This is a genomic window from Tenacibaculum amylolyticum, assembly GCF_964511145.1.
Classification (GTDB): Bacteria; Bacteroidota; Bacteroidia; order Flavobacteriales; family Flavobacteriaceae; genus Polaribacter; species Polaribacter amylolyticum.
This window is the reverse complement of sequence record NZ_CAZEFZ010000009.1, coordinates 1-57,671: the sequence shown is the minus strand read 5'-3', so window position 1 is coordinate 57,671 and position 57,671 is coordinate 1. Positions and strand designations below refer to the sequence as shown.

The window sequence follows — 57,671 nt, the reverse complement described above, 5'->3', positions numbered from 1 at the left end:
ATTACACAAAATGTAGACGATTTACACGAACGAGCACATAGTTCTAATATTCTTCATTTACATGGTGAATTATTAAAAGCACGAAGTACTTTTAATGAAACACTCGTGTATCCTTGGAAAAAAGATATTCTTTTAGGGGACTTAGCTGAGGATAAAGCTCAATTAAGACCACATATTGTTTGGTTTGGTGAGGATGTTCCTTTATTGGAAAAGGCCATAACAATTACAGAACAAGCAGATGTTTTAGTGATCATTGGGACTTCTATGCAAGTATATCCGGCAGCAAGTTTGGTAAACTTTGTTCGCCCAGAAACTCCTATTTACTTTATAGATCCAAAACCTTCTGTAAATAAAAACGTCTTTAATAATTTAACCATTATTAAAGACGTTGCTACATTGGGGACAGACAAATTATTGAATTTATTGCTGTTTTAGCTTTTTACGTACGTAATCATTAGATTGTCATCTGCTCCCTTAAGATCTTCAAGTAACTCAATAATGAGTTTATTTTCCGAGATCTCAATAATTCTGTGGAAAATTGTTCCATCTCCAGAAATCTTAATTAACTTCTTGGCATTATCATAATTCCAAGAAGATGTTTTTGAATCACCAAAATGGTTTTCCTCAACCTTTCCATCTTTGGTGAATAACAACCATTCATCTTCTTTGTTAGATGATAATTCTGGCTCCTCTCCTTTCTCTTGTACTGATTCTACGTACCATTTCCCAGAAGTTAGAATTCCTTCAACATCTTGCGCTTTAACAGCGAAAGACAATAAACCTAAAAAAAATGCAAATACTATTTTTTTCATTATATACTGATTGAGTTTGTATTCAAAAATAAACAAAAGTTAGACCAATTTAGTAAATGTTAATAATTAACTTATAATTTTTTCAAAAAATTGGTATAATCTTCCGTCAGATATTGTACTTCCTTTCTCTATTAAATCGAAAATTTCGGCATTTTTATTACTATTGTATTCTTTCTTACCATTCAATAAAGTTACTTCATCGCTACCATAATTCTCTAGTAACCAAGTGTAACCATTTTGGGTTAAAAAATCAATCTCTTTAGTCGTCTTAATCACAATTCTTTCTATAATTGTATCTCCACATTTAAATAAATTGATTGCTTGTGGAGAGAAGTGTTCTAAAAACTTCGTTTTATTCAGCACATCTTCCCAAACAATGTCGCTAAATAAATTCATTTCCTCTTCTGCTAATTCTGGATTAGTTTCTTTAATAGTATTCCATTCATTAACATCAATACTTTGTGTAGCCAAAAATTTTGAAAATTCCTCGTGTAGATTTTCAAATTGTTCTTTTGTTAACTGCCTATATTTCATGAGGCAATTTTAAGAATACATTTGGATTTGAGCAATTATCTTTAAAGTAATTTATAAACCTAAATTCACTTATATCTCAACTAAAACTTAAAAATATACATAAAACCCCATTACATTTATAAATATAATGGGGCTTCTAATAATTACTAAACTTACATTAAATATGCATCAGTTTAAATTCAATTATTTTTTAATTATTTTTCTAGTTACTTTCTCTTTATCTATAAATAATTCTATTAAATATAAACCTCTAGATAAATTACTAATATCTATTTTTTTATTACTTATAATACCACTACTTACTTTTTGTCCTCCAACACTATAAATCATAAATGGTATGTTTTCTTTACCACTTGATATTGTAATAAAATCTTTAGACGGAACAGGGTAAACTGTAAGGTTTTCTTTCCCATTTGTGGCCACTCTTCTAGCTTCTTGTAAGTCTACAACATTAATGCGGTAATCTTCTACTTCTATTGCTTCATTACAAATATTTGCATCTCTTAGTGCAGTAGTAATACGCAATCTCTTAACTCCATTTGTTACATTTTCAGGTATGTTTAATGTCCCTACTAATTCAGATTCTGAATCAAATTCATTTTCTACTAATAATGTTTCTGATGGATCATCAAAATCTCCATCTTCATTATAGTCTATTGAAACATAAGCAACTTGGTTATCTGTCAATTCACCATTAAAAAACAATGTAAAAGGAGTTGTTCTAACCTTTTGTATATCTACCACTGGATCACTTGTAAAATCAGAATATTGATATAATTCATTACCATTTGTAAAGTTTTGAATTTCACCATTTCGCCCAAATACTACAGCTCGTATACTAACATAGCTATCATCTGCAGCTATAAATTGAGGTACGCAATATGCCAGATTCGCATTATCTTCAATTGTAAAATCTGCATCAGAAATATCAAAGAAAACATTTGCTCTACCTTGTACCATAATTCTATTTTGCTCTCCTCCAGCATTAGGAATCACTACATCATGAGAACCATCATTTGGAACTCCACTAGCTAATGAAATTCTATTATCAAAATCTCCGTTTTGAATTAGAAAAATATTTACTCTTTCTGTATCAATTCCATTACCTGTAGTTCCTGCTACATTCCAAGTAATTGTTTGTGTAGCATTAGCCACCAAAGAAAGATTACTATCATTTAGAGAAGTAACTCTAAAAGCTTCTCCAGTATCTACTGTTCTTATTCTAGTATTAGCAAAAGCTGTTCTACCTCCATTAGGATCGTTATCTCTTACTGTAAGTCTAAAATTCATGGTTCTAGAAACTGAAGGTACTACCTCCATTTCATTTGCTGTGCTTCCTGCTAAAATAGTTTCTAAATTAGGCATGAAACGATAATTTTTAGTCGATGGTGGTATCGATCTAAATGCTGGACCTTGTTGTGTATTGCTTTGTAGCGGAAATGGAGCAAATTCTGGATCTTGTTGTTCGAAAACATAAGTTGCTACATTATCATTCCCTGTTCTTCTTGCTGTAAGAAGAAAAGGTGTACTTGCAGGAATAGTCATATCTCGCAATCTTATATTAGCTACTGGAGCTGTTTCATTTCCTGAAGCTCTTGATACTCCACAAGGAGTAGGCCTTCTATCTAACGCTTCAAAGTTATCTAATATTTGTTGAATAGTGACTGCGTTAAAATAAGTAGCATTAGATCTATCTACAAGCTCATCTCCAGGACGGCAAGCTCCTCTTCCCATTATTGAGTTCCCATAGTGCGGTTCTACAGTTGTTATACGATTTCGCTCTTGCCCACAAGTAAAATTATTGTGTGTATGAGTAGCTCCAAATGTATGGCCAACCTCATGCGCTAAAGTAAAAGTAATTGTAGGCATTAATTCTTCAAAATTATCAGTGTTTGCAGCAACATAAGCATATCTATTTTCACTACATACTGCATCTTCTATAAAACCAGCACCATCAATATCCATTACTGTGGTAGAAAAGGCTGTAAATAAATCAGCATCTGTACTACTAATACCAACTATTCTATTTATAAAACGAGTAATTCCAAGACCAGCTTCAAAAACACTAACAAAGAAATTTGTTTCTGGACCTTGGTTAACAACAATTAAATCATCATTGTTAGCTATTAATTGAAAAGTAACTGATAGATCTGTTTCATAAATTCCAGCAACACGTGTTGTATGTGTAACAATATCTGCCATTACTGCCTCTTTTATTTGCGCTTCTGTCGCTCCATCTCCCAAGTTTGCCGATTCAGTTACAGCTTCTGTATATTCGAAAGTCACTGGTGTTGCCAATCGTAATGTTCTTAACCTTCCATCATTTAATCTATTTCCTAATTGTCGGTCATTTTCTTTATAGCTTGTTTTTACACTACTCTCTTTTGTTAAACACTGAAAGTCAGCTTTATTCTCCATATCCTCTAAATGATACAATGTGTATTTTTTTTCATTTGAAACAGTTACAGGATCTAGAAAAGCTACGTCCTTTCCTGGCGTCATAATCATTCCATGAAAATCATTTTTGTCTACATTAAATCTAATTACCGAAGTTCCATCTACTTCAATTCCTTTGTAGGATTTTATAGCTGGATATTTAGCAGCTAGTTGAGGGTTCATTACAGAAGCTTCATATACTTCGTATTGTTTCATGTTTCCCTCTCCGTCAGGGAATTCCATCATTGTAGATTTTGTTCCTATTCTATTTTGTAAAGTAACTTGTTTTAAGTTATTCTTTAAATTATTAAAGTTTAAGTTGTATAAATGTTTATTTGGTAGTGCTGTTTCACTTCTTTGTAGGGCATTCTCATGAGCAGCTGTTTCTTCCCATGAAGTTTTTGTTTGTGAAATTCCAATTGTAAGTATAAAAGAACCTACAAAGGATAGTATTAATTTTTTATTCATTTTTTTCTATTTAGATAAGATACATCTGGGGGACTAGTATTTGTACCAGAAATAATTTTACATGTTTGAAAGTACTTTCATTACAAATCTAACATACATGTTTCCCATGGAAAATATTTTCATGTATCAAAAATCTATTTTGACACATGTTACATAAATAAAAACAACCTAAAAAACTAATTATCAATACATTTAAAAAACCTGTATTAATTCAATAAAAGTATTTGACTCTATATTGTAGTAAGTATGAAGTAAGTAAAATTAGAGTAGCATTTTTTTGAAACTAATTCTTTATATTTTTGATACTTAACTATATAAGTATACTATTCAGAATTTATTTTTATATGCTTCTTAAAAAGGTAATTTTAAAAGTAAGTTTGGATTTGGACAGTTAACTTTAAAGTAATTTACATCATTTTTAGAACAAACTCCTGGATAATCACCTATATATTCTCCCATATCTTTAATGAGTTGAAAATGTAAGTGTGGAGCATAATCACCATTTATTGTATGATCTCCAAGTGTTCCTATTATTTCTTCTTTTTTTACTTTTTGTCCTACTTTTTTATTTTTAATAGATTCTAATGATAAATGTCCATACAATGAGAAAAACACAAAATTACCTACTTCATGTTTTATAATAATAGTAGGACCATAATCTCCATAGTTTTTATTGTTTCCAAAACTATGAATTTCTCCATCTAAAACTGCTAATACATTGGTCTGTTCTGCGCACCATAAATCAATTCCTAAATGAATATTACGTTCATCATCACCAGCTTCTTTATTAAAATAAGTACTTCTTTTATAAATATCCCTTTTCTCTAAATAACCACCGTAAGCTACAGTAGCTTCGTTTTTTGACTGTAGATACTTATCTATATATGCTTCCCAAGCTAATGCAGAGGAAACATCAAAAGATGTTAATGTTTTATTCTCAGATGAAATTGATATTGGCACATATTTTTCTAAAGAAATGTTATTGTCAATTACTTTAAGAGGTTCTTGTGCAATGGAATACAAAAAATCGTTCATAATATAAAAAAGAAAAACCGCCTATGTTAGGCGGTTCAAATATCTGAATTTCTATAGAATTAGAAAATCATATAACTATCATTATCTTGATACTGTTCCTGAAATTGCTTTACCAGAATATGTATTTGCTACTGAAAAAGCTGTAGAAACTGCTTGATTATTTAATTTTTGTACAAACGGCTTTAATCCAAATGGTGCTTGCGCATCGTTCATAGTTGGCTCAATAGAAATTACTACTGTTGCATTTACTAAATCGATTGGAAAAGTTACGTTTGGATATCTATTGTTTGGATCAACGATATAATCTTCTCCTGGGAAAGGAGGAACTCCATTTGGTCCTTTGAACTCATTGTTATTAGCTGCTCCAAAAAAGCTTACATCAGCCATATTAGGATCTGAGAATCTACCTGTTGAAACTGGTGTAGGATTTCCTGCATTATCATTAACAACTACCCAACCTTCATAAATCCATCCATTACCTAATGTTGGTAAATTTGTAAATCCTCCACTTGTTGGTGGTAATGCATTAATAAACCAAATACCATTCGCATCTGAACCAACAGTACCTACAGATGGAGCTTTTAAAAATGCTTGAGCTGTAGCAGTTTCTAAATTACTAGACCCACTATATAAAGCATCATCTGTTGAAGGAGTTGCTGTATTATTTGTAAATGCACCTTTAGAAAAAATCCATCCACTAGGACTCGTTAAATCAGTTCCTGTTTCTGTTGCTGGTTCAATAGTAAGAACATATTCAGTTGCTGCGTTTACTTTATCAATATCTAATGCAGAACTCGTATAATTTGCTCCTTCAGTATTCGAAAATCTTCCTGTAGATATTTTCTCTGTACCTACTATTAACCAACCTTCATATACAAAATCGCTACCTAATTCTGGTAAATTTTGAAAAGATTGTGTTACGGTCTTTGTTGTAATTACGTTTTCATTGTCATCGCTACAAGAGGTAAAGGTAACGACACTTAATATAGCTAAGCTTAGAAATACTTTTTTCATTGTCTTTTATGTTTTGAGTTCTACTAATACAAAGCTATCGTATGAAATTCATAAAAAATGTAAGCTAGCTTACATTTGAAGTTTTTTTTGAAATAATTCCTTTTTTTAGGGTAAAATGAAAACGAGGAATTAGGATTTACTTATAGTTTCACATGATTTATTATTCATTTTTAATCACCGTTCTTTAGAATTCTTTTATTCTAAATTTTGTGCCTCTAAATAATTACATAAAATTAGATGAGAACCTGAAGTTAATTATTACTGTTTAGTTGCAAACTTATATTCTTCTTTTAAAAATAACTACGTGCTTTAAAAGGGTTCAGTAATAGTTTCAGATTCCCATCATCATTAGCAACAAAAGGATTAGGGATTATAAATAATTTATATTTTTTAGTTTTTTATTTACTGTAATGGAATTTAAACGATCTAAACATTTCTTTTTAAATCGTTCGCATTTTCCCCGTTTCTAAACCTTCTAGTATTGTTTCGTAAAAAGTACCTAATAAAACATATTCTAGCGCTGGTTCCATCAAAATTAACGCTTTCATAATCTGTTATGGCTCTTGATAAGGCAAGAAAAATTCTTGTTTTATCAATTACAATACATAATGGTTTGTTCCCACAGGTGAATCTAGAACTGCTACTCCAGATATAATCTTATCTGTTGCGCTATTCCCATTATAAACTTAAATGGGATTCTGTTAAGATTCCAGCTACTGATGAGGTTACTTTCTATCTACATTTTACACATAAGATAAATCGTGATACCCGACCAAATCACTTCTTTTTAATCACTCCTGAAACATTATCTATCATACTATCTCTTGTTCAAAACCGAAATAGTTTCCTAGTTAATATCTATGCATCAGTTTTTGATATGATTACGTTTGTTTAATTTGATAAACTGAAGATTTCTTGAAACCTCTTTTATTCATGCCTATTTCTAATCTTAATTATCAGTTTTTACAACGGATGGGATCAGATTAAACATTTACCAATTAGTTCTAGCAACATCAAAATCAACTCCTTTTAATGCAGCATCTACTGTTGACAATCATACAATAGTTTCTGAGTCATCAGTTATAATGAATGAACAATTTATCCTTACGGTAATCTTATGGCAATTCCAGATACGCTGTCTGTAGCACCATCAATACTATACATAAATTAAATAGTTTCTCAGTTAATGTGCCTGCTTACTGATTTCCTATTTATCATTACTATAGAATTATAATGATTTAAATTACCTTTCGGCTTTCATATTCATTCTAATTTTAGTTCTTTGAAGTCCGTCTTCATAAACTAAATATCAAATTAAACATACACCTTTGTTGGTAGTATTAAAATCTACTCCTTTTTAACACAACCATTACAAATGGTAATCCTAAAATAGTTCGTGTATCATCTATAAAACAAAAATCGTATTAGCTCCTTAAATCTACCAATAATCATAATTCTTGATAGATTATCTACTTTTCCGTCGACAAAAAAAGTAAATGGTTTACTATTTAGGGGTATAACCTAAGTTACAATTACATATTCATCATTAGACAATATTTAAGCTAGTGTCAAAGCTAAAAATGCGAACAATAATCTTCTCATGGTTAAGTGATTATATGGATCTATACAAATTTAATAGATAAGAGTTTTATAAAATGTAAGCTAGCTTACATTTAAGCTGAATTTTTAAGCAATCTTATTTCTTTTCGATTAAAATCTATAATTTTTTCTTGTTTTAATTCGTTCAATAAAGAGTTTAATGTAGGACGAGAAGTTCCTATGAGTGAGGCAATGTCTTTTTGAGTGTATGGATGTTTTATAACGTGATCTCCTGTTTGATCACATTCATATCCATAATCTTCACATAGCTCATCTAAAAATTCTAACAAACGTGTTTTAGCGTCCTTAAAAAGTAGTAATTCTAATCTTCTTTCAAGTCTTTTTATTCGAAGACCAATAAATTTATAAATCTTGAAACTTATGGAAGCATTATCTCTCATTAATTCAAACATTGTATCCTTAGATACCGGACAGATTGAAGTTGTATTGTCTATTGACTGTGCAAATTCATTTCTCTTATCGATACCTAATAATGCTTTTTCACCGAAGATTTCTCCTTTCGTTAAAATAGCTTTTATTACCTCTTCCCCAGTTTCTGTGTAATAACCTAATTTAACCTTTCCTTGGTCTATTAAATAAATCTTGTTGGCGTTATCATCTGTAAAATAGATATAATCGCTCTTTTTGTAAACATCATTTTCATGTGTCTTTTTATAAGCTGGGTATTTATGTGGACACAATATTTTAAAGAGGTTTACTTCTTCGAAATACCATAAAGCACTCATAGTTTTGCAAGTTTTATACTTTTATGTCTTAAAAAAATGACATTCCTTACAAAAAAAGCTCTGAAAAACAATCAGAGCTTTTTAAAAGTCATGTGTATTTTTATTAAGCGTTTTCTTTCTTAATTAAGTTTAAAGCTGAACCTTCATTAAACCATTCTATTTGACTTTGGTTGTATGTATGGTTTGTTTTAATAATATCTTTTGTTCCGTCTGCATGCACAACTTCAATTGTTAGCTGCTTTCCTGGAGCAAACTGATCTAAATCTAAGAAGTTAAACGTATCATCTTCTTGAATTAAATCATAATCTGATTCATTAGCAAATGTTAAACCTAGCATTCCTTGCTTTTTTAAATTCGTTTCATGAATTCTAGCAAACGATTTTACAATTACTGCAACCACTCCCAAATGACGTGGTTCCATCGCAGCATGTTCACGAGAAGAACCTTCTCCATAGTTTTGATCTCCAACTACTACTGTTGGAATTCCTGCTGCTTTATATGCTCTTTGGGTATCTGGGACACCTCCATATTCTCCAGTTAATTGATTCTTTACAAAATTCGTTTGTTTATTATATGCATTTACAGCTCCAATTAAACAGTTATTAGAAATATTATCTAAATGCCCTCTGTAACGTAACCAAGGTCCTGCCATAGAAATATGATCTGTAGTACATTTTCCAAATGCTTTAATTAATAATTTAGCTCCTTCTACTTTATGCCCTATAGGTCTAAATGGTGTTAGTAATTCTAAGCGTTCTGAATTTGGATTTACTACAACTTCAATACCGCTTCCATCCTCAGAAGGCTCTATATATCCATTTTCCTTTACTTCAAAACCTTTTGGTGGCAATTCCCATCCAGTTGGTTCATCTAACATTACTTCTTCCCCGTTTTCATTTATCAATTTATCTGTAATTGGGTTAAAATCTAAACGACCTGCTATAGCTATTGCAGCTACTATTTCTGGAGAAGCTACAAATGCATGTGTATTTGGATTTCCATCTGCACGTTTTGCAAAATTTCTATTAAATGAATGCACTATACTATTTTTAGGAGCATTCTTTGGATCCTCATAACGCGCCCATTGTCCAATACATGGTCCACAAGCATTCGTAAAAATTTTAGCATTTAACTTTTCAAATACTTCTAAAATACCATCACGTTCTGCTGTGTAACGTACCTGTTCAGATCCTGGATTTATTCCAAATTCTGCTTTTGTAGCTAAGCCTTTATCTAGTGCCTGTTGTGCTATGGAAGAAGCTCTAGATAAATCTTCATAGGAAGAGTTTGTACAAGAACCTATAAGTCCCCACTCTACTTTTAAAGGCCAACCATTTGCATTTGCTTTCTCAGTCATTTCACTACCAGCAACGGTAGATAAATCTGGAGTAAAAGGACCATTTAATAATGGTTGTAATTCTGATAAATTAATTTCAATTACCTGATCAAAATATTGCTCAGGATTAGCATATACTTCAGGATCTGCGGTTAAATACTCTTTAATTTCATTTGCTGCATCTGCAACATCTTCTCTATCTGTAGCACGTAAATAACGTTCCATAGAATCATCATATCCAAAAGTAGAAGTTGTTGCTCCTATTTCAGCTCCCATATTACAAATTGTTCCTTTACCTGTACAAGACATTTCTGTAGCTCCTGGTCCAAAATATTCTACAATAGCGCCAGTTCCCCCTTTTACTGTTAATATTTCTGCTACTTTTAAAATAACATCTTTTGGAGCTGTCCAACCCGAGATTTTTCCTGTTAACTTTACTCCAATTAACTTAGGAAACTTTAATTCCCAAGGCATTCCTGCCATTACATCTACAGCATCTGCTCCTCCTACTCCAATAGCAACCATTCCTAAACCACCAGCATTTACTGTATGTGAATCTGTTCCAATCATCATTCCTCCAGGAAAAGCATAATTTTCTAAAACTACTTGATGAATAATTCCTGCCCCAGGTTTCCAGAAACCAATTCCGTATTTATCTGATACTGATTGTAAGAAATTAAATACTTCGTTACTAACGTTTAAAGCATTTTGCAAATCTTTACTAGCCCCTTCTTTTGCTTGAATTAAGTGATCGCAATGCACAGTAGTTGGAACTGCTACTTTAGTTTTTCCTGCCTGCATAAACTGTAACAATGCCATTTGTGCAGTTGCATCCTGACATGCTACTCTATCTGGAGCAAAATCTACATAGTCTTTACCTCTGGTGAAGGCTTTTTCTGTTGTTTCATCCCATAAATGAGCGTATAGTATTTTTTCTGCTAACGTAAGTGGTTTTCCAACTACTTTTTTTGCAGCATCTACCCTAGCAGGAAATTTAGAGTAAACCTCCTTTATCATATTAATATCAAATGCCATAGAACTGTTTTGTTTTTTAATCTAGTTACTAATTTAGCAAAAAAAGCGATAGTAATCTTGCGTTTAATTATAATGATGATTAATAGAATTATAACTTTTTTATATGAATATATTAATACTATAGTAGAAATAAAAAAGCCTGAACATAAATGCTCAGGCTTAAGTGAATGTATATACTATATTTTTTACATTACTAATTGTTTTTGAGATGGTTTGAATTTCGTTAAAACAATTCCATCTACAGCAGTTTCATATTCTTTCATTGTAGGAGTTCTTCCTAAAATTGTAGATAATACAACTACAGGAGTTGATGATAATAAAGATTCTCCTTTTTTCTCATTAGAATCTTTCACAACTCTTCCTTGGAATAAACGTGTTGAAGTAGCCATTACTGTATCTCCTGGTTCAGCTTTTTCTTGGTTACCCATACATAAGTTACATCCAGGACGCTCTAAATAAAGCATATTTTCATATTTAGTACGTGCTAATCCTTTTGGTGCATTATCATCAAATACAAATCCTGAATATTTTTCTAACACATCCCAATCTCCTTCTGCTTTTAATTCATCAACAATATTATATGTTGGTGGTGCTACTACTAAAGGCGCTTTAAATTCAACCTTTCCTTGTTGTGCTTCAATATTCTTAAGCATTTGAGCTAAGATTTTCATATCTCCTTTATGTACCATACAAGACCCTACGAAACCTAAATCTACTTGTTTAGTACCACCGTAGTAAGATAATGGTCTAATTGTATCGTGTGTATAACGCTTAGAAGGATCCTCGTTATTAACATCTGGATCAGCAATCATTGGCTCAGCAATTTCATCTAAGTCAATCACAACTTCAGCATAATATTTTGCGTTTGCATCTGGTCTTAAAGCTGGTTTATCTCCTGTTTTAATTTCTTCAATTCTCTTTTCAGCTTTATTAACTAAACCTTGTAATACATGTTTCTCGTTATCCATACCTTTTTCAATCATGATTTGGATACGGTCTCTTGCTATTTCTAAAGATTCAATTAATGTTTCATCTTCTGAAATACAGATAGATGCTTTTGCTTTCATTTCAGCAGTCCAATCTGTAAATGTAAATGCTTGGTCTGAAGTTAATGTTCCAATATGAACCTCAATGATTCTTCCTTGGAATACATTTTCTCCTCCAAACTGCTTCAACATTTGTTGTTGTGTTGCATGAACCACATCACGGAAGTCCATAAAACTTCTCATGTCTCCTTTGAAAGTTACTTTTACAGAATCTGGAATAGGCATTGTTGCTTCTCCTGTTGCTAATGCTAAAGCTACAGTTCCTGAATCTGCTCCAAAGGCAACTCCTTTAGACATACGTGTATGTGAATCTCCTCCAATAATTACATCCCAATCATCAACTGCGATATCATTCAATACTTTATGAATTACATCAGTCATTGCATGATATTTTCCTTTAGGATCACGAGCTGTGATTAACCCGAAGTCGTTCATAAACTTCATTAGCCTAGGAATGTTAGCTTTTGACTTATCATCCCAAACTGAAGCTGTATGACATCCTGATTGATATCCTGCGTCTACAATTGGAGAAATTACTGTAGCAGCCATCATTTCTAATTCTTGAGAAGTCATTAACCCTGTCGTATCCTGAGAACCTACAATGTTTACTTCTACACGTACATTAGAACCTGTATGTAAAGTTTTACCTGGCGTAGTTCCAACTGCATTTTTATTAAATATCTTTTCTACTGCTGTTAATCCTTGCCCTTCTATAGAAATTTCTTTAGATGCTGCATATACTTGAGGAATTTCTATATCTAAAACTCTACAAGCAAATGTTTGTAATTTCTTACCAAAAACTACGGCATAAGAACCACCTGCTTTAATGAACTCCATTTTTTGCGGTGTTAATGCTGCAGAAATATCTTTTAATTCTGTATCTCCGTTATATAATTTCTTCTCCTTTGTATTAATAGTAAGTACTGTTCCTGTATCTACAGAATATACTTGTTCTAATACTGGCTCTCCATCTTCATCTAAAATTGTATTTCCTTCTGCATCTTTTTTCTTAACCCAGTTTTTTAAATCAACTCCAATACCTCCAGTTACTCCAACAGTAGTTAAGAAAATTGGTGCTATTCCGTTAGTTCCAGCAATTACTGGTGCAATATTGATAAAAGGTACATATGGACTCGATGAAATACCTGTCCATAATGCTACATTGTTCACACCTGACATTCTTGAAGAACCTACTCCCATTGTTCCTTTTTCAGCGATTAACATAATTCGCTTATCAGGATGTTGTTCTTTAAGAGCCAATACTTCTTTTTGCATTTCTTTGTTATGCTCAAAAATAGATTGTCCGTGTAATTCACGATCTGATCTAGAGTGTGCATCTGCCCCAGGAGAAAGTAAGTCTGTTGAAATATCTCCAACACCAGCTATATATGTTACAACTTCTATTTTTTCTTCTACTTCTGGTAATTCAGTAAAAAACTCTGCTTTCGCATAACTTTCTATAATACTCTTAGCTATTTCACTACCATTTTTATATGCGTTTTCTAAACGCTCTGTATCTGCTTCGTATAAAAACACTTGCGTTTTTAATACTTTAGCTGCTTCTTCTGCTATTGAAGCATCTTTTCCTAATGCTAAGTCTAATAATACATCAATAGACGGTCCCCCTTTCATATGAGATAATTGCTCGAATGCAAAGGCAGGCGATATTTCTTCAACTACTGATTCACCAAGAATAATTTCTTTTAAGAATTTTGCTTTTACACCTGCTGCACTAGTAGTACCTGGTAGTGTATTATAAATAAAGAAGTTAAGTGAATCTTCTCGATGTGCATTATTTACATCTTTTATTTGCGCTATAATTTCACTTAGCAATTCATCTCCGTCAATTGGTTTAGGATGTAATCCTTGTTTTTTTCTTTCTTCGATTTCCTTGATGTAATCTCCGTAAATGTTCATAAATAGAAGTCTTTTCAACGTTAAAAGCAATTCAAGAAATCGTATTTAAACCCCGTATTCCTTGTACTACTTATATAAATTATAACAATGTAATTTGTGCGGTTACATTTTAAAATGCAATCCTACCATTGGTAAATTAACATAAACTTTACTTTACAAAAACTAGTGATGTATTGTTCTTTATCTAATGAACCTTTAAGTTTTATTATAAAGTTACGTGTAACTCTTATCAGCATAATGGTAATAACACACCTTACTGTTAACCTCATTACACACTTTCTTTATTCTCTCAATATCAAAAGCTATGTAGTTTTTATTTACATTAATTTTTGCCGAACAAAAGTACAGCTTTAGGGCTAAATTTAAAAATAAACAACAAAATATCATTATCAATAAAAAATATTCATTGAAATAAATTTAAATCAATAATTCAATAAAAAAAACACTGAAAAAACACTTTTTTTTATGAATTTTAAAATTATAGATGTGTTTTTTTACACATCTTTTTTTTATATTAATTCTAAATAAGAGTTGAAAAAGAAAAGCAGACCAATAAGCCGGATTCTGTAACTTAAAAAGTTCTTATCATTTATCTTGTTTTACAATTACCTGTAAAATCTAGCTGCCTACCCCTTAGAATTGTGCGAGTAACACTTAAGCTCTAATATACGTGGCATTTCACCGCATAGAGTTTACCTGATTTCACTACAGCATTACCTGTACATTCTTTCTGTTGCACTTGTCCTCGATTTACATCGGACGGATGTTATCCGCTATGCTTACTCTGTGGTGTCCGGACTTTCCTCTGAAATTACTTTCAGCGATAAGACTGATCTGCTTTTTATCTATAAGTAATAATGAATTTTATTTCACAATTACTTGTAAATTTTTAAATGGAATAAGGTTTTGTATATCGAAAGTTTTTGTTCTTTGATAACTTGTGACCTGACTTCATAAAAAAACCCACTCAAAGATTGAGTGGGAAAATTGCTATGAAAAAGAAAAAGTATCTAGGACGTCTCCTAGACACTACAAAGATATATATTTTTTTCTTTAACGCAAAAGAAAAAATAAAAAAACTTTATTTTTTTATGAAAACATGTCTTTTACCTTTTCAAAAAAAGACTTGTCTGTTTTTTGTGGGTTTGGAGAAAAGTTTTCATCATCTGCCATAGATTCAAAAAACTTACGTTGCTCCTTAGTTAATTCTTGAGGTGTCCACACATTAATATGTATTAAGAAATCACCATTACCATATCTTTCAATGCTTGGTAATCCTTTACCTTTTAATCGTAAAATCTTTCCAGATTGTGTACCAGCTTCTATTTTAATCTTTACTTTCCCTGTAACTGTTTCTACTTCTTTAGAAGCTCCTAATACTGCTTCAGAGAAATTAATATAAAGATCATAGTGAATATTACTTCCTTCTCTCTTTAATGTTTCGTGTGGTACTTCTTCTATTAAAACTAATAAGTCTCCAGGAATTGAATTTTTACCAGGTGCTTCGTTACCTTTTCCCCCAACTTTTAATTGGACTCCTTCTGTAACACCTTCTGGAATATTAATAGATACTGTTTCTTCTTTAACAACCATTCCTTGTGCATCTGCCTCATTTGGTTTCTTATCTATAATTTCTCCAGCTCCATGACAGCTACTACAAGTAGTTGCGGTTTGCATTCTTCCCAAAATAGTATTGGTAACTCGCATTTGTTGCCCTGTACCATTACATGTAGGACATGTTTTATAGCTAACTCCGTCTGCTTTTACCTTACGACGTACTTTAACCTTCTTCTCTACTCCTTTAGCTATTTCTTCTAATGTAAGCTTTACACGAATACGTAAGTTTCCTCCTTTTACTCTAGCTTGACGTTGTCCGCCACCGCCAAAACCTCCGAAGCCACCACCAAAAGCTCCTCCGAAAATATCTCCAAACTGGCTGAATATATCATCCATATTCATTCCGCCACCGCCAAATCCACCAGCACCACCTTCGAATGCAGCATGTCCAAATTGGTCGTAACGTGCTTTTTTGTCAGCATCACTTAATACTTCATATGCTTCAGCACATAATTTAAATTTTTCTTCAGCTTCTGAATCACCTGGATTTTTATCTGGGTGATACTTAATAGCCATCTTTCTATATGCTTTCTTTATTTCTGAAGCACTTGCCGATTTGGAAACTCCTAATACTTCGTAATAATCTTGTTTTGCCATGTTTTTCAATTATCAGTAAACAGAAATCAATGATCATTAACTTTTTAGTTTCTAATTGATCATTGATTGTGGTTCTTTTTTTATGCTTGCCCTACAACTACTTTTGGGTGGCGTATAATTTTCTCTCCTAGTTTATATCCTTTTTCTACGCAGTCGATAATTTTTCCTTTTAAATCATCTGACGGTGCAGGTATTTGCGTAATTGCATCGTGTGTATCTGCATCAAAACTATCTCCTGCATTTACTTCTACTGCAGCTAATCCTTTATTTTCTAAGGTTTTTAATAATTTTTGATAGATTAACAATACACCTTTTCTTAATTCTTCTGCTTCAGGATCGTCTTCTATATGTGTCAGCGCTCTTTCAAAATCATCTAAAATTGGCAGTAAAACTGTCATTAATTCCTGATTTGCTGTTTTGAATAGCTCTATTCTTTCTTTACTTGTTCTCTTTTTATAGTTTTCGAACTCTGCAAAAAGTCGTAAATATTTATCTTTTTCTGCTTTTAATGCTTCTTCATTATCTGATGCTTTCGCTTCTTCATTTTTCTCTTCAGCTTCATTATTCTCTAGATTTATATCTAAATCACCATTCTCGATAGCATCTTTTATCTCGTCTTCTTTAGTATATTCGTCTTTACTCATTGTAAGTCGTTTCTTTTAATTTTATTACTACTTACTAAGCAAGAATACTGCCATTACTAAAACAATGACATTATGACACGGAAGTCAATTGTTAAAATTGTTAATTATTTCTTAAAGTAAATTTGAGATTTATGGGTATCTTTTTTGTAGTTTCGTGGTTTAAATTTATAAATACCCTAATTATGAAATCTACTTTTTTTAAAGTTTTCGCTGTTGCATTAACATTAACAGCTGTATCTTGTAAGACAAATCCTGCTGAGACTCCAGAGCACAAAGCTTTAGTTGCTGAGCACGAGACAATGATGAAAACTCATGAAGAAATTGAAAAGCAACATGCTACTATGAATGATGATCACAGTAAAATGGTTGTTGCTCATAAAGATGTAGAAAATGACTCTTTACATGTAGTAAACGAAAAAACTCACGCTGCTATTTTAACTTCTCATACTTCTTTAGTTGAAAAGCATAAAGCTTTAATTGCTGACCACAAAGCATTAGAAGAAAAGCATGCTACTGGTGCTATTAGTCTTGAAGAAATGACTAAAGACCATGAAAATTTAAAGAAGCAACATCAAGAAATGCTTGATGAGCACCATAAAATGCTTAAAGAGCATGAAACTGTAAAAACTGAAGATGCTAAAATGTTAGAAGAGCATCAAAAAGAAACTACTGAAGAGACTACAGAAGAAAAAAAATAAACATTCTTTTATAATCTAATTTGAAGGTAAAGGCATCTGGTTTTCAGATGCCTTTACTTTTTTATTCATAATATTTTTCCCTATTCATTTTGGCTTTTTTTATTTTTTAACATTTTTCAACAGTATATCAAAGTATTTTTTTGATATTTTTAGATAGTTTTTAACCAAATATTAATTAAAAAAGTCCCTTTGGAATTATGAAAAAAAACTTTTTAAACATTGAAGGTGTTACTACTTTAAGTAAAGCACAACAAAAAGAAGTTAACGGAGGATTTTCTCCTGAAAATTTAATTGGTTACGGAGATATTAGCAAATGCGGTTGCGATTGCGGTGGTTCTGTAACTGGACCTGCATACTGTAGTGAAATTATGGCATGTATACATGTTTACAGATGCGATGACGAAAGTTAAAAATTGGCTTAACAATTTTAATAAAGGCACTTCACTAGTGTCTTTATTTTTTACTTCAATATAAAGGTATCATTGATCCTTTATGAGTTAATCTAAAAATTTACTCTACTTGATATTTAGAGTAAACTCAACCAAACTATTAATTTATAAAAAGTCCCATTGAAATCATGAAAAAAGATTTTCTAAACATTACGGGTGTTACTACTTTGACCAAAACCCAGCAAAAAGAAATTAGTGGTGGAATTATTCCAGATTTAAGTAAATGTGAATGTACTTGTGCTGGAGTTGTAACTGGTCCGATTTATTGTGCTAAGTTTATTTCTTGTCCACAATACTACTGGTGTGACGACACTCCTACCATGTAAAAATTAGTTGTATTCAAAAGATGTTAAAACTTAAATATCTTTTCAAAATTCAACTTAAACTAAATGAATTTAATCAAATTATTAATTTAAAAAGTCCCATTGAAATTATGAAAAACAATTTTTTAAGTATTGAAGGTATTACTCCTTTAACTAAAACACAACAAAAAGAAGTTAGTGGAGGAATTACACCAGATTATAGTAAATGTAAATGTGAGTGCGGTCATGCTGTAGGACCTCTTTATTGCTTTGTAATGAAATGTCCTCAAATACATTGTGATCCAGAAATATAAAACAAAAAAGCAGCTACTAAGTAGCTGCTTTTTTATTTATTATATGAAGTAATTATTCAATTCTTTCAATCTTAGCTCCTAAAGCCTGTAATCTTTCTACAATACGCTCATATCCTCTATCTATTTGTTCAATATTATTAATAATACTTGTTCCTTTAGCTGATAAGGCTGCAATTAATAAAGAAATACCGGCACGTATATCTGGAGATGTCATTTTAGTAGCTTTTAGCTGGCTTTCAAAATTATGTCCAATAACCGTAGCTCTATGCGGATCGCATAAAATTACCTTTGCTCCCATATCTATTAATTTATCTACAAAGAACAATCGGCTTTCAAACATTTTTTGATGAATAAGTACCGTACCTTTCGCTTGTGTAGCCACAACTAATACAATACTTAATAAGTCTGGTGTAAAACCTGGCCAAGGAGCATCTGCTACTGTTAAAACAGAACCATCTATGTAGTTTTGAATTTCGTAACTATCTTGTTCTGGAATGTATATATCATCTCCTTTTTTTTCTAACTGAATTCCTAGTTTTCTGAATACATTTGGAATTTGTCCCAAATCTTTCCAACTAACATCTTTTATTGTTAGTTCAGATCTAGTCATTGCTGCCATTCCTACCCAGCTTCCAATCTCGATCATATCAGGTAAAATACGATGTTCACAACCTCCTAAACTTTCTACTCCTTCAATAGTTAGTAAGTTAGATCCAACTCCTGAGATTTTAGCTCCCATGCTATTCAACATTTTAGATAATTGTTGAATATAAGGTTCGCAGGCTGCATTGTAAATAGTAGTAGTTCCTTTGGCTAATACAGCTGCCATGATAATATTAGCTGTACCTGTTACAGACGCTTCGTCTAGTAACATATCTGTTCCTATTAAACCATTTTCTGCTTCTACACCGTAGAAATACTCTTCTTTATTATAACGGAATGTTGCTCCTAAGTTGATGAATCCTTCAAAGTGTGTATCTAAACGACGACGACCAATTTTATCTCCTCCTGGACGTGGAATGTATCCTTTTCCAAAACGAGCCAATAAAGGTCCAACGATCATAATAGAACCTCTTAAGGAACTTCCATCTCTCTTAAAGTCTGCGCTCTCTAAATACTCTAACTTGATTTCATCTGCTTGAAAGCTATATGAATTAGCACCTAATTTTTCAATTTTAACTCCTAACTCTCCTAAAATGAATATCAATTTATTGACATCTATAATATCTGGTATGTTATTAATAACCACCTTTTCTGGAGTAAGTAAAACCGCACATATAACCTGTAATGCTTCATTTTTAGCTCCTTGAGGTGTAATAACTCCCTTAAGTCTATGCCCTCCCTCTATTTTAAATGATGCCATTTATTTTTTTCTATTTTTTGTATTTTTATTGGTATTTGTTTTTTTCTTTCCTTGGGTAGATCTTGTTCTTAGTAAAAGCTTACTATCTACTAATTCGTCTTCTTTCCCTCTATAATCTATTTTTCCATCAGAAAGTTCAAATAAATGGTCAAAGATTACAATATCATCTACATTATCTTTATTCCAATTGAGGTAACACTTTTTCATATGATTCGCAATTGTATATACCAATGCTTCTTTCATATCTCCTTCATCCCATGTAAGTGCTACATCGATCATTGTTTGGATATTTGTTCCATAAAAACGATACTTAGAAGCTGACTTAGGATAAGGCAATGAATCTGGTTTCTCTCTCAATTCTTCCTTAGATGGCTGTTCATAAGGAGAATCTACATCTAACTTAAAGTCAGACATAATATGCAATTGATCCCAAAGTTTATGTTTAAAGTCTGGCACATCACGTAAATGTGGTTGTAAATTTCCCATTACATCTATGATTGCCTTAGCCATTGTATTTCTTTCTTCTTTTGTTGGTAAGCTTACACAATGATCTACTAGTTTTTGTATATGTCTCCCATATTCTGGGATGATTAATTTTGTTCTTTCTGAGTTGTATTCTAAATCAAACGTCATTTTCATTGTTTATTTATTGCAAAGTAAGGATTAATTACCAATTATCAGTTATTAGTTATTAGTTCATTGACAATTCGTAATTGTTAATTGATGAGATTATCCTATTACTTTAAGTTTAGCAAATTGTAATAATAATTTCTTTTTTCCTGCTGTTGCAAATTGAATTTCTGCTTTTTTATTTGGACCTTTTCCTTCTAATCCTACTACTTCACCTTTTCCAAACCTGTTATGTTCTACAAAGCTTCCAACTACTACTTCGCTATCAAATAAATTTGTTTTAGAGGAAGTAACATCAGATACTTTTTTCATTTTTCCTTTTGGAGGTACAAGTTTATTCGATTTCTTATCCATAAACTCTTTCCTTTTCTTTTGGATAGGTTTTTGAAAACGAATCTTTTTAGGCGCATCATCAAACAAATCGGTATCTATAAACCTATTCATTTTTGGTTCAGGTAGTTTTGGAGAAATATACTCTAGATATTGATCGTCTATCTCTTCTAAGAAACGACTTGGTTCTCCATCTGTTAATTTCCCCCATCTATATCGAGTTTGTGCATATGTTAAATACGCTTGTTTCTCCGCTCTTGTTAATGCTACATAAAATAAACGTCTCTCCTCTTCTAATTCACTTCGTGTATTCATACTCATTGCAGAAGGAAATAAACTTTCTTCTAAACCAACGATATATACATATGGAAATTCTAATCCCTTTGCCAAGTGAATTGTCATTAAAGAAACTCTAGGCTCTTCATCTTTTTTATCACTATCAAAATCGGTAGCCAATGCTACATCTTCTAAGAAAATAGGCAAAGATGCATCTTCTCCTGCTTCAATTTTATCTGTAATAAAATCTTTAATCCCGTTTATTAATTCCTGAACGTTCTCAACTTTGCTAATCCCTTCTGGCGTCCCATCTTTTTGTAAGTCTTTCACCAATTGAGTTTTCCTTACTACTAAATCTGCAACTTCAAAAGCATTTTTTGTTTGTGCTTCAATTTGAAGTCGTTGAATCATATTCGCAAAGTTCTCTAGCTTGTTCTTTGTTCCTGAATTTATTTTAACATCTAAGTTGCCTAAATTTAGGATTACTTCAAAGATTGACTTTTTATAATGATTTGCAGCAATAGCTAGCTTATCTATTGTAGTTTGCCCAATACCTCTTGCGGGGTAATTAATAATTCTTTTTAGTGCTTCTTCATCATTAGGGTTTATCAAGATTCGTAAGTACGAAAGCAAGTCTTTTATTTCTTTACGTTGGTAAAATGAAATACCTCCATATATTTTATACTTGATATCTTTTTTACGCAAAGCATCTTCCATTGCTCTAGACTGCGCATTGGTTCTATATAAAATAGCAAATTGATCACTTTTAAGCTGATGGTTCATTTTATTATCGAAAATAGACTGTGCTACAAACCTACCTTCTTCTCCATCAGAAATAGTTCGCATGACCTTTATAGAACCTCCTGCATCATTAGCTGTCCAAACTTCTTTATCTAATCTCGTTTTATTCTTTTCGATTACCGAGTTTGCTGCATTCACAATATTTTTAGTAGAACGATAATTCTGCTCTAATTTAAATGTTTTAACATCTGGATAATCTTTCTGGAAGTTTAAGATATTTTGAATATTTGCTCCACGGAAGGCATAGATACTCTGAGAATCGTCTCCTACTACACAAATATTCTGGAAACGATCTGCTAATGCTCTTACAATTAAATACTGCGAATGGTTGGTATCTTGGTACTCATCTACCAATATATAACGGAAACGGTTTTGATATTTAGCTAGTACTTCTGGAAAACGTGCTAATAACTCATTCGTTCTTAATAATAAATCATCAAAATCCATAGCTCCAGACTTGAAACATCTATCTACATATTCTTTATAGATATCACCTGTTTTAGGTCGACTTGCCATTAAATCAGCTTCTTGTAAGTCCGAATTATTAAAATAAGCTCTAACAGTAATTAAGCTATTTTTAAACGATGAAATTCTACTTAAAATTTGCTTCGGTTTATAACGATCTTTATCAAGCTTCATTTCTCTGATAATGGTCGTGATTAAACGAACAGAATCTTGACTATCGTATATCGTAAAGTTTGATGGGTATCCTAATTTATCTGCTTCCGATCTTAAAATTCTAGCAAATACAGAGTGAAAAGTTCCCATCCATAAATTTTTAGCTTCGCTATGTCCTACAACTTTCCCAATTCTTTCTTTCATTTCTCGCGCAGCTTTGTTGGTAAACGTTAGTGCAAGAATATTAAAAGAATCCACTCCTTGTTCCATTAAATATGCAATACGGAATGTTAATACTCTTGTTTTACCAGAACCTGCTCCTGCAATAATAATCATTGGGCCGTCTTTTTGTAGTACTGCCGCTCTCTGTGGTTCGTTAAGTTGTTCTATATAAGTATTCAATGAATGTAAAATTGTAAGTAATGAAAAGCTAAAATAATTCTTTATTTCTAGTTGTGTAACTAACCTCGTTTAAATTTATTCACAATCATTACTAATAAGCTCTGAGCGGCTTTATTACCATTCCTTTGTAATCTTTTATTGTAAAAACAAATTGTATATTTACCTTATTATTAAAACCGATTGCACATAGCTGCACTACCCTCATTAAACCTATAGCTCATTTATTATGAAACAAAAAATTTATACACTTCTTACTTGCTTATTAGCTTCGTCGGTTTTCTCTCAGAGTTTATCTAATGATTATAAAAACATAGAGAAAAAAGTGATTGAATGGAGACGTTATTTCCACCAAAATCCTGAACTTTCAAATAGAGAATTTAATACTGCTAAAAAAATTGCAGCTCATTTAAAATCGCTTGGTATAAAAACACAAGAAAATGTGGCTAAAACAGGTGTTGTTGGTATTCTAAAAGGCTCAAAGCCTGGTAAAGTAGTTGCTTTACGAGCAGATATTGATGCGCTTCCTGTTGTGGAAAGAAATAATTTACCTTTTAAATCTACCGTCAAGACTACTTATTTAAATAAAGATGTAGGTGTAATGCACGCTTGTGGACACGATACACATACAGCTATTTTAATGGGAGTAGCTGAAATATTAGCTAAGCATAAAGATAAAATTAAAGGAACTGTTAAATTTATTTTTCAGCCTGCAGAAGAAGGGGCTCCTGAAGGTGAAGAAGGCGGAGCTGAATTAATGGTAAAAGAAGGTGTATTAAAAAATCCTGATGTAGATGCTATTTTTGGTTTACATATTTCTTCTGGTCAAGATGTAGGAACTATTGCTTACAAACCTGGAGGAATTATGGCAGCTTCTCAAAGTTTTAAAATTAAGGTAAAAGGAAAGCAATCACACGGATCTAGACCATGGGCTAGTATTGATCCAATTGTTATTTCAGCTAAAATAATTGATGGCTTACAAACAATTATTAGCCGTGAAGCGGAGTTAACAAAAGAAGGAGCAGTAATTACTGTTGGAAAAATTGATTCTGGAGTTCGAAGTAATATCATTCCTGAATCTGCTGAAATGATTGGTACAATTCGTACGTTAGATTATGATATGCAAAAACAAATTAATGATCGTATGAAAGAAATGGTTCCTGCAATAGCTAAAGCTTATAGAGCTGAAGCTACTATAGAAATTGAAAAAGGATATCCTATTACTTTTAACGATATTAAACTAACAAAACAGGCACTTCCTACATTACAAAATGTAGCTGGTAAAGATAAAGTTATAGAAATTAAAGCCATTACTGGTGCTGAAGACTTTTCATTCTTTCAAAAAGAAGTTCCTGGATTTTACTTTTTTCTAGGAGGAAAAACTGTTGGCAATAATAATCCGTACCCGCATCACACCCCAGATTTTCAAATAGATGAAAGCGGTATGTTATTAGGTGTAGAAACTATGACACAACTAGCATTGGATTTTTTAAATAATTAATAATACAAACTGAATATATATAATACATGGAAGACAAAATAATTGAAGGGTTAGCATTTGCCTTGCCTGCACTCGTAACTGGAGGAGTTGCTTATTTTATGTTTAGCGCTTTTCTAGAAAGAGATGAAAAAGAGAAAAAGTTTGAAATTTTAATGAATAAGAAAAAAGAGAGTTTACCGGTTAAATTACAAGCTTATGAACGTTTGATATTATATTGTGAACGAATTAATCCTGCTAAGCTCTTAACTCGTGTAAATCCTATTGGAAATGATGCCGATAGTTACGCACATTTACTTATTGGAAATATTGAACAAGAATTTGAACATAATTTAGTGCAGCAAATTTATGTAAACGAAGATGCTTGGAAAGCTTTATTAGGATCTAAACTTGCTATTATTAACAAAATAAGAAGCACTGCCGAAAACAGTGATAACGCAAAAGAGTTAAGAGAAAATCTTTTAATTGATTATTCTCAGATTGAGAGTCCAACCGAAACTGCTGTGGCCATTATTAAACAAGAAGTAAAGAAGCTTATATAAATAAAATAAGTTCTAAAAATATAAAAAGGTTACACAAATGAAATTGTGTAACCTTTTTTAATACAAGTGTAATAAAGGGGGAACTAAACTTTTTTAAATTATTAGTTAAAGTAAACTTTAGAAGCACCTAATGGAGCATCTACAGTTTTTAACTCTTCTTTAGTTGTAACATTAAATACATTCATCTTACTTATATCTGTAAAACTTGCATCTAATGCATATAGTTTTGCATCTTTTACAGCGATTCCATATAAGAAACCTGTTGCACCTGTTACTAATTTAGTAGTAGGTAAAGTAGTAGCTGTTTCAGACATCTCAAAAACATCATTTCCTACGTTGTAGTATATATTGTTATCTGCTACATACATTAAGCTTGGGTGAACTCCATCAGCAAAAACAACTTCAGAATCAACTTCTAATGTATTTGTGTTTATTGTAATAATAGCTCCAGCTGTTTCATTTCCAGTCCATGCTTCATTTCCTCCTGCTAACACGATTAAGTTTCCATTTGTTTTAAAACCTAATTCATCTGGCTTATCTTTTACATCAATAACTTTCTCAACAGTATCTGTTGTTGTATCGATAACAGTTATTTTATTATTACTTCCATAACCACCTTTATGAGATACAAACATTTTACCATTTTGATATACAATTTGTTCAGGCCCTACTACTACATTAATTTTAGAAGTAACTTGTAGTGTAGTTAAATCAACAACAGCTACAAAATCATCATCTATATTATCTCCAAAAGAACCTGCACCCCAATTGGTAATATATCCTTTATTTCCTGCTATTGCCATAAATCTAGGAACTTGAAGTCCTGTTGATATTTCTCCCTGTTTTTCGAAAGTATATCTATTTACAACCGTTACTGTATTCTGGTTATCTACTACTATATATCCAGTATCTCCATTAAAAGTCATCGATTGTAAGAATGTTCCTAAGTCAACTCCGTTAACTTTACTGTAAATTTTACTTTCTACAGTCGTATAGTCATTAGAAACAAATGATATTGTAGCACTACCTGCACCTGAACCTTCTCCAGTAATTAAAACACCATTTTCATAATCTCCTTTTGGTCCTTGTTCATTATCATCACTACAAGAAGCAAGAAAAAGTACACTTGTTAATAATAAAGCTTTAAAAATGAAATTGATTTTTTTCATTGTTTAGAATTTATAGTTTAAATTAAAATTGTAATTAATTCCAGGCATGGGTCTATTTTGAACGATTTCATAATCTGAGTTTAGAAGATTATTAACCTTTAATCCTACACCTAATTGTTGTTTTTCTGTATTTATTAATTTGTAATTCACTCCTATGTTTGAAACAAAGAAACGATCTACAACAAAATCCAACGAGTTGCTTTCTGTAGTAAATACCTGATCATTAAACAGCTGCTGGTAAAACATTGACCATTTCCCTTTTGATACACTTAAATTTATATTAGCTATATGCTTAGGTACAAAGGGAATTAATCTATTTGTATTCTTATTTTTTGCATGAACGAACACGTAGTTTAACCTAAGGTTCATTTTATAATCATTAAAGAAATTGTAACTTATTTTAGAAGTGAGTTCTATTCCTTGATTTAACGTTTCATTTAAGTTAATTGGCACCCAAACACCTGGTCTATTTGGATCTCCATTGGGAGTCCAAACTATCTTATCTTTAGTATCAATATTAAAATAAGCTACATCAATAAAAACATTGCTACTCTTGTATCCCAAACCTAACTCTCCTTGAAAAGAAGTTTCAGGGATTAAATTTGGATTTCCCTGCCCCGGCCAAAAAAGATCGTTATAAGTAGGAACTCTAAAATTTCTTGAAGCATTTGCTCTTATAAAAAAAGAATAGAATGGTTTTAATTTAAATCCAGCAGCATAGCTTAATGGAACTTTAAAGTCTGAATTATATTCTTTTCGTATTTTAAGATCATACGAAAAATTAGGTTTTACTTTATGATCGAAAATAAACGATTGAGAAAATTCAGTTCTATACTGAGGTAGAATTTGGTCTGTCCTTCCCTTTACACGTTCAAATCTGGTATTAGAGGTTAAAGTTGCATTTAACTTTTTAAAGTTATAATCTGCTGTAAGATCTGAAAAAGCACGTTTCGATTGCCCGAAATTAAAACTACCTGTCTCTTTATCATCAAAAAAGCGATATTCTTGAAATAAATAGGCTAAACGACCTGTTAATTTTAAGTTGTTTAAATTATACGTTAACGATAATAGATTTCTATAATTTATATCTTTATATTGATCATTTGCTGCTGTAGGGTTTGGCAGTTCTCCAGAAAACAATCGATCTCCAAAATAATACGTCATATAAGCATCTAAAACTAACCTCTCAGAAAACTTATATGCATTTGATAAATTAATAGTGTAATTTTTATAGGCACCATTTGCATTTCTAAAATCTGAATTTATAAATGGATAATCATTATCTGAAGTATTAAATGAAAACCCTAAATTAAATGCATATTTAGAGGAATTATACTTTAGCTTGTATAATGAGTTAATTGTTGTAAAACTACCTACTGCAGTAAAAATTTGATGTTGAAGTTTCTTTTTTTCGGAGAATGTCAATACATCATTCAAATGAATAGTTCCTCCAATAGCTCCAGACCCAAACTCTATACTTCCTCCTCCACTCCTTACATTTAGCTCATCATAGAGCCCTACTGTTAGTGAATTAAAACCTGTTTGCCCATTATTTATAGAATTAATATTTATACCATTCCAAACCACTGCAGTATTAGAAGCACTAGTTCCTCTAAAACTTGGAGAGCTTGTTCCTCCTTGTCCAAATTCTCTAAAATAAATAGGTGTATTAAAACGGAGTAAACTAGTGAATGATTCTACATTATTTACAATAACAGAATCATTTATTTTTAATAATTTATAAGCTTTAGATGTTTTCGACAATCGTTTATTTGCCTGAATTACTACTTCATTCAAACGATTAAATATTGTATCGCTTTGCGCACTAATTATCTGAGCACTAACAAACAGTAAAATAAATATTAATCTTCTCATTAAAATCCACATAAAAAACCTTTAAGCCCGAAGGTTTGTTAGTAATGAATTTTTGGCAGGTCTCCTGGCTTGCGTCTTGTAACTTACCTTCCCGCTTTCGCAGTGGTTAAAGAGTAATAGCTACAAGCTTTTCAGCTTACAGTTGCGGGTACAGCTTCGGTTTTACACCGAATTCCCTTTTAATTTTTTTCAATTGAACATTGAAGAAAAACCAAAAATTTGGACAAATGTATCGTATATTTATAAATTAATAGCTACTAAATCGTGATAATTTGCGAATTTAACTTTTAAATCTTCTGAAATAGTGTAGTGTTCTGGATGAATCATAGCTGCTAAACATTTTATACCATCTACCAACGTGCTTGCAGATGATTGAGTAAACATTGCAAAATCTGCTATAAATACTTGTTTATTTTTCACGGCTCTTAAAGAACTCCATTCTGCTCTTTCAGTTAGGAATTTCATATCTTCCATAGTTCTTTCAATTCCATAACCACAAGGTGCTATTACCAATACTTCTGGATCATACTTTACAATCTTATCCCACGATATTACAATACTATCCCCTGAAGGATGCGATAATAAATCTATTCCCCCGGCAAAACCTATTTGATGAGGAATCCAATGTCCACAATTGAATAAAGGATCTATCCATTCTAATAACATGATACTTTTAGACTGAATTTTATGTTGTCTTTGTACATCTACAATCTCATAGATTTGTTCTTTTAAATTCTCTATGTAAGCAATTCCTATAGCTTCTTTCCCCATGGCTTTAGCTACTGTCAATGCATTATCGAATACATCTTCTAAAGAATTTGGAGTAATAGAAATTAATTCTGGAACTTTGGGTAATTTATATGCTGATCTAGCTACAGATTCTGTATCTATTTGACATACATCACATACATCTTGTGTAAAAATAATATCGGGAGCTATGTTTTCTAAAAGTGGCTCATCTACATAATACAAAGTTCCTCCATCTGCTTTTGTTTTAGAAAAGATTGCATTAATTTCTTCACTAGTTAACACTTGTCCTTCCAGCTTGTATTTTACCACAACTTGCTTTTCTTCTAAAGCTTTTGTTGGACATTCAAATGTTATTCCATCTAACATATCTTGCAAGCCCATATCATAAATCATCTGTGTAACAGCTGGCATAAAAGAAGCTACTTTCATAATTGTATTTTATTTCAGCAAAAATACATAGTTCTTAAGGATAACTTTCTTTTCTAAAAAATCTTTTCAATCTTTGCTTTCAAATTATTTCTTCTATATGATTTATTACATCACAGGTGGTGAACGTTCTGGAAAAAGCAAATACGCGCAAGAATTAGCCGAGTCTTTATCTAATACTCCATATTATTTAGCAACTTCAAGAATATGGGATGAAGATTTCCAAAAACGTGTAGACAGACATATTTCGGATAGAGATGAACGTTGGACTACTATTGAAGAAGAAAAGGACATTAGTAAAGTAATATCAGAAAACACTACAGTTGTTATTGATTGTGTTACATTATGGTTGACTAATTTTTATTTAGATACCAAAAACGATGTCAACAAATCTCTAAAGCTAGCTAAAGATCAAATAGAATTACTCACCAATATTAATGCTAATATCATTATTATTTCAAATGAAATAGGGATGGGATTACATGCACAAACAGAAGTTGGCAGAAAATTTACAGAATTGCAAGGATGGGTGAACCAATTTATTGCTCAAAAAGCAGATAAAGCAACATTTATGGTTTCCGGGTTACCTTTAACTTTAAAATAATAGTATATAAATGATTACACCTATCTCAAAAGAGTTACATACACAGTTACAAGAGAAAATAGATTATAAAACCAAACCTATTGGTGCACTTGGTACTTTAGAAACCATTGCTAAACAAATAGGTGCTATTCAAAATACATTAACTCCTAAAATAGTAGCACCTACTATTGTTGTTTTTGCAGGAGACCATGGTATTGTAAAAAACAAACCTGTGAGTCCTTATCCTCAAGAAGTAACGCAACAAATGGTGTTAAACTTTTTAAATGGAGGTGCTGCAATTAATGTTTTTTGCAAACAGCATAATTTAAATTTACATATTGTAGATGCTGGTGTAAATGGTGTATTTGAAAAATCAGATGTATTACTAGATTACAAAATAGCTATGGGAACGAAAGACTATAGCCAAGAACCTGCTATGTCTGCTACTGAAGTGAATACTGCTTTAGAAAAAGGGCGAACTATTGTAAAAAAAATACATGAAAAAGGCACCAATGTTATCGGATTTGGAGAAATGGGAATTGGTAACACTTCTGCTGCATCTTTATTAATGAGTTATTTCACCAAAACTTCTATTGAAGCTTGTGTTGGTAGTGGTACTGGATTAGATGATAAAGGTATTCAGCAAAAAGCAACTATTTTACGAGAAGTGTATGATAAACATATTAATAATATTAACACTCCTATAGATGTATTACAACATTTTGGTGGTTTTGAAATTGCAATGATGTGTGGTGCTATGTTAGAAGCTGCTGAGTTACAAATGACATTGTTAATTGATGGTTTTATTGTTACATCAGCATTATTAACGGCATATTACATAGATCAAAATATAATAGAATATTGTATTTTTTCTCATACTTCTGGCGAACAAGGTCATAGAAAAATGTTAGCACACTTAAACGCTATACCGCTTTTAAATTTAGGTATGCGATTAGGAGAAGGTTCTGGAGCTGCTGTTGCTTTTCCAATAATAAAATCGGCTGTAAGTTTCCTAAATGAAATGGCTACTTTTAAAAGTGCCAGTGTTTCTGAAGCGAATGAGTGAGGTGTTAGATGTTAGATGTTAGATGTTAATAATAGTATAAAAAATGAATATCTGAGAGTTTAAAATGAAAAATCAAATCCATTATTTTTTAACTGCTGTTTTATTCTTTACGAGAATTCCTTGCCCTAAATGGGTAAACCATTCTCCTGAAATCTTAAATAAAAGCAGTCGTTATTTTTCTTTAGTAGGAATACTTGTTGGAGGAATTTCAGGACTTATATTTTATCTTTCTAATCTCATTTTTTCTACTGAAGTAGCGCTTATAATTAGCATGATAAGTTCTGTATGGACTACCGGTGCTTTTCATGAAGATGGTTTTGCTGATGTATGTGATGGTTTTGGTGGTGGTTGGACCAAAGAACGAATTTTAACTATTATGAAAGATTCTAGATTGGGAACCTTTGGTGTCATTGGTTTGATCAGTATTCTAGCATTGAAGTTTATTAACTTAGATGAGTTATCTGAAATCACTACTATTCCATTAGTACTTATTGCTGGTCATGCTATTAGCCGATTTATAGCAACTATCCTACTCTACACACATGAATATGTAAGAGATATCGATAGTTCTAAAGTGAAACCTACTACACAGCAAATGAGCACAAAATCGTTACTGATTTCTGCTTTTTTTGGTATACTTCCACTAATCTTTTTTAATAATCCAATAGTTTTTCTTACTCTGATCCCTTTATTTATAACTTATTTATACATGGGAAGTTTCTTTAAAAAATGGATTGGTGGACAAACTGGAGATTGTGCAGGTGCTTTACAGCAAGTTGCTGAAGTTGTTTTTTACATATCATTAATAGTTATATGGAAGTTTTTTTAGTCAGACATACCACTCCAGATATTGAAAAAGGAATTTGTTATGGCCAATCTGACTTGGATGTAGCAAGTACTTTTGTAGATGAAGCAGAAAGAATCACTTCTGAATTAGCTTCACACACATTCGATGCCATCTATTCAAGTCCACTTATTCGTTGTAAAAAACTAGCAAATCAATTTCAACAACCTGTTATTCTTGATGATCGTTTAAAAGAATTAGATTTTGGAGATTGGGAATTAAAAAACTGGAATGCCATTCCTAAGGCTGAATCAGATCCTTGGATGCAAGACTTTGTAAACGTTTCTACAAAGAATGGAGAATCTTATGTAGAACTACAACAAAGAACAATTGATTTTTATAAAGACATTCAACAACAAAAACATCAAAAAGTATTAATTGTAACCCATGCTGGTGTTATCAGAAGCCTTTGGTCTTATTGGCACCAAACTCCATTAACTAACTCTTTTGATTTAAAAGTGGCTTACGGAGAAATTTTACATATCAATACAAAAGAATTATAACCAATGAAAAAAGCTTTCTTAATCTGTACATTCTTTTTATGCTTTATTGGCTGTAAAAAAGAACAAACGAGCGCTAAAAAAAACATAGCTCCTACTCCAACACAAATAAAATATGCAAAAGGCTTTGATATCGTCACTGAAAACGGAAAACGATATTTAGTTTTAAAAAAGGTATTTCAAAATGCATCTGAAGAATTCAAATTTGAACTTTCAGATGAAAACGATATTACACAAAATAAATTAAAAATCCCTGTTCAAAAACTAGTAGTTACCAGTACTACACATGTACCAATGATAGAGCTTTTAGGTAGTGAACATGCTATTGTTGGTTTTCCAAACACAAAATATGTTTCTTCAAAAAAAACACGTGCATTAATCGATAGTGGAGCTATAACCGAATTAGGCTCTGAACAAAGTATGAATACCGAAATTCTATTAGATTTAGATCCTGAACTTATTGTTGGTTTTGCGCTACATCCTAATAATAAATTATATAATAACATTAAAAAAACTGGTATCCCTGTTGTTTTTGATGGTGATTGGTTAGAAGAAACTCCTTTAGGTAGAGCCGAATGGATTAAGTTTTTTGGGGTTCTTTTAGGAAAAGAAAAAGAAGCTGATAAAGTTTTTAATACTATTGAAAAAAGCTATAACGAAGCTAAACAAATAGCAAAAAAAGCTACAACAAAACCTACTATTCTCTCGGGTAGTTTGTTTAAAGACGTGTGGTATGTACCTGCTGGAAAAAGTTTTACTGCACAATATTTTGCAGATGCCAATTTAGATTATTTATGGAAAGAGACTAACGGAACCGGTAGCTTACAACTTAGTTTTGAAAGTGTTTTAGATAAAGGACAATCTGCTGATTATTGGATAGGTTGCGGACTCTATACAACTCGTGAACAAATGATAAATGCTAATAAACATTACAATAAGTTCGCACCATTCACTAAAGATAAGATTTATACGAATTCACTAGTTAAAGGTGCTACAGGTGGAATTGAATATTTTGAATTTGCTCCAGTTAGACCTGATTTAGTATTAAAAGATTTAATAAAAATTACCAATCCAGAATTATTGAAAGATTATAAACTACGTTTTTTCAGCCTGGTTGAATAATATAAATAGCATAAAAAAAGGGCATTAATTTAATGTCCTTTTTTTAATAAGTTAGGAAACTTACGTTTAAATCTGTTTAACCTAGGAATGGAAACATTCTGAACATAAGGATTTTCTGGATGTAAACGCTCGTAATTTTGATGGTAATCTTCTGCTTTATAAAACCTATCTAGCTTTGTTACTTCAGTAGCTATCTTTCCATCATATACTTTCTTATTTAATTCATTTTTTACTTTTTCTATAATTTCCTTCTCTTTATTATTCGTATAAAAAGCTATCGATCTATATTGCGTTCCATAATCTGGATGTTGTCCATTTACTGTTGTTGGATCTTGTGAACCAAAGAACACATATACCAAGGTTTCAAAGCTTACCACTTTTGGATTGTAATATACAGCTACAGTTTCTGCATGACCAGTTCTTCCTGTACCAATAGATCTATAGGTTGGATTTTTTGTATGCCCTCCTGCATAACCAGATACTGCCTCATCTACACCTTTTACACTTTCAAAAACTGCTTCTACACACCAAAAGCAACCACTAGCAAAATAAGCTACTTTGTCTTGTTTAGATTGTGCACTAGATACAATATAGCCTCCTAAAAATAAAATAATAAATAATTTCTTCATTGTTTCGGTTTTACACCTTGGTCGTAAGTAATTCTTCTTTCTTTCATTATTTATAAAAGAAAAAGCTATTCGGTATTCCCGAATAGCTTCAATTAAAAAACTAACAAAATTCAACAAATGATGATTATTGAATATTTTTATCCCCTACATTTGGGTTATATATATAGTTGAATGAGTAAAATCTTCCATTAGCTGGATTAGCTGGATCGTTATCCTTATAATAACTTGTAATTTCCATCTTCGCATAGTTTCCATCAACAGTTCTTACTACGATAACTTTTCCTGCGATTGGGCTAATTAAGTGTGTTGGAGGCCCAGCATATGTATACCATCCATTACCACTACCAGTTGTTAATGCGTAACTTCCTGCTGCATCCTGTGAAAATGCTGCATCAGCTGGAGCTGTAGTAATACTTGCAAAAGTTCCTGTTTCTAAACTTAAAGCTGCATTTCCAGTTCTTGCTGGCTGACCTGTAAGTCCGTCTATTTGAGTTCCTCCGTTTACTAAAATTGTAGTTCCTCTAAAAGCAATATCCCAACTATCATCTGTTACTGCTGTTCCTGCTTTAAAGCTAAACTTAGTAAAGTCTCCAGAAGTTACAGGTGGATTCTGAGTAAAATCAGTTGTTTGTGGCGCTGGTAAATTTGTTACTGTTTTTGATTCTACTGGTAATGCATTCACATTATCATTGTTATCGCTACAAGACGTAGCTACGATGCTTATGATTAGTAATGATAAAATTAATTTTAAGCGATTCATATGTATTAGTGTTTATTAATTTTCTGTTATTATTATTTTTAAAAGTTGAATTGAAGTCGTGTATAAAAATTTCTTCCTAAACGCCTAGCTGCATCTAGATTTTGAAAATCATCTATATTTTCTGTTCCTGTACTATCAAATAAGTTATCTACTCCTATTTGCATATTCATCGTATTGTAAAATGTTTTTTGAACAGCTACATTCACCTGTGTATTTCCTTTTACAAAATCATCAAATTCGTCAATAATTCCTTCGTTATTATTTGTATCGAATAATGCATATCCACTTCTATACAATACTCTTACATTAGCTGAGAATTCATGCTCATAATTTTCATAGAATAACTTTGCATTTGCAATATGTCTAGAACGATTTGCTAACCCGAAATAATTATTGATTGACAAAATTTCTGATGGTGATGTTGGTGTTCTTCTAAAAAACACTTCTCCGTTTTTTATTTTCTCTATTTCCTGTTTATCTCCAGTATCTAAGAACTGATACCCTGCAGAAACTTTAATATTTGCATTCAATTTATATGAAAGGTCTACTTCTGCTCCTTGCGTAAATACACGATCTCTATTTTCATATGAAAAAACAGTAGTGTTTAATAAATCTGGAAAGTTTCTAGAAACAACAAACGTGTTTATTAAATCTTTGATATCGTTTCTAAATAAGTTGATATCTACATTTAGTTTTGATATTGGCTTTAACTGAAAACCTATATTATATCCTATAGAACTTTCTGGTTTTAACTCTCTCGCCAAATTCATTACTTCAGGCTGATTCCCATACAACTCGTGTAATACTTGTGTTCCTAACACAACATAACCTCCTGCTGTATTTCTAAAATTGAAAAATAACTGTCTAAAATCTGGTACTTTATAACCAAACCCAATAGAAGCTCTAGTAGTAATCCAATCGTTTATTTTATAATTTGCAGAAAGCTTTGGACTAAATGCTGATTTAAACTTATTAAAGTTATCGAAACGTAAACCAGCTATTACATTTATTCTATCAGTAATATTAGTATCAAATTGTCCGAATATATATTGTGCATTAAACTGTTCTTTTCCATCAAAAAAAGTTCTCTCTAACCCATCAAAATTTCCTCCAACTCCAGCAATTAAAGTTCCTTTCTTTAAATTTACTTCAGCTTTAACTTCTGGTCTATACAAAGTTTGATCGAATACAGATGTTTCTCCATTAAATACACTCTCTGTTTTGAACTTTGTTCCATATAGTAAATAATTCAGTGTAAAATTATCTGTTACTTTATGAGTAGCATTTAATGATAATCCAGCATCTTTTCTAGAAGCATCGCCTGTTGGGTTGAAAACTTTTTCATTAAAATATCGAGCATCTGCATTCATCTTAAATCGATCAGAAAAATCATAAAACACTCGTAAATTACCTGTCATATTTTGGTAAGGAAAAGCTGTTTGAGTAGGATTCTCTGGAGATAAATCATATCCTCCACCAGAATTCAAGTTAATTCCTGCATCTATTCCTAGCTTATTTTTTCTATGCGTAATATTTGCGTTTAAGTCTAATTCCCTTCTAGCTCTAAAGCGAGTCATATAACTCACACTTCCCGTGGTTTCGTCTTTATTAGGAATTTCTGTAATAATATTAATTACACCTCCAAGCGCTTCAGATCCATATAAAGAAGAAGAAGGTCCTTTTACAATCTCTATTTGCTTAATATTATTAATAGTAAGTCGATTTAAGTCAATATTTCCAGAAGTTCTTCCTATTAATGGAAGTCCGTTCACAAGAATTAACGTATACTCTGCATCTATTCCTTGTAACTGTACTCCTTCTGAGTTTCCAAAGTCAGAAACCATTACTAAACCTGTTTGTTCTAATATAATATCACGTAATCTGGTAGCTCCAGTTTGTAAAATTTGTTTTTTAGAAATTAATGTCACGGGCATTGGTAAAGACGCCAACTGTCTTTTCGTTCTTGTTGCGGTTACTACAACTTCATCTAACTTATTATCTACAGTATCTTTCTTTACTGACTTCTCTTGCGCCACTAATGAAAAAGAAACTAATACGAATAATAATCCTACAACCTTATTTAGAAACATTCTTAATAATTTTGATGCAAATATATATTTTATTTTTATTCAATCTAAATAAATGTATTAAATTTGCAGTATTAATTTTAAAAATCAATTACAAGAATGAAACAACTGACATTAATTGTACTAGTAGTATTTGGTATGTCGGCCACTTTTGGTCAAGAAAAAGATAAAAAGGACTTAGACATTAAAGCTATTAAAGCTATGAGTGGTTGTTATAAAGTAGGTTTTAATTTTGCTGAAACATTTAACTATTCAAAAGACAGCTTATACAAACCATCTAAAATGAAGCAAGAAAGTGCTTTAGAATGGGTAGAAGTTATTACAGACAAAAGCAATGAAATTCAATTACAACATTTATTAATCGTAGGGCCAAAAAATCATCCACACATTGTAAAGCATTGGCGACAAGATTGGTTATTTGAAAACCAAGACTTATTTATGTTTGATAAAGGTCATCATTGGAAATACGTACAATTACCTAAAGACCAAGTAGAAGGTCAATGGACACAAAAAGTATTTCAAGTAGACGATAGTCCTCGTTATGAAGGAACTGCTACTTGGACGCACGTAGATGGTAAAAGTTTTTGGGAAAATAATACAGATGCTCCATTAGCTAGAAGAGAGCTTACTACAAGATCTGATTATAATGTTTTACACAGAAGAAACAGACATGAAATCACAACTAATGGTTGGATTCACGACCAGGATAATGATAAAATTATTCGTAAAGACGGAGAAGAAGATTTCTTATTAGCTCAGGAAAAAGGTCATAACACTTATGTAAAAGTAGCTGACAGTGAGTGTGAAGCCGCTCAAAAATGGTGGAAAGAGAACAAAAAATTATGGAAGAAAATTCGTAAAAAATGGGATAAAACTTTTGACATGAAAAAAGATATTACTTTACAACCAAAAGTGAAAAACAAAAAATTATACTCTCATTTATTTGCCTTAAAAGCAGATGCTTCTAAGAAGGAAGTAAATGAAATCATTGATCAATTTTTGAATTAAATGTGTCTATTTTGTTAGTAAAATCCTCACTTTAGTCTGTTAAAGTGGGGATTTTTAATATTCATAACTTTGTTTGTATGTACTAATTCGGTTTGCTAAATTTGTGTCGAATTAAGCAACATTTATATTGTACATACTTTCATAAATGTTACTTGTAAATTTTAGATAAACTTTAATGGAACACTTTATAGTATCTGCACGTAAATATAGACCTCAAAACTTTGAGGATGTTGTTGGGCAACAAGCCATTACCAATACGTTAGAAAATGCTATTAAGAATAACCATTTAGCACAAGCTTTATTATTTACAGGACCAAGAGGAGTTGGAAAAACTTCTTGTGCACGTATACTTGCCAAACGAATTAATCAAGAAAGTTCAGATACAGATGCAGCAGATGAAGATTTTGCTTTTAATATTTTCGAATTAGATGCGGCTTCTAACAACTCTGTAGATGATATTAGAAATTTAACAGACCAAGTTCGTATTCCTCCACAAACAGGAAAATATAAAGTATATATTATAGATGAGGTTCACATGCTTTCACAAGCTGCCTTTAATGCTTTCTTAAAAACTTTAGAGGAACCACCTGCACATGCTATTTTTATTTTAGCTACTACAGAAAAGCATAAAATTATTCCTACGATTTTATCGCGTTGTCAAATATTTGACTTTAAGAGAATTGGTGTTTTAGACGCTAAAAACTACCTTAAAGTTATTGCTGAGCGTGAAAATATTACTGCAGAAGACGATGCTTTGCATATTATTGCTCAAAAAGCAGACGGTGCAATGCGTGATGCACTTTCTATTTTTGACAGAGTGGTTAGTTTTTCTGGTAATAACTTAACAAGAGAAGCTGTAACGCAAAACTTAAATGTTTTAGATTACGAAGTATACTTTAATATGACAGATCTTTTATTAGAAAATAAAATTCCTGAAGTATTAATGGCTTATAACGATGTATTATCTAAAGGATTTGAAGGACAACATTTTATTAGCGGATTGGCATCGCATTTTAGAGATTTGTTAGTTGCAAAAGATACGGCAACCATTTCCTTATTAGAAGTTGGTGACACTATTAAAAAGAAATATTTAGAGCAAGCTTCAAAAGCTGCTATGACTTTTTTATTACCTGCCATAGATAAAGCAAATGATTGCGATCTCAAATACAAAACAAGTAAAAATCAACGATTACTCGTAGAACTTTGTTTAATGCAGCTTGCCTCTATCACTTTTGATGGAGAAAAAAAAAAATCTAGCAACTTCATAATTCCTGCTACATTTTTCACATCGCTTTCACCGGCTATTAAAAAAATAGAGAAAGTTGCCGCAGCTGCTAAACCACCTGCTCAACCTTCACAGCCTAAAAAAGCACCTATACCAGCTCCTGTAGAAGACAAAAAACCTTCTATTAAAAATATTAAAAGGAGGACTTCTGCTTTATCTTTAAAAAGTTTAAGTGAAAAAAGAGAGGTTAAAGTTACCTCAGATGTAGAAGAGAATTACGACAATCATCCTAGAACACCTTTTAACCAAGAACAACTACAAGATGGTTGGAAAAAATACTACTTTAAATTACAAGAGCAAGGTGAAAAAAACATGGCCTCTATTTTATTAGCTGGACAACCTTCTTTAAGGCAAAACTTTCAGATTGTTGCTACACTTCCTAATAAACTGATGAAAAGCCAACTTGAAAAAGGAAGACCTGCTTTATTAAGATTTCTTCGTGAACGTTTAAACAACTACGGTATTCAAATTACCATTGAAGTAAATGAAGTTGTAGAAAAGAAATTTGCTTATACACCACACGAAAAATATCAGAAATTAAAAGAAAAGAATCCACTTTTAGAAAAGCTAAAGAACACTTTTGGTTTAGACATCTAATCTTATTCAACTACTACATTAATATTATATACGTTCTATTTGTAGAGCGAAATAGCAATATTCATGCATTTTAAGAAATAAACTATGTTTGGATAATTAAGTGAGTGGAATAAAAAAGTTACCAAAAATAATATTGATTAGGGATTATGTATAATTAGGGGATTAAACAGTTGCTTATTAAATTTGGTAACTTATAAATAATAATAAGGGTATGTCTTCGATCCAAATGTACAAACTTAAATTCCCTAAAAAATAACTGTAGTAATTTTGAAGTAGTTCTGTAGTATTTATATCGATAATTTTAACATTAACAACTATTCACCCTCAACTTTTATCACTTTTAATCACCTACAAAACAGTAATTTAAATAAAAACAACATCTTTTATCAAACTACTACATATCGTTAACTGAAGTAATCCTTAATTTATACTATTGGTAAAGAGTTTGATAATCACTTCAGACTATTATGCGCAAAAAATTGTTATAAGAGAATCTAAATAATAGCATCATACATTTTAAGAAGAAAAATCTGACAAACTTTAAGTATTAAATTACAGACTATTACTCTCTAAATTTAGTATTCAATAAAGTTAGTTTATACTAGCATTACTTTTTTCTTTCAAGAAAACGAAAAAAGTGCACCTATTTACAACTAAATTTGCCCGCTAAGGTATTTATTAAACGTTTTGATATAGTTAAACAGGTAAGTTATAGTTGGTTTTAAAAACAAGGTAAATTGTAGTTTTCAAAGCTTATTCAGCAATTAACTATTCTTAATTAAATTATTAGTTTCTCAATAATTTCAATAAAATAAATGGATTTTCTTCAAAAAAAGAAGTTACCAAAAATAATTGTTTAGGGATTATGTAATTTAGGGGGATTAAATAACGGTTAACTAATCAAATTTGGTAACTTGGAAAGTAATAATAAGGGTATGTCTTCAATCCAAATGTACAAACTTAACTTCCAGTAAAAATAGCTGTAGTAATTTTGAAGTAGCTATGTAGTATTTATATCTATAAAAAACCATGTGATTTTTGGTGTTTTAAGATAAAATAGCGTTTTTTGTAGTATAATTGAAGTATATAACAAAAAGCTTGTAGTAACACATGTTAACACGTAGTATCTTTTTTATTATCTTATTTTTATCTATAAATGTGTTTTCACAGGAAAATATTTACCAAGATTCTATATTAAGTACCTATTATATTTATAATAAAACCGATAAAGAAGAATTAATAGATAGTACTTTAAACTTCATTAAACTTAATAATGTTGAAATTAAAGAAGACTCTATTAAAAGTAAACTACTTTATTTAAAAGGTGTTAGCTCTTTATTATTAAGCAGATACGAAACTTCTAAAGATTACTTCAACAAAGCATTAACATTAGCAGAAAAAACAGACGATGCTTTATTAAAAGCTCGTATTTATAATGATTTAGGAGTAAATATTACTATAGACAAAAAAGATTTCGCAAAAGCAGCTGAGTTATTTGAAAAAGCTATTATTGAATATAAAAAAGCTAAGGAAATCCACTTACAAATAGACACTTACTATAATATAGCTTTAAATCGACGAAGAATAAAAAACTGGTCTGCTTCTAATGTTTATGCTTTTAAATATTTAGATTTAGTAGAGCAGGATAAAGTACGTACTAGAGGACTCAGACGAATGTACTATTATATTGCTGATAATTATTTAAAACTTGAAGAGTACGAAAACGCTAAACATTATTTAAACGTTTCAGAAAATACTCCAGACAGCTATAATAGTTTATATACTATAAGCTTAATTAACGAGGCTTATGCAAAGTTGTATGAAGCAGAAAAAGATTACTTATCGGCTTCACAGCGTTATAAAGAAATGGTTAAAAACTTAAAAAACTTCAATGCTGAAAATCAAGAACACATTCAAAACTTTTATGTAAAAGAATTAGAGCTTGAAAATAAATTACAGGCAGAAAAAGATAAAATCATTTCGCAACAAGGACATCAAATTTTTTGGGGCATCCTTGCCATTACCATATTACTTTCTTTAACTATTTTACTTTTCCATTTACGAGGAAAAAATAGAGAAAAGAATGCTAAGATTGAGCAATTAAATAACGATTTGCAAAGCTTAGTTGCCGATTTAAAAACAAAAAATAGTGCGCTTTCTGAAAAGAAAGTTGAGGTTGAAAGCTTATTAGAATTAAACGAACAAACTTTATTCTCTAGAGTATTAAAAATCTCTACGTATAACGATACCATTCGTAAAATACATAAGGAAATTGAAGAATACTCAGAAAGTAATGCTAGCGACGCTACCTACTTAGTTACTATTAGTAAAAAGCTATTAAACTTAATACATGAAGAAGACCTTTGGGAAGACTTTAAAATTCAATTTGAAAAAACAAGACCCGATTTCTTTAATAAGTTAAAAGGAGTAGCTCCTAACCTATCTGTAAACGATTTAAAGCACTGTACCTATATTATTTCCAATTTAAAAAGTAAGGAAGTAGCACAGTTAATTAATGTTTCTCCAAGAAGTGTAGAAACAGCTCGTTATCGTATTAAAAAGAAAATGGGACTAGAAAAAGACGATAATCTATACGATTATTTAAGTCAACTCTAGCTTAGACGGAATTCTACTATCCTTTTACTTTTAGGCTATTCGTTAATAATCTCAGCAGAGTTCGTCAGTTATCATTCTTTATATTTCTTAGAACATATAAAATCAAAGAACTTATAGCATTGCAAAATATCTCTTGAGTGCATCTAAGTAGTGTCGAAGACCACTCCAATGAATGGATAAACTCAAAAAAACTAATTAGATTTCATTTTTTGCAACGACAGTTGTAATACAGTTGTCTTCTTTACGAAGCTCTACTATACGCACGTTGCTGTGCTAACCAAGAACCTACACTACCTAGTTCTTGAGCTTGATAAAAATTAGTTTCTTTTAAAATGCAATTGTTCCCAGAGTTATCTACTTTTATAAAACGGTATAAAATCAATTTAAAAATAGATTCTTTTACCGCTTCATACGTAACTGTACCATCTTGATTCGTATCAATTACTTCTTTAATAAAGTTTTCTATAGTGTTAAATTTCGCATTCCCTAATAATGCTTTAAAAACTACCTCTTCCATAAGTTACCTATTATTACTATTACAAAGTTATTTGGTAACTACAGAATTTAAAAAGTGATCTACGCAAAAAATAATGTGGATTTCCGTGGCTTCGGCTTTGCTCAGTCACCTACTAAGTTTTACCAAAGGGTAAGAGTGAAATAATCTACAACTTTACAATAAACATTTTTATAAACGAGACTTCGAGTGCCTCAGTCTCCGAATACACCATGGTGGCTGAAGTTCTCGAAGCCACATTCTTATTTTCTCTTTAGCTCATCTAACGTTTTTCCGTTTTTATCTTTCCATTCTATCCAACCACTTGCCCTTCTTCCTAAAACTGTCGCTGCTGCTCCACTTGGTGATTTAAATAGTACTTTCTTCGCAAACTTTAAAATATTTTCTTCCTGTATTAAAACACCAGAGTCTTTTAGCTTTTGACGCATACCTATTACCCAACTCCCTGCAGTTTTTGTTTCTTCTAAATTTGCTATAGAATCTTTTAACACCCAAATACCTTCATCAGTTAATATAGCCTCAGCTTTAGCTTCTTTTCCTTTGCAATAAAAATATTCTCTGCTCTCTGTCTCTTTTTGCGCTCCATTTCTAAACAAAGGAAAACCTAAAATACCTAGTAATGTTTTTAGTGTTTCAAAATTATCTTCTAAATCATAAATACGTGTCTCTGGTATAGATGGCTTTTTAGAACCTGTATCGTTCGTAGTAATATACCTACCTACTTCTTTCGCTTCTTTTAAACAAACATGCTCTAAAAACTTAGCTTCCGTTTTGGTGTAAATATCATTTTTAGTAGCTATTATAACGCAAGAAGTCCAAAAATCTTTGTTTCTATGATGACTTTTAATTCGTTCCCAACAATCTTCTCCTTCACCTATATATACTTTGTTCTCGCCATTATTATCTGTACCAAATAAAAAATACACACCTGTATATTTCGCTATATCTCTTTTTGCAGCATCTTCCATAGCTGTTCTTGGAAAATACATGGCTTTTAATAAACGATTCGTTAACTCTGCTTCTTTTACTCCTGTTGGTGAACCTGTTGGCAAAAATATTTGTATGGTCTGTGGTCGGTTTGTCATAGTTAACTATTATCTTTATTTTTTTCAATCAATTTTCCTGCTTCTTTTTGTATGTCTTGCATTAACTTACTTAAAGGTCTTTTATTTATATCTGATTCTGAAACATAATTACCAAGAATGAATCTATCTATTTCTTCTTTTGAAAATTGCTCTTCAAAATTATCTATAAGTAATGATTTAAATTTTTCTGTATAAATATACTGTTTAGCATAAACCTCAAAAATTATATCGGAGTGTTCGTTATAAATTTCAGATAAATTAAAAGCTTTATCATGTCTGTCTAAGTGATCTTCATAACCTTTTTTTGGTTTTAAAATCACTTTCATATTATTCAAGTTTTTATTTCCATTCAAAATCATATTAAAAATAGAATCTCTATCAGTTATGAATTTAAATTTATCAGCTAAAGAGTCCTTATATGGATGGATGTAATCGTTGTAATTAAAATCTTTATCACTTTTAGTTATATTACAAGTAGCGCAACACGGTATCAAATTGTAAAAATTTAAGCTCAAATATGGGTATTTACTCTTAGAATAAAAATGATCAAAATGCAAATTAGCTTTTTTTGATTTTTTAATTGTAAGTATGTAATTATTATTGCAATATGGGCATGTTTTTATACCTAAATCTTGCGCAAAAATATACATTAAACGTAGCTTTCTTAGTCTAGAATATCCAAAAAGCTCTAAATAAAGCTTATACCCTTCGTTCTCGAAAAGAGAATTAAAACCAGCATATTCATTTATTATTTCATCAAATTCTTCCAATGAAGCACTTAACAGTCGTTTAAACTCTGCTTCACCTGTAACTTTTTCAAGAAATTCAATTTTACATACAACTTCATCTGTACGAGGTGTTATTTCTTTTTCAGTATCTAATGCTTCTTTCAACTTATCAAGCGGTGAAACATATCTTCCTTTTTTTTCAATAACACGATTATAATGTTCATTTGCTAATTCAGCTATTGACTTTTTTTTACCCTCTTCACTACTGTAGCCATTTTCTATTTTAATCATTTATTATTTTTCAATTTTTGTGCTTCCCTTACTTTTTTCAACTCTTCTTCTAATCTCTTTATCTTATCTTCATCTGATTCTTTAACATCATCATACATTTCAGCTTTTTCCAAAAGCTCTTTTAACTTATATTTTAATAATGGTTCTCCTATTATATCAATAGTTTTTCTTATTTCTTGCTTATCAAATTCGGTTTTAGTTACTTCTTTATCCTTTAATTCGTCGATAATTTCTTTCACTTTAATAACTGAAAACTCTCCCATAAAACCATTACTCATAAAAAAGTTTTTTGAAAGTAAGTCATGAATATTTGCACAAAAAGTTTTATCCACGGATTCTATTTGCTCAGAAAACAATTTGCCATCCTCCTTACTTTGTTGTTCTAAAAACATTATATTATCATTAGGTATATCCGAAAGGATGAAAGGAGAGTGTGTAATAAAGCAAAAATTTATTTCTTTAATATTAGAAAACTCTAAAGCTTTAACGCTATTTAAAATACTAGCTATATATTTACGTTGTAATTCAGGATGAAAATACAATTCTATCTCATCTAATAATATATTTATCCTTTTATAGCGGTAACCATCTACTACAGAATCTAAATTTATTAAATGATAAAGAATAGAACTAACCGAATTAATCATTTGCATTTGCCCCGAACTTAAAGTATTGAAATTTATAGCATCTTCTAAACTTCTCTTTTGAGATTGTAAAAGTATATTTGCTTTAAAGATTGGAGGTGGTAATAACTCTATTCTATTTTCTTCCGTCAAATTATTAGAAGGATCGTTTATTACTAATGAAATTTTTCCTGATATATCTTCTAATGAAAAAAGACCAAAACGAAACTCCAGATGTTGGTATTTTAAAAAATTCAGCGTTTGTTTTATTTTAAATACAATATGACTCGTATCCTCTAAGATTATTTTTTTTATATACTCTTTAAGTTTATTTGGATAAAAATCTTTTTTCTCTCTATTAAAATAATACTGATATTCTGGGTAAATTATAGCTATATTAATTATCTTATAGTATAAATAATTCAGGCTATGAAAAACAAAACTATCTAAATCAGAATTTGTTATTTCAGTAGTAAAATTATCTGGTATATATTCATTAAGTCTAAAATCGAAACACTCATTTAGGATCTTCAATAATTCTATTTTCGATACATTTAAGTCTTTTAACCTGACTTCTTCAAACTTACTTTTTTCTAAATCAAGTTTATTTTTATCTTCTTTTCTTTCTGGTTTTATTTCTAGACGATAAAGCACCTTATTTTCTTTATTTTTATTTTGAAACTTTAAGTCAACATGCGTTGCTGTTAAAGAATCTGTAAGATGGTTAAAGTCTATATTTTTATTATTGCTTTCCCTGACTAGATTTGTAAAAAGCCTTGCTTGTACTAGACTATTTTCTACATTTATATCAAAGTTTCCTCTTGTTCGCATTGGATTCAAAACTATAGGAATTTGGTACCCATCATTTTTATGAAAAAGACCATTTAACCAATTTCCCATTTGTGTTGCATTTAAAGAATATTGAGAATAGTTAATAGCAACTGAATAGAAGAAATTATTAAAATCAAAATTCGATAATGGTTTACTATAAAGGGTCAAATCTTCTTTGTATTTATAAATATTAACATCAGAACCTTTTATTTCTACCTTATAAAATTGATCTGTTTTAAAAAATAAAGTTGCATTTAGCCCTTTAATACTCTCTAAATCCTCTGAAAACTTTTTCTCTGTTTTTGATAAATTATTAATTATCATGTACAACAACTCCATTATGGTACTTTTACCTGTACCATTTTTACCCGCTATTGCACAAACATTAATAGTGAGATCTTTAGAACTATATAAATCTATATACTTTTCTGAGTCTACAAAAATCTTGTCTGTATATGAATCTATTTTATACTCTTGAGAAAAATGATAAACTTTATCGCTATCAAGTATTTTTGAATACTTCTTTTCACATCCTTTATCAACTCTTAATCCAATCAACTTAAATCCGCTCATATTCCTTAACTGCTTTACTTCTATAAACTCTTTAAACCTTAAAACTAATTCTCTAAATACAACTCCTTTTTATACTTAACATGAGGATCTTTTATTTCTCGTTCTTCTATTTCTTGTTCTAATACAATAGCAGCAACACTTAATAACACATTAACTCCGTAGGTTCTACTCGGGTTTCTAATTCCTAAGTACATTTGTTCATTAAAACCACCTGCCAGCTCAACGCTTGCCGAAACAATATTTTCTCTTGTTCCTAAAGGCTCAAAACTATACGCTTGTTTACTTAGAAAAGCATTTAAATTATTGGAATCTAAAAGATACACATCACAATAATTTGCTCCTGGAGGCATACTTAATTGCTTTACTACAAAATTCAATCCGCCCGATTTATCTATTAATTTTGTCAAATCAGAAGCTAGATGTATTTGTTGTTTCATAGCTTCTACTTTATTTTTATCTCTAAAAGCAACAACTGTATAATACCACTTCACTGTATTCGGTGGTAAATTAAACGGTAAAGCAACTCTTGACTTTCCTCCTTTAAAAAAGGCATTGGAACCACTATTCACATAAAAATGCTGATTGTCGTGCACCTTTTTAACAACATACTTTTCCTTTTTAATAAAAGTTTCTGTTCTAGTTGTGTATGTTGTATCAGCAACTACTCTTTCTTTTACCGTGGTATTAAATACAGTAGTCTCGTTAGACACTGGTATTCTATCCAACTTAAAACTACAAATTCTTCTACCTAACGAAAGGTTTGAAAATTTAAACACATAGATTCCTGTTTTCTTTATTTTGATGGTTTTATTCGTTAAGGAAACCATATTAAAATCAGAAAACAAGGCACTTCCATTATACTCACTTATTTCAAAAGTCTTTAACTTTTTTCCTTTTGCTTCTTTGTAATTTATAATAATCTCATCGCCTTCTGCAAAACCATACAATAAAGTATAATCAGACATTAGTGGTATTTTAAAATTTAAATCAACTACAGGAATTGAATCTTTTACTGCATATAGAGGTAGGCTTATTAATAATAAGAAGGTGATATAAATTTGTTTCATTTTTCTTTTTGTTTTTCTTATTTATCAATACATAACATATACTTCCCTTTAAGAAAGTTGTATTGAAACGTATTTTTGGTGATAGAATGGTTCTTGTTAACGCTATTAGTTTATCGATTAAAGTTCAAAACTTAATCGAAACCTGTTTTTATTTATTAAATTCTTATGCTTGTGAGGTTGTTTAAAAAGGGATTTTCAAACATCATTGCAAACGTAACAGAGTAAAGTAATCTCATAGCTAAACTATAAATAGATTTCTTCATTATATTAGGAATCACAACTTTCTAGGCAACCTCTTTATATTTAAGAGTTAACTCATCTCTTACATAGTAGATATTTATTCATTATTTAATAGTTTATTTCGGGGTTATTATTTCTATTTATTTTTTTAACGTGATTTTCTCACAATTTCATTCCATACATTTTAGCATCTAGTTTTTTCCAATTTGGAATGTGCTTAGACAACTCTGCCCAAAACTCTTTCGAATGACTCTTTATTTTAGTGTGTACCAACTCATGCACAATTAAATAATCTATTAAAGTAAAAGATAATTTAATAGCTTCAATATTAATAATAATGGTGTTAGATGGAGTACAACTCCCCCAACGTTTTTCAAGGAAACGATACTTTACTACATTGTAATGTAACCCTGTACTTGCTGCCCATTTTTTTATTCTAGGTGTTATTTTTTCTGCTGCTTTTTGTTTATAAAATAACTGTAAAGCTTCCTTAATTAGCTCTTGTTTGTTTAAAACTGTAGATAGGTATATTTTAAATTTAGAAGCCGTAAAATCAACTTTAATTTTAGACAGGCTTTCATCGAGAATAATTTGCACATAATATTTTCTACCTAAATACGGTATTCTAGCCCCTGTTACTATCGCATTCTCTTCTACAGAAGCTACTAAAGCTTGCTTCTCCAATATCCAGCTTGCTTTTTTAAGAATTAATTGTTGCGCATCATGTTCAGATACCGCTTTCCCTTTTAAAATAACACCAGTATCTCTTTGCACTGTAATGTAATGCGATTTTAAATTATTCTTTTCTAAAAAAGAGTATTCAATAGTACTATGTCCATAAACAACTTTAGGCATTTATTCTTTATTATTTTTTAAAATATGTATAATTTCTTTAGCCTTTATTTTAGCCTCAGCTCTCTCTAGTGCTGGCCGTAATAAAGAAGTAAGTTTTCTTTCTATATCATTTAGTACACGTCCTTTCGTTTCCCAACCTATAATATCCAGTTCTTCTTCAATTGTAGTAAATAAAGTACGAGTTACTTTCTCTGCTTCTCCATTAAATAAGGTTTTCATAGTAGTATACACAGCACTTTGTTGCGCAGAATGAAACCCTTTTTCTTTACTTTCTTGCTCTTCTCTAATAATACTATTTTGCATAGCTGTATAAGCCTCTAACAATTCTAACTGTAAAATTCTATTGGCTTTTTTCTCTGCTAATAACTCTTCTAAACGTTGCGCTAATGGCTTATAAAAATCAGGATTTCTACCCAAACCAACTTTAATAGTATGTGTTAGTTTGTTACGCATTACCAACTCTTTAGTAGCTGGTGTGGCATTTTTAATTTCTTCTTCAAATTTTTCTTTATCTATAATAGAAACAGGTTCTTTTAATAAATTAGTAACGCCCTCAGCTTTTAAATGCTCATCAATTAGCTTTTGCAGCATTTTGCTCTCTTCATTGGTAATCTTTAATTCATTATCATCTTCAAAAGCATTGCTTGCCTTTGCTTTTATAAAATTAAACAACTTAAAATCATCAAAATATTTCATTGCTTCTGTATTAGGCAATACAATATTTACCGATTTATTAAATTTCTTTAATAGTAACTTAAACGCATCACGCTTGTCTACAGGTTCTATATAACGAACCGCAGCATCTATATAGGCATCCCTTTCATAGTTACGATCTATTCGTAAGGGTTTAAAAAAGTCTACTAATTTGGTATGATGTATTGCTAATTGTGGTAGCTCTTCGTTTATATTTTTTAAAATATCGTCGGGTCTAATATCTCCAGAAAATATTTCCAAAGCTTTAATCAACTCAGCAGTAATCCCATTATAATCTATAATATATCCTTTACTCTTCCTTTTTCTAGAACGATTTACCCTAGCAATTGCCTGTAATAAATTATGTTCTTTTAAAGGTTTATCTAAATACAAACAGGAAGCAATAGGTGCATCCCACCCTGTAAGTAACATGTCCGATACTATGATAAATGCTGTATTATCGTGTTTTAACTTTCCTGATTTCTCTGTAGTGTTTACATCGCCAAACGGAAGTTTAAAATTATCGGTCACTACTTTTACATCTGCTGGTGGCACAATCCAAACTGGTTTTTGGTTGTTTGGGTGCTTTTTATTCCACTCAATAGTTTCATGGTATTCCTTTGCAATACGATCGGACTTAGGCGAGCCGATACTCATCACTACTTTCGATTCGAAATTGTGAAAACCCTCTTCTTTTAACTGTGTAAACGCTTGTTGATATTTTATAGCCGCAGCTCTTCCTGCACAAACCAACATGGCTTTATGCCCATCTAAATGAATTTTGTTTTTATAATGTGCTAAAATGTGCTTGCTAATTTCTGCTATACGCTCGCTAGAGAGTTGATATTTCCTTAAGGCTTCTCTTTTTAATAGATCTTTCTTTTCTTCTGAAGCTCCTGCAAATTCTTCTTCAAACTTTTTATCTAACTCTTCTTTTTTAACACTTAACAAAGCAATTCCTTCATCATACAATAGCTCTACCGTAGCGCCATCTTCCACTGCTTCTTTAATGGTATATACATCTATATATTCACCACCATAAAACTCTGCTAATGTAGATTTGTCTTCTTTAGATATAGGTGTTCCTGTAAAGGCTACAAATTTTGCATTAGGTAAAACACTACGCATAAACGATGCTAAAAAACCATACTGGCTTCTATGCGCTTCATCTACCAATACATATAGGTTTTCTTTTTTAGATAGCTCTTCTAAAGGAACTTCTATACGTTCTATCGTTACCCATTTGCCTTCTTCTTGTTTTTTAACAATCTTAGTTAGTAGCTTACCTTTAATGCTTTTTTCTATTCTAATAGTATCTTGCTCTTCCAGTTCAGTTTCATCGAGTTGCTCAGTAGCTTCTTTATCTACTTCTTGAAACTTTTGTATAGTAGTGGTAATAATACCACCATAATCGTTACGCAATAACGTATCTAAATGGGCTACAGAATTGGCTTGTTGTACATTTGGAAAGCCTACATTAATAAAGGTACTGGTAATTTGACGATCTAAATCTTTTCTATCGGTCATAATAAGTACTGTAGGGTTGTTAAAACCGTTTTCTGGTGCTTGTAATTTACGCGTTAAGTATGCCATCGTTAAGGACTTTCCTGATCCTTGGGTGTGCCATACCACACCACCTTCTCCTTTTTCTAAACGAGCAATGGCTTTGTTAGTAGCTCTGTATTGTTGGTAACGTGGTAGCTTTTTTATGGTAGTGCCTTCTTCTACCTCAAACAATACAAAGTTTCTTATAATATCTAAAATACGTTCTTTGGTAAATAAGGCTATGAGTAACTCATCTTGTTTACTTTTAGCAATGGTAGTAATTGCAGTATCGTCTTTTGCAGGTTTAAATACCGAATAGAATTGTTTGGGGGCAGTAATAGCTCCGTAGCGTCCACCAACTTCCCAAATACCACAACAAATTTGGTTATAATAAAATAGTTTTTCATTTAAATCTTGATATTCTTGTAAATCACTATACGCCGAATCCCAAGCATTTTTTGCACTGGGCGATTTGCATTCTATCACCGCAATAGGTAAACCATTTATAAACACCACCAAATCGGGTTTAGAATCGCTACCCACACGATTTTTAAATACCATTTGGTTTACCACCAAAAAATCGTTGTTGCTTATGTTTTCGTAATCTATAAAATGAGCTACTTTATAGGCTTCTTTACCATTTAGCACTTGTTTTATGGTAATTCCTTTTTGTAATAATTGCCATATCTGTTGATTAATCTCTAACAAAGAGGCTCCACTTACCACAGTAATACTTTGGTACACCTTATTTATATTAGCTTGGTTTAACCACGGATTGATACGTTGTATAGCTTGTAACAAACGTTCTTGTAGTACTACTTCGCTAGTATTTTCACGTTCGGTTTGTGTACTGGCATTATAATAGGTATAGCCTAGCTCTTGAAAAAGCATGATAGCTGGGAGTTCACTGTATTGATATTCGGGAGAGTTTTTCATAAATTAAAAAGTAGTTTCTTTAAAATGTAACCAAGGTTTTAATTCTGATTCTTTAAGTTGAAATTTACTGTTATACTTTTTTATTATATCATTATATGTGCTCAAGGTAAAGCTCTTCATTCTTGGATTAGCAAACAAATCAAATTTTAATTCATTAATATCACCCAAACTGTAAAAAATTCCATTCGAATCATTTTTTTTTTTGTGTAGGATAAATCTATACTCAGCTTCATGTTTAAAAGCAACATGTTTTCTAAAACCTGAATACCTTATAAGCTTACCTTCTTCATCCAGGTGAACTTCATTAAAATTTTGATATCTCACTCTTCCTGCTACCAATAAATCATTTGAATCTTGAGGTATCTTTTCTTGTAAATCTTTTCTTAACTTTACTAAGTTTTGAAGATATTGTCTATCAAATCGAATTAAAAAACCATCAGTGGCATATAAATCCCACATAGCGATAGATTCAGCATCACTTAAAAACCAACAACTTACGAATCGTTCTTTTTGCCTATTTAAAAGACTTTCTTGTAATTTGGTAAGTTTACCAGCTCTATGATTTTCTATATCTTTCCAAATTTCTTTAGATATTTCTGGATTTCTTTCTTCTAAACTTGGTAAATCGTCATAATTAGCAAACAATTCGACAATATCATAAGGTATAATCCCTTCCAAATTATCTTCAAAAGAATCCATCCTAGCAAAGTATAAACTTCCTGTATTAAGAAATGATATTAGTTTTTCTATAGAAACATACCTATATAAATACTTGGATTTTATATTTTTTGTATGATAGGTATTCCATTTTATTTTCTCTTCTTTTTTCATTCTAATCCTTGTTTACACTTTAACTCTTATTTTACCTGTAAGCAATTGCTGCATTAGACCTTTTTTAAGTTGGGTATAGTGAGCTTTTTTAGTTTGTAATTGCTCTATTTTGGTATCTACTGTCCTTAATATAGTTACTATTTTTTGTTGTTCTCTTATATTTGGAAGTAATATTTTAAGTTTTTCAAAATCATTTTTGCCTATATTACCTTGAGCTCCTGAGTTAATCTTTGCAAAGATTTGTTTTAAAATTAAAGGAGAACTTATTAAATAAAATAAAAACTTCTTATCTAAACCTTCTTTATTTTTTGGTTCAAATCTACCGACACGGTAGTTTTGATAAACAGGATATAATAGACCTTCTACTAAACAACTTTTTCCTAGAGTTGCTCCGGTAAGAGCCATTAAAATGTCACCATTTTTAATTTCTTTATCTGTAAATTCCTGACTTCTATTTAAAGAGAAAAATGAACAATTAGTTAAATCAAGCTTACCTTTCATATTAATTTGACCTATTTTTACTATGGGACAACCTTCATCAACAAAATCATGTTCTCTAAATTGATAACCATGTATAAGTTCAAAAGCTTCATTAGATTTCACAACCTCCCACTCCTTAGGTATTTTCCCCAACGAAGAATCCTTTAATTCCTCATTTGTATACGGACGGTTTTCTAACACATTATATTTCCCCGACAACAACTGCTGCATGAGTCCTTTTTTAAGTTGCTCGGTAGTTTGTATTTGCTGTGTGATGTTTTCTAGTTTAGCATCTACCGTACTTAATATCTTAGCTATTTTTTGTTGTTCTGGTAATTTAGGTTTGGGGATTTTTATAGATTCAATTATAACCTTTGATAGACTAGGAACTCCTGTAGCTTCATTATATTTTTTCCAATCTATCGTTTGAAAAAGTAAATAAACATAATATGGTAAAACTTCTGTGAAAGAATGTGTATAAAATAATGTATCTACAGTCCAAAACTTACCTTTCAAAAATACTGGTTTATCAATAGTACCTTTCCTTCCTATTCCAACACTCTCTCCATCATATAAATAATCACTAACAGCTGTCATATAACCTCCAGTTCCATAAACAGGAATGTTTCCTTCAGAGAGATGTTTATAATCCTTTCCACTACCTATTTTCAGAATATCTCCAATTTTTAAAACTTCCCAATCATCTGGTATTACACCTATACTGGTTTCCTTATACCCTTCTTTTTTCATACTCCCAACTCCTTTAAAAAGTTATCTAACTGGGTATCTATGATAGCTTCCTCTTCTTTTAGTTTTGTTAATTGTTTTTGTACTTCAGTTAAATTAATCTCAGGTTCAGGTTCACTGGTATCTATATAGCGAGAAATATTAAGATTGTAATCGTTTTCTGCTATTTCTTCCAACGGTACAACACGCATGTATTTCTCTACATCGGTAGCAGCATCGTAAGTTGTTACAATCTTTGTAATATGCTCCTTCTCTATGCTATTTTGGTTTTTCCCTTCTTTATAATCACCACTAGCATCTATAATCAACACTTTTTGGGCTAAAGTTTTCGGCTTCTTTTTATTGAGTACCCAAATAGAGGCAGGTATTCCTGTATTATAAAACAAGGCACTAGGCAAACCTACAATACCTTCTACCAAATCTGCTTCTAACAAAGCTTTTCTAATTTTAGCTTCCGCAGATCCTCTAAACAAGGTACCATGTGGCAATACTACCCCCATTTTTCCATCAGCTTTTAATACCGATAGCATGTGCTGTAAAAAAGCTAAATCGGCATACCCTCTTGGCGGGATACCATATTGTAAACGCCCATACGGGTCGGTTACTTTTTTACTATAGTTTGGCGTTATTTTTTTCTCTTTTCCGTTCTTATCTATCTTTACTTCTAGATTCGTTTCCAAAGGTGTCCACCATTGCCCCATAGAAAACGGCGGGTTGGCAATCACACGGTCGTAAGTTAAGAGTTCTTTATTGCTGTCAAAATGTTTAGGCGTTACCAAGGTATCTCCCTTTCGGATATCGGCATCGGTGAAATTATGTAAAATCATATTTAATTTACCAATAGCCCACGTACTTAGGTTTTTCTCTTGCCCGAATAAGGAAACATTAATATTGTTTCCTACTTTTCCATTCGGTTGTGCCGCTACATAACGAGCTGCTTCTATTAACATACCTCCAGAGCCACAAGTAGGGTCGTAAATAGTATGCTTGGGTTGTGGTTTTATTAGTTGTACAATCAATTGTACTACACCACGAGGTGTATAGAACTCTCCTCCTTTTTTACCTGCATCATCCGCAAACTTTTTTATCAAATACTCATAGGCATCTCCTAATAAATCATTCGATACTAAATCGGCATTACGCAACGAGTGTTGGTTAAAATGACGTAGCAAACGTTGCAACACATCATCCGATAGCATTTCTTTATCACCAAACTTTGTAGCCGTCATTACCCCTTCTAATTGGGTATTTTCACGTTCAATAGCAGCAAAGGCTTTATCTAAATCAATTCCAATATTTTCGGTTTTGGTTTTTAAATACTCCCATTGTGCTTCGGGTGGTAAATTAAAATAGGTATCTTCTTCTGCTTCCTCTCTAGAAATCCCCTCCTCTTTCATTAGTAGTTCTACCTCTTCTAAAAAGACATCATTGGCACGTTTTAAGAATAATAATCCGAAGATATAATTCTTAAAATCAGAAGAATCAATACTACCTCGTAATATATTAGCAGAATCCCATAACCAGCTCTCTAAGACTTCTAAACTTAGTTTGTTTTGTGACATGTAGTGTGTTTGCTTTTTTCGAGCTCCTAAAATAACAAAACCCGTACAATTAACCCTATGGAAAACCGTAAGTTTTCTAGTATTTCATTTCTTTTTAAACAATACTAATTATAATTATTAGAAAAAAGTTAGTTTTTAAAATAGTAGGTTATTAAGAAGTAAATAGATTTCTTTGCTTTCCAAAAAATCTTTAACTTTTAAAAACGTCATTACGAACGAAACGTAGTATAGTGAAGTAATCTCTCTATAGAAAAACAGATTGCTTCGCTTTCCTTCGATATTCCTCAGGAAACGCTCGCAATAACGCAGAGGTATGTCATTCTGAACGACACTTCAGAGGCTCCTGAGTTTTACCGAAGCTCTCAAAGCCATATAATACAGAAACACAAAACAACTAACACCAAAAGAGACTTCGACATGGCTCAGTCTCCAAATACACATAGGTGGCTGAGGCACTCGAAGCCACATAATACAGAAACATAAAACAACTAATACTAAATGAGACTTCGACATAGCTCAGTCTCCAAATACATCATGGCAGCTGAGCTATTCAAAGCCACGCTCATTACAAACAACCTTTACCTAAACACCAACAACACACATCTTAACAAACAAAATTCTAATCTTACTATACACAATGCAAATCTCAATAAACACAATCAGTATCTTAGCTAACATAATAGCTGCCTAGGTGCCAACTTTGTTAAAAGTTTTAACATCATTAGTAATCTCATTAACAGCACTGGATATCTTATTAACACACTTACAATCAAAAACTTAAAAATTCGTTAACAAATTTGATAAACTATTAAAAAGCAGTATCTTAAAAAAGAAATCGAAAATTTAAATTGTTATGGGTTCAAACTCTCAAAGTTCCTTTGCCAGCAGACTTGGCAAAGCAAAAAGTTTACAAACGATTGTTAGTGGTTATTCAGATTATGTGGCACCAATAGAAAGTGCTTCATTAACTACTTTTGCACAAACTATTTCCGATATTGAAACATTGCAACAGCAATACAATACGGCAAAATCTGATTATACTACCAAAACAAATGCGCGTAAAAAGGTATTTACAGACAACAGCGATTCTTTAGAAAAACGTTTATCGCCTATCAGAACATTTATTGAAGCTTTAAAAGGTAAAAACAGTACAGAGCTTACTCAGATTACCTCTTTGGTAAATAAAATTAGAGGTAATGTTACTAAAAGTACTTCACCTTCTACTGAAAGTGAAGCTGTTACTATTAGTCAGATTGAACGCACCTATGCCAGCAGATTGTCTAATTTTAAAAACATTATCGACATTCTTACCAGTTATGGCGGCGATTACACTCCGCCAAACGAATTGATTACTGTAGCTTCTTTAAATGAAGTTGCTGTGAATGCTGAAGCTAGTAATACTGCGGTAGATCTTTCGTTAAGTGTGTTAAAACCTGTCATAGATCAACGTCAGACTATGTTTGGTACTTTACGACAACAAGCGCAGAGTATTAAAAGTTTTATCAAAGCGCAATATGGTTTGGATTCTAATGAGTATAAACAGGTTAAGAAGTTAACGATCTAGTTAGGTTTAAGAATATACTACACGTCATTACGAGCAAAACGAAGTGCAGCGAAGTAATCTTTTTATCGAAAAACAGATTGCTTCGTTCCTCGCAATGACGCAGAGTTATGTCATTCTGAACTTAGTGAAGAAT

The 57,671-nt window shown here is 31.3% G+C and carries 45 protein-coding genes, 1 other RNA gene and 1 riboswitch (1 of these 47 running past the window's edge); of the genes, 16 read left to right on the top strand and 30 right to left on the bottom strand.

The window, feature by feature from the left end; all coding sequences use genetic code 11:
* On the top strand, nucleotides 1–435 hold the 3' portion of the coding sequence (locus tag ACKTTC_RS04870; RefSeq protein WP_408038680.1) for an SIR2 family NAD-dependent protein deacylase. The gene continues 249 nt to the left of window position 1, outside the view; the window shows 435 of its 684 coding nt (coding positions 250–684); the start codon falls outside the window, past its left edge; it ends in the stop codon at nucleotides 433–435.
* On the opposite strand, the gene ACKTTC_RS04865 is transcribed toward ACKTTC_RS04870, so the two are convergent.
* The 11 genes from ACKTTC_RS04865 to ACKTTC_RS04815 all read right to left on the bottom strand — a co-directional run bounded on the left by ACKTTC_RS04865 (nucleotide 432) and on the right by ACKTTC_RS04815 (nucleotide 16,836).
* Nucleotides 432–812: a lipocalin-like domain-containing protein gene (locus ACKTTC_RS04865; protein ID WP_408038679.1), complete on the bottom strand. Its 381-nt coding sequence runs from the start codon at nucleotides 810–812 to the stop codon at nucleotides 432–434. The two genes, ACKTTC_RS04870 and ACKTTC_RS04865, sit on opposite strands and share 4 nt — an antisense overlap.
* 66 nt (nucleotides 813–878) lie before the next feature.
* A complete protein-coding gene (locus ACKTTC_RS04860) occupies nucleotides 879–1,346 on the bottom strand; it encodes a DUF6495 family protein (protein ID WP_408038678.1) in 468 nt (155 codons plus the stop codon).
* A 183-nt stretch (nucleotides 1,347–1,529) separates the two neighbouring features.
* Nucleotides 1,530–4,250 (bottom strand): zinc-dependent metalloprotease, encoded by a 2,721-nt coding sequence (locus ACKTTC_RS04855; protein ID WP_408038677.1) that lies wholly within the window; start codon nucleotides 4,248–4,250, stop codon nucleotides 1,530–1,532.
* A 351-nt stretch (nucleotides 4,251–4,601) separates the two neighbouring features.
* On the bottom strand, nucleotides 4,602–5,285 hold the full coding sequence (locus tag ACKTTC_RS04850; RefSeq protein WP_408038676.1) for a peptidoglycan DD-metalloendopeptidase family protein: 684 nt from the start codon (nucleotides 5,283–5,285) through the stop codon (nucleotides 4,602–4,604).
* Nucleotides 5,286–5,366: 81 nt separating this feature from the next.
* Complete coding sequence (locus tag ACKTTC_RS04845; RefSeq protein ID WP_408038675.1) at nucleotides 5,367–6,299, bottom strand: anti-sigma factor; 933 nt, start codon at nucleotides 6,297–6,299, stop codon at nucleotides 5,367–5,369.
* A 1,673-nt stretch (nucleotides 6,300–7,972) separates the two neighbouring features.
* Nucleotides 7,973–8,644: a Crp/Fnr family transcriptional regulator gene (locus tag ACKTTC_RS04840; RefSeq protein ID WP_408038674.1), complete on the bottom strand. Its 672-nt coding sequence runs from the start codon at nucleotides 8,642–8,644 to the stop codon at nucleotides 7,973–7,975.
* Between the two features lie 103 nt (nucleotides 8,645–8,747).
* Nucleotides 8,748–11,015, bottom strand: coding sequence for an aconitate hydratase (locus ACKTTC_RS04835; RefSeq protein ID WP_408038673.1), 2,268 nt, complete (start codon nucleotides 11,013–11,015; stop codon nucleotides 8,748–8,750).
* Between the two features lie 185 nt (nucleotides 11,016–11,200).
* Nucleotides 11,201–13,978, bottom strand: a complete 2,778-nt coding sequence (locus ACKTTC_RS04830) for a bifunctional aconitate hydratase 2/2-methylisocitrate dehydratase (protein WP_408038672.1) — start codon at nucleotides 13,976–13,978, stop codon at nucleotides 11,201–11,203.
* A 537-nt stretch (nucleotides 13,979–14,515) separates the two neighbouring features.
* An RNA gene (gene rnpB / locus ACKTTC_RS04825) (RNase P RNA component class A) lies at nucleotides 14,516–14,819 on the bottom strand.
* Nucleotides 14,820–15,067: 248 nt separating this feature from the next.
* Nucleotides 15,068–16,192: a molecular chaperone DnaJ gene (dnaJ, locus tag ACKTTC_RS04820; protein WP_408038671.1), complete on the bottom strand. Its 1,125-nt coding sequence runs from the start codon at nucleotides 16,190–16,192 to the stop codon at nucleotides 15,068–15,070.
* An 80-nt stretch (nucleotides 16,193–16,272) separates the two neighbouring features.
* Entirely contained in the window at nucleotides 16,273–16,836 is a 564-nt protein-coding gene (locus tag ACKTTC_RS04815; RefSeq protein ID WP_408038670.1) for a nucleotide exchange factor GrpE, read from the bottom strand.
* Between the two features lie 182 nt (nucleotides 16,837–17,018).
* Here ACKTTC_RS04815 and ACKTTC_RS04810 point away from each other — a divergent pair, with 182 nt between their 5' ends.
* The 4 genes from ACKTTC_RS04810 (at nucleotide 17,019) to ACKTTC_RS04795 (ending at nucleotide 18,599) form a co-directional block, all read left to right on the top strand.
* Nucleotides 17,019–17,534: a hypothetical protein gene (locus ACKTTC_RS04810; protein WP_408038669.1), complete on the top strand. Its 516-nt coding sequence runs from the start codon at nucleotides 17,019–17,021 to the stop codon at nucleotides 17,532–17,534.
* 197 nt (nucleotides 17,535–17,731) lie between these two features.
* The gene (locus ACKTTC_RS04805) at nucleotides 17,732–17,944 is read left to right on the top strand and encodes a hypothetical protein (protein ID WP_408038668.1); all 213 of its coding nucleotides are present in this window, start codon (nucleotides 17,732–17,734) and stop codon (nucleotides 17,942–17,944) included.
* Between the two features lie 206 nt (nucleotides 17,945–18,150).
* Entirely contained in the window at nucleotides 18,151–18,309 is a 159-nt protein-coding gene (locus ACKTTC_RS04800) for a hypothetical protein (RefSeq protein ID WP_408038667.1), read from the top strand.
* Nucleotides 18,310–18,416: 107 nt separating this feature from the next.
* Nucleotides 18,417–18,599 (top strand): hypothetical protein, encoded by a 183-nt coding sequence (locus ACKTTC_RS04795; protein WP_408038666.1) that lies wholly within the window; start codon nucleotides 18,417–18,419, stop codon nucleotides 18,597–18,599.
* Nucleotides 18,600–18,651: 52 nt separating this feature from the next.
* On the opposite strand, the gene murA is transcribed toward ACKTTC_RS04795, so the two are convergent.
* The 3 genes from murA to ACKTTC_RS04780 form a co-directional block, all read right to left on the bottom strand.
* On the bottom strand, nucleotides 18,652–19,962 hold the full coding sequence (gene murA, locus ACKTTC_RS04790) for a UDP-N-acetylglucosamine 1-carboxyvinyltransferase (protein ID WP_408038665.1): 1,311 nt from the start codon (nucleotides 19,960–19,962) through the stop codon (nucleotides 18,652–18,654).
* Nucleotides 19,963–20,595: a DUF4290 domain-containing protein gene (locus ACKTTC_RS04785; protein WP_408038714.1), complete on the bottom strand. Its 633-nt coding sequence runs from the start codon at nucleotides 20,593–20,595 to the stop codon at nucleotides 19,963–19,965.
* Between the two features lie 96 nt (nucleotides 20,596–20,691).
* Complete coding sequence (locus tag ACKTTC_RS04780; RefSeq protein ID WP_408038664.1) at nucleotides 20,692–23,019, bottom strand: ATP-dependent helicase; 2,328 nt, start codon at nucleotides 23,017–23,019, stop codon at nucleotides 20,692–20,694.
* Between the two features lie 226 nt (nucleotides 23,020–23,245).
* On the opposite strand from ACKTTC_RS04780, the gene ACKTTC_RS04775 reads away from it, so the two are divergent.
* Nucleotides 23,246–24,517 carry an amidohydrolase gene (locus ACKTTC_RS04775; protein ID WP_408038663.1) on the top strand — a complete coding sequence of 424 codons (1,272 nt, stop codon included), beginning with the start codon at nucleotides 23,246–23,248 and terminating at the stop codon, nucleotides 24,515–24,517.
* 26 nt (nucleotides 24,518–24,543) lie between these two features.
* The gene (locus tag ACKTTC_RS04770) at nucleotides 24,544–25,056 is read left to right on the top strand and encodes a DUF7935 family protein (RefSeq protein ID WP_408038662.1); all 513 of its coding nucleotides are present in this window, start codon (nucleotides 24,544–24,546) and stop codon (nucleotides 25,054–25,056) included.
* Nucleotides 25,057–25,157: 101 nt separating this feature from the next.
* On the opposite strand, the gene ACKTTC_RS04765 is transcribed toward ACKTTC_RS04770, so the two are convergent.
* The 3 genes from ACKTTC_RS04765 to ACKTTC_RS04755 all read right to left on the bottom strand — a co-directional run bounded on the left by ACKTTC_RS04765 (nucleotide 25,158) and on the right by ACKTTC_RS04755 (nucleotide 29,279).
* Nucleotides 25,158–26,225, bottom strand: coding sequence for a YncE family protein (locus ACKTTC_RS04765; protein ID WP_408038661.1), 1,068 nt, complete (start codon nucleotides 26,223–26,225; stop codon nucleotides 25,158–25,160).
* A 3-nt stretch (nucleotides 26,226–26,228) separates the two neighbouring features.
* Nucleotides 26,229–28,100: a TonB-dependent receptor plug domain-containing protein gene (locus ACKTTC_RS04760; protein ID WP_408038660.1), complete on the bottom strand. Its 1,872-nt coding sequence runs from the start codon at nucleotides 28,098–28,100 to the stop codon at nucleotides 26,229–26,231.
* 37 nt (nucleotides 28,101–28,137) lie between these two features.
* A riboswitch (cobalamin riboswitch) is annotated at nucleotides 28,138–28,331 on the bottom strand.
* A gap of 9 nt (nucleotides 28,332–28,340) precedes the next feature.
* On the bottom strand, nucleotides 28,341–29,279 hold the full coding sequence (locus tag ACKTTC_RS04755) for an ABC transporter substrate-binding protein (protein WP_408038659.1): 939 nt from the start codon (nucleotides 29,277–29,279) through the stop codon (nucleotides 28,341–28,343).
* 97 nt (nucleotides 29,280–29,376) lie between these two features.
* On the opposite strand from ACKTTC_RS04755, the gene ACKTTC_RS04750 reads away from it, so the two are divergent.
* The 5 genes from ACKTTC_RS04750 to ACKTTC_RS04730 all read left to right on the top strand — a co-directional run bounded on the left by ACKTTC_RS04750 (nucleotide 29,377) and on the right by ACKTTC_RS04730 (nucleotide 33,391).
* Nucleotides 29,377–29,880, top strand: a complete 504-nt coding sequence (locus ACKTTC_RS04750) for a bifunctional adenosylcobinamide kinase/adenosylcobinamide-phosphate guanylyltransferase (RefSeq protein ID WP_408038658.1) — start codon at nucleotides 29,377–29,379, stop codon at nucleotides 29,878–29,880.
* Nucleotides 29,881–29,890: 10 nt separating this feature from the next.
* Entirely contained in the window at nucleotides 29,891–30,925 is a 1,035-nt protein-coding gene (gene cobT, locus ACKTTC_RS04745; RefSeq protein WP_408038657.1) for a nicotinate-nucleotide--dimethylbenzimidazole phosphoribosyltransferase, read from the top strand.
* A 64-nt stretch (nucleotides 30,926–30,989) separates the two neighbouring features.
* A complete protein-coding gene (locus tag ACKTTC_RS04740; protein WP_408038656.1) occupies nucleotides 30,990–31,754 on the top strand; it encodes an adenosylcobinamide-GDP ribazoletransferase in 765 nt (254 codons plus the stop codon).
* Nucleotides 31,739–32,272 (top strand): alpha-ribazole phosphatase, encoded by a 534-nt coding sequence (gene cobC / locus ACKTTC_RS04735; protein WP_408038655.1) that lies wholly within the window; start codon nucleotides 31,739–31,741, stop codon nucleotides 32,270–32,272. The genes ACKTTC_RS04740 and cobC overlap by 16 nt, the downstream gene beginning before the upstream one ends.
* 3 nt (nucleotides 32,273–32,275) lie before the next feature.
* Nucleotides 32,276–33,391: an ABC transporter substrate-binding protein gene (locus ACKTTC_RS04730; RefSeq protein ID WP_408038654.1), complete on the top strand. Its 1,116-nt coding sequence runs from the start codon at nucleotides 32,276–32,278 to the stop codon at nucleotides 33,389–33,391.
* A gap of 29 nt (nucleotides 33,392–33,420) precedes the next feature.
* Here the strand turns inward: ACKTTC_RS04730 and msrA are convergent, their stop codons facing one another.
* From msrA to ACKTTC_RS04715, 3 genes are all read right to left on the bottom strand, one after another.
* Nucleotides 33,421–34,020: a peptide-methionine (S)-S-oxide reductase MsrA gene (gene msrA / locus ACKTTC_RS04725; RefSeq protein WP_408038653.1), complete on the bottom strand. Its 600-nt coding sequence runs from the start codon at nucleotides 34,018–34,020 to the stop codon at nucleotides 33,421–33,423.
* Between the two features lie 124 nt (nucleotides 34,021–34,144).
* The gene (locus ACKTTC_RS04720; protein ID WP_408038652.1) at nucleotides 34,145–34,780 is read right to left on the bottom strand and encodes an HmuY family protein; all 636 of its coding nucleotides are present in this window, start codon (nucleotides 34,778–34,780) and stop codon (nucleotides 34,145–34,147) included.
* A 38-nt stretch (nucleotides 34,781–34,818) separates the two neighbouring features.
* The gene (locus ACKTTC_RS04715; protein ID WP_408038651.1) at nucleotides 34,819–36,870 is read right to left on the bottom strand and encodes a TonB-dependent receptor plug domain-containing protein; all 2,052 of its coding nucleotides are present in this window, start codon (nucleotides 36,868–36,870) and stop codon (nucleotides 34,819–34,821) included.
* A 96-nt stretch (nucleotides 36,871–36,966) separates the two neighbouring features.
* Here ACKTTC_RS04715 and ACKTTC_RS04710 point away from each other — a divergent pair, with 96 nt between their 5' ends.
* The 3 genes from ACKTTC_RS04710 (at nucleotide 36,967) to ACKTTC_RS04700 (ending at nucleotide 42,373) form a co-directional block, all read left to right on the top strand.
* Nucleotides 36,967–37,875 (top strand): DUF6607 family protein, encoded by a 909-nt coding sequence (locus tag ACKTTC_RS04710; RefSeq protein WP_408038650.1) that lies wholly within the window; start codon nucleotides 36,967–36,969, stop codon nucleotides 37,873–37,875.
* A gap of 175 nt (nucleotides 37,876–38,050) precedes the next feature.
* Nucleotides 38,051–39,757: a DNA polymerase III subunit gamma/tau gene (dnaX, locus tag ACKTTC_RS04705; RefSeq protein WP_408038649.1), complete on the top strand. Its 1,707-nt coding sequence runs from the start codon at nucleotides 38,051–38,053 to the stop codon at nucleotides 39,755–39,757.
* Nucleotides 39,758–40,867: 1,110 nt separating this feature from the next.
* Nucleotides 40,868–42,373, top strand: coding sequence for a tetratricopeptide repeat protein (locus ACKTTC_RS04700; protein ID WP_408038648.1), 1,506 nt, complete (start codon nucleotides 40,868–40,870; stop codon nucleotides 42,371–42,373).
* 241 nt (nucleotides 42,374–42,614) lie between these two features.
* Here the strand turns inward: ACKTTC_RS04700 and ACKTTC_RS04695 are convergent, their stop codons facing one another.
* The 10 genes from ACKTTC_RS04695 to ACKTTC_RS04650 all read right to left on the bottom strand — a co-directional run bounded on the left by ACKTTC_RS04695 (nucleotide 42,615) and on the right by ACKTTC_RS04650 (nucleotide 55,974).
* Nucleotides 42,615–42,890 carry a hypothetical protein gene (locus ACKTTC_RS04695; protein WP_408038647.1) on the bottom strand — a complete coding sequence of 92 codons (276 nt, stop codon included), beginning with the start codon at nucleotides 42,888–42,890 and terminating at the stop codon, nucleotides 42,615–42,617.
* 239 nt (nucleotides 42,891–43,129) lie between these two features.
* Nucleotides 43,130–43,972 (bottom strand): GIY-YIG nuclease family protein, encoded by an 843-nt coding sequence (locus ACKTTC_RS04690; protein ID WP_408038646.1) that lies wholly within the window; start codon nucleotides 43,970–43,972, stop codon nucleotides 43,130–43,132.
* A 2-nt stretch (nucleotides 43,973–43,974) separates the two neighbouring features.
* Nucleotides 43,975–44,991 (bottom strand): HNH endonuclease, encoded by a 1,017-nt coding sequence (locus ACKTTC_RS04685; RefSeq protein WP_408038645.1) that lies wholly within the window; start codon nucleotides 44,989–44,991, stop codon nucleotides 43,975–43,977.
* Nucleotides 44,988–47,003 (bottom strand): AAA family ATPase, encoded by a 2,016-nt coding sequence (locus ACKTTC_RS04680; protein ID WP_408038644.1) that lies wholly within the window; start codon nucleotides 47,001–47,003, stop codon nucleotides 44,988–44,990. Before ACKTTC_RS04680 ends, ACKTTC_RS04685 begins: the two co-directional genes overlap by 4 nt.
* A gap of 59 nt (nucleotides 47,004–47,062) precedes the next feature.
* Nucleotides 47,063–48,085, bottom strand: a complete 1,023-nt coding sequence (locus ACKTTC_RS04675) for a hypothetical protein (protein ID WP_408038643.1) — start codon at nucleotides 48,083–48,085, stop codon at nucleotides 47,063–47,065.
* A 402-nt stretch (nucleotides 48,086–48,487) separates the two neighbouring features.
* Nucleotides 48,488–49,180 (bottom strand): M48 family metallopeptidase, encoded by a 693-nt coding sequence (locus tag ACKTTC_RS04670; RefSeq protein WP_408038642.1) that lies wholly within the window; start codon nucleotides 49,178–49,180, stop codon nucleotides 48,488–48,490.
* Complete coding sequence (locus ACKTTC_RS04665; protein ID WP_408038641.1) at nucleotides 49,181–52,354, bottom strand: type I restriction endonuclease subunit R; 3,174 nt, start codon at nucleotides 52,352–52,354, stop codon at nucleotides 49,181–49,183.
* A 3-nt stretch (nucleotides 52,355–52,357) separates the two neighbouring features.
* Nucleotides 52,358–53,185, bottom strand: coding sequence for a DUF2971 domain-containing protein (locus ACKTTC_RS04660; protein WP_408038640.1), 828 nt, complete (start codon nucleotides 53,183–53,185; stop codon nucleotides 52,358–52,360).
* Nucleotides 53,186–53,197: 12 nt separating this feature from the next.
* The gene (locus tag ACKTTC_RS04655) at nucleotides 53,198–54,415 is read right to left on the bottom strand and encodes a restriction endonuclease subunit S (RefSeq protein ID WP_408038639.1); all 1,218 of its coding nucleotides are present in this window, start codon (nucleotides 54,413–54,415) and stop codon (nucleotides 53,198–53,200) included.
* Nucleotides 54,412–55,974, bottom strand: coding sequence for a type I restriction-modification system subunit M (locus ACKTTC_RS04650; RefSeq protein WP_408038638.1), 1,563 nt, complete (start codon nucleotides 55,972–55,974; stop codon nucleotides 54,412–54,414). The genes ACKTTC_RS04655 and ACKTTC_RS04650 overlap by 4 nt, the downstream gene beginning before the upstream one ends.
* 853 nt (nucleotides 55,975–56,827) lie before the next feature.
* On the opposite strand from ACKTTC_RS04650, the gene ACKTTC_RS04645 reads away from it, so the two are divergent.
* A complete protein-coding gene (locus ACKTTC_RS04645) occupies nucleotides 56,828–57,538 on the top strand; it encodes a hypothetical protein (RefSeq protein WP_408038637.1) in 711 nt (236 codons plus the stop codon).
* Nucleotides 57,539–57,671: the final 133 nt, after the last annotated feature.

Bases quoted from the DNA above. Each gene is read 5' to 3' on its own strand.
- ACKTTC_RS04865 (WP_408038679.1), bottom strand. From the start codon at position 812: ATGAAAAAAATAGTATTTGCATTTTTTTTAGGTTTATTGTCTTTCGCT.
- ACKTTC_RS04860 (WP_408038678.1), bottom strand. From the start codon at position 1,346: ATGAAATATAGGCAGTTAACAAAAGAACAATTTGAAAATCTACACGAG.
- ACKTTC_RS04855 (WP_408038677.1), bottom strand. From the start codon at position 4,250: ATGAATAAAAAATTAATACTATCCTTTGTAGGTTCTTTTATACTTACA.
- ACKTTC_RS04850 (WP_408038676.1), bottom strand. From the start codon at position 5,285: ATGAACGATTTTTTGTATTCCATTGCACAAGAACCTCTTAAAGTAATT.
- ACKTTC_RS04845 (WP_408038675.1), bottom strand. From the start codon at position 6,299: ATGAAAAAAGTATTTCTAAGCTTAGCTATATTAAGTGTCGTTACCTTT.
- ACKTTC_RS04840 (WP_408038674.1), bottom strand. From the start codon at position 8,644: ATGAGTGCTTTATGGTATTTCGAAGAAGTAAACCTCTTTAAAATATTG.
- ACKTTC_RS04835 (WP_408038673.1), bottom strand. From the start codon at position 11,015: ATGGCATTTGATATTAATATGATAAAGGAGGTTTACTCTAAATTTCCT.
- ACKTTC_RS04830 (WP_408038672.1), bottom strand. From the start codon at position 13,978: ATGAACATTTACGGAGATTACATCAAGGAAATCGAAGAAAGAAAAAAA.
- dnaJ (WP_408038671.1), bottom strand. From the start codon at position 16,192: ATGGCAAAACAAGATTATTACGAAGTATTAGGAGTTTCCAAATCGGCA.
- ACKTTC_RS04815 (WP_408038670.1), bottom strand. From the start codon at position 16,836: ATGAGTAAAGACGAATATACTAAAGAAGACGAGATAAAAGATGCTATC.
- ACKTTC_RS04810 (WP_408038669.1), top strand. From the start codon at position 17,019: ATGAAATCTACTTTTTTTAAAGTTTTCGCTGTTGCATTAACATTAACA.
- ACKTTC_RS04805 (WP_408038668.1), top strand. From the start codon at position 17,732: ATGAAAAAAAACTTTTTAAACATTGAAGGTGTTACTACTTTAAGTAAA.
- ACKTTC_RS04795 (WP_408038666.1), top strand. From the start codon at position 18,417: ATGAAAAACAATTTTTTAAGTATTGAAGGTATTACTCCTTTAACTAAA.
- murA (WP_408038665.1), bottom strand. From the start codon at position 19,962: ATGGCATCATTTAAAATAGAGGGAGGGCATAGACTTAAGGGAGTTATT.
- ACKTTC_RS04785 (WP_408038714.1), bottom strand. From the start codon at position 20,595: ATGACGTTTGATTTAGAATACAACTCAGAAAGAACAAAATTAATCATC.
- ACKTTC_RS04775 (WP_408038663.1), top strand. From the start codon at position 23,246: ATGAAACAAAAAATTTATACACTTCTTACTTGCTTATTAGCTTCGTCG.
- ACKTTC_RS04770 (WP_408038662.1), top strand. From the start codon at position 24,544: ATGGAAGACAAAATAATTGAAGGGTTAGCATTTGCCTTGCCTGCACTC.
- ACKTTC_RS04765 (WP_408038661.1), bottom strand. From the start codon at position 26,225: ATGAAAAAAATCAATTTCATTTTTAAAGCTTTATTATTAACAAGTGTA.
- ACKTTC_RS04760 (WP_408038660.1), bottom strand. From the start codon at position 28,100: ATGAGAAGATTAATATTTATTTTACTGTTTGTTAGTGCTCAGATAATT.
- ACKTTC_RS04755 (WP_408038659.1), bottom strand. From the start codon at position 29,279: ATGAAAGTAGCTTCTTTTATGCCAGCTGTTACACAGATGATTTATGAT.
- ACKTTC_RS04750 (WP_408038658.1), top strand. From the start codon at position 29,377: ATGATTTATTACATCACAGGTGGTGAACGTTCTGGAAAAAGCAAATAC.
- cobT (WP_408038657.1), top strand. From the start codon at position 29,891: ATGATTACACCTATCTCAAAAGAGTTACATACACAGTTACAAGAGAAA.
- ACKTTC_RS04740 (WP_408038656.1), top strand. From the start codon at position 30,990: ATGAAAAATCAAATCCATTATTTTTTAACTGCTGTTTTATTCTTTACG.
- cobC (WP_408038655.1), top strand. From the start codon at position 31,739: ATGGAAGTTTTTTTAGTCAGACATACCACTCCAGATATTGAAAAAGGA.
- ACKTTC_RS04730 (WP_408038654.1), top strand. From the start codon at position 32,276: ATGAAAAAAGCTTTCTTAATCTGTACATTCTTTTTATGCTTTATTGGC.
- msrA (WP_408038653.1), bottom strand. From the start codon at position 34,020: ATGAAGAAATTATTTATTATTTTATTTTTAGGAGGCTATATTGTATCT.
- ACKTTC_RS04720 (WP_408038652.1), bottom strand. From the start codon at position 34,780: ATGAATCGCTTAAAATTAATTTTATCATTACTAATCATAAGCATCGTA.
- ACKTTC_RS04715 (WP_408038651.1), bottom strand. From the start codon at position 36,870: ATGTTTCTAAATAAGGTTGTAGGATTATTATTCGTATTAGTTTCTTTT.
- ACKTTC_RS04710 (WP_408038650.1), top strand. From the start codon at position 36,967: ATGAAACAACTGACATTAATTGTACTAGTAGTATTTGGTATGTCGGCC.
- dnaX (WP_408038649.1), top strand. From the start codon at position 38,051: ATGGAACACTTTATAGTATCTGCACGTAAATATAGACCTCAAAACTTT.
- ACKTTC_RS04700 (WP_408038648.1), top strand. From the start codon at position 40,868: ATGTTAACACGTAGTATCTTTTTTATTATCTTATTTTTATCTATAAAT.
- ACKTTC_RS04695 (WP_408038647.1), bottom strand. From the start codon at position 42,890: ATGGAAGAGGTAGTTTTTAAAGCATTATTAGGGAATGCGAAATTTAAC.
- ACKTTC_RS04690 (WP_408038646.1), bottom strand. From the start codon at position 43,972: ATGACAAACCGACCACAGACCATACAAATATTTTTGCCAACAGGTTCA.
- ACKTTC_RS04685 (WP_408038645.1), bottom strand. From the start codon at position 44,991: ATGATTAAAATAGAAAATGGCTACAGTAGTGAAGAGGGTAAAAAAAAG.
- ACKTTC_RS04675 (WP_408038643.1), bottom strand. From the start codon at position 48,085: ATGAAACAAATTTATATCACCTTCTTATTATTAATAAGCCTACCTCTA.
- ACKTTC_RS04670 (WP_408038642.1), bottom strand. From the start codon at position 49,180: ATGCCTAAAGTTGTTTATGGACATAGTACTATTGAATACTCTTTTTTA.
- ACKTTC_RS04665 (WP_408038641.1), bottom strand. From the start codon at position 52,354: ATGAAAAACTCTCCCGAATATCAATACAGTGAACTCCCAGCTATCATG.
- ACKTTC_RS04660 (WP_408038640.1), bottom strand. From the start codon at position 53,185: ATGAAAAAAGAAGAGAAAATAAAATGGAATACCTATCATACAAAAAAT.
- ACKTTC_RS04655 (WP_408038639.1), bottom strand. From the start codon at position 54,415: ATGAAAAAAGAAGGGTATAAGGAAACCAGTATAGGTGTAATACCAGAT.
- ACKTTC_RS04650 (WP_408038638.1), bottom strand. From the start codon at position 55,974: ATGTCACAAAACAAACTAAGTTTAGAAGTCTTAGAGAGCTGGTTATGG.
- ACKTTC_RS04645 (WP_408038637.1), top strand. From the start codon at position 56,828: ATGGGTTCAAACTCTCAAAGTTCCTTTGCCAGCAGACTTGGCAAAGCA.